Here is a 57,671-nt window from a genome sequence, read left to right as displayed (position 1 = left end):
TTTAGTCTGGAGTTCCAATAGCTCATTATTTTACAACAGATAGATAGTTTAAATTCCACTTATGTGGATTTAGTCCCCTTGTTAGGTTTTTCATCTTTATTTTTCAATACTTTCTCTGCTGGTTTTTGTCTATCTCTCTTTATTTTCTATTTTTTCCTTTAACTTTATTTTAGTTCAAAACTATCAATTTACAACAGCTTCTACTTTTTTTTAAACAATCTATTATTTAATTTTTATGTACAGTTATATACTTTTCTATAAATGATAATTCCTCACAATTTAATGTATTTGTAAGATAGATATTCCCTTCAACTTTATTAGAAAACACTAGATATTTAAAAAAATCAAAGGAGATTTTATCTATAAAATGAAAATTTCTTATTACAAGGAACAGTTCATTTCCTTCAGAAAAAATATTCAAAAGTTTTATAAAAGAATTAAATAATCTTATTTTATAAACTTCATTATCAGGATAATAAGAATTATCTTGAATTTCTGCTTCTGAATTAATATAAGATATCTCTTTTAAAAGAACCTTATCCTTTATCTCCATATTTTTTATAATAATATCTGATAATTCATATAGAAAACTATATTCTATTCTACTGGGAAAACACTCTACAGTAAGAATCTTTTTTTCCTCTTCTTCTCTTAAAAATATATTTATTTTATGAGACTTTACATTTTTAGGTACAGAAGACTCTTTAATTGTTTCTTTCCACTCTAATAAAAATTCTGTTGGAGATATATTTAATTCTTCTCTAAAGATATTTATACATTTATTATAATAAAGCAAAGCATTTTTTTTGTCATTAAGGGCAAGAAACCCTTTAATTATCTGGATATAATTTTCCTCATTATAAGGATTTAAATTAATTAATTCTTTTAATATTTTTATAGAATCATTATGCATCTTATTTAATTGGTAATATTCTAACAAAATTTTTATCATAGTAATATAAATTTTTTGAAATTCTTCTCTTTTATTGTATACCCAGTCATTAAATTCAAAACATTCCTTTATATATATTCCATCAAGAAAAAGTTCTCTATATTTTTCCTTTTCTAAAATTATATTTTCTATTGTATATACACCAGATTTCAATTCTTTCTCAATCTTTAGTAAATTATCTATATCTAGTTCAATATCTATTTTAGAATTTATATAAAGTTCTTTTCCTACAGAATCAATTAATTTTTCCAATGACTGATTTTTTATAATTTTATTGATAGACCATAAATTATATCGTAAATTATATTTTGCAGAACTGTCCTGACTGTTTCCCCATAAAAAATATACTATTTTATTTCTTTTATGCCTTATTTCTCTATAAAAAGATAAATATGCCAAGAGAGCTATTGATTTCCCACTTAAAAGAGGAGTTATATTTGTATCATTAAAAAATATCTGAGTATTCCCTAATAGTTTTAATTTCAGTTTATCCAATGTCATACACCTCAGAAATTATCATATATTATGTTCCCATCTTTTATAGTCATCTTCACTTTTGCATCTTTTATATCTTTTTTATCTATCTGAAAAATATTTCTGTCTATTACTACCATATCAGCAATTTTACCATTCTTAATACTTCCTTTCTCATTTTCTTCAAAGGAAGCATAAGCAGCATTGACAGTAAACATATTTACAGCTTCCAACACGGAAACACTGCTTTTATTTTTTGGATGATTAACAGCACTATGTATTCCCAATATAGGATTTATTTCACATACATCACTGTCTGATCCTCCTATTATAATAATACCTTCATCCACTATTTTTTTAAATCTATTTGAATTATCTGAATAACTTTTTACAAGTCTTTTCTCATAAAGTCCATTTTTTTGACCAAATACAGTTTCAAAAATAGGCTGCATAGATAATATTATATTCAATTTCTTTACTTTTTTTATTTGTGCATCAGTAGCTAGTTCAAAATGTTCTATTCTATTTCGGAAAGACCTTCTATTTTTTTTCTTTTGTGCAAATTCTATAGCATTTAATGCTTGTTCAATAGCTCTGTCACCTATAGCATGAAAAGCTATCTGAATATCATTTTTTACTGCTTCTTCAGCAAAGGCATTTAATTCATGCTGATTATAATATAACTTTCCAAAATTATCCTTTTCTCTTTTATATGACTTGGAAATAGCAGCAGTTTTAGATGCAAAAGATCCATCTATAAAAATATCCCCTCCCAATCTTTTCAAATCATGAGTATAAGCTTTAGTTATATCAATAGTCTGAAAAAAAAGAAGAATATCCTGTTCAAATTTATCTTTATTTTTCAAAATAAATTCAGCATCTCTATTATTAAAACTATAACCCCCTTCCATAGCATGAATAGTAGTTACTCCATTATAACTGGCTGTACAAAGAGCCTTTTCAACTGCTTTTTCTCTCATTCTGTCATCTATTTTCTGTGATATTCTATTCTTTACAAAGGCTCCAGCTTTTCCACTTAATATTCCTAATGGAAGATTTCTCTCATCTCTTGGCATTCCCTCTATATCATAAGGAAGATTCAGCTGTAATAAAGCCATTGAATTTATAACACTAGTATGATATTCAATACTATTCAACCATACAGGGTTATTAGGAACAATCTTATCTAATTCTTTTCTAGTAGGATACCTATTCTCTTTTATATTACTGATATTAAATCTTACTCCCTGTACTAATTCTCCTTCTTTAAGAGTATCTGCTTTCTTTTTTATCAATTCCAATACTTCCATTATAGTAGATGCTTCACTTAAATCTACTCCAAAAAGTATATTTATTCCTGTCTGTACTAAATGAACATGACAATCATAAAACCCTGGAAGAACTGTTTTTCCTTTTAAATTAACAGATTTTTTTGTAAGTTTCAATAGAGATTTATATTCATCACTACATCCAGTTTTATAGATTTTTCCATCTTTTACAGCTACCCAGTTGTATATTTTGTTCTCCATAGAATAAATAGTTCCATTGTATAAAAGCAGAGAGATATCTTTTTTCTCCATATACTAACCACCTTTTCTTTTTTCTCTATTATATCATATACAATAATACTTTCATGAAAAAGCTATGAAAAAACTGTCAATTTATATTTTCATTTTCTATTGAAATCAAGTTCTAAATTTCTAAATAGCTATAAATATTATTTTGGTATAGCTAAATATTTAACAAGAAAATCATAAAGAACTTCTACTGTTTCATAAAAACTTTTTATATCTACTGCTTCATCGCTCCCATGAAAATTATCTCCTGATGCTCCATATATAATAACAGGAATATTCAGTTTAGAGGCTATAGAATTAAAATCCCCAATACTTGAAAAATATTTTATCTCTGCTTCCTTAGAAGTTATTTTTTTTATAGAATCTTTTAAGATTTCTATTTCTAATAATTTTTCATCTACAACATATGGCATAAATCCATCTGCATTTTCAAGCGGAGCTTCACGGAATATTACTTCATATCGCCCTTTTAATCCACATCTTATAGCAGCTTCATCTATCTCTTTTTTTATAGTATTTTTGTTTTCTCCACGTACTATATGTCTGAATATTTTTACTTCTGCATTATCAGGAACTGAGCAGGCTGCTCCCCCCCCTTCTATTTCAATTACACAATGGCTTGAATGTCCAAGTTTTTCATCATACACTGGAATAGCTTTACTGAGTTCAACAATAAGTTTTCCTGCTTCATCTACAGCATTTATCCCATATTCAGGAGTTGCAGCATGACTTGATTTTCCATATATTTTAATGCTGTATCCATAACCTCCCCTTGCACCTAGACATATGACAGGTTCTTTCATACGAAGAAAACCACTGCTTGGTTCTGTCACTATTGCTATATCACTTTCATTTATTAAGCCATCATTCAGAATAAAATTTGTTCCCAGTCCATATGGTCCTTCTTCATCAGAAACAAAAGAATATATTATTTTTCCTTTAAAATTCATTATATTTTTTTTAAATTCTCTAAGTGCTATCATAGCAGCAGCACACCCTGATTTCATATCAAGTGCTCCTAATCCATAGAGTTTTCCATCTTCTTCAAGGGGGATATAGGGATTTTTACTCCAGCCAGTGCACTCTTCTACAGTATCAAGGTGTCCATTTATGAGAAGTACAGGTCCTTCTTCACTCCCTTTCATCTCTCCTATTATATTTATCCCGCTAAAATCAGTTACTTTATTATCTGTATAATAATGATATGAAATATTCATATCATTATTCTTAAACCAATCATAACAATACTCCATTATTTCTTTTTCATGAAAATAATTGCTTTTTATACTTATTAATTTTTTTAATAAATCAAGACTTTCTTTTCTATTTACCATTCTAAATACCACCTTATTATTTTTCTGTTTTAAAAATAAATTTATTTGTCCAACCATAAACTATTGTAATAAGTGGCGCCAGAAAAGCAAGGAATGTATATGGAGCATATTCAAATGTACTTACACCTAATGCTCCTGTAAAAAACAAACCGCATAATCCCCAAGGTACCAAAGGAGATGTCACAGTAGCACTGTCTTCACAAACTCTTGAACATACAGATGGCTGAATTCCCTTTTCTTTATAACTTGGAGCTAACATTCTTCCTGAAAATATAATTGCCATATGCTGACTTGCTGAAAAAAAGTTTATAGCTATTGCCATAAGTACATGGGTAGTAATAAGTCCTCCTGTACTTTTTGTAATTCCTTTTAATCTGCCAAGAAGTACATCTAATATATATGTTTTTTCAAATAATCCTCCTAAACTCAATGCTATCAAACCAAGTGAAGTTGTCCACATCATACTCTGCATTCCACCTCTTGAAAGAAGTCTGTCTACCTCCCCTATTCCTGTTTTAGATACAAAGCCGAAATCCATAGCATTCATTATCTCTCCTATTCCATATCCCCCAAATGTTATAGCAAAAAATCCTCCTAACAAACCAGCTATTGCCATTACTGCTAACCCATTTACTTTTTTTACAGCTAATATTATTACAATTACCATTGGTAAAAATGCTATTGGACTTATAAAATAATTTTCTTTTAATCCTGTTGTTATTAAATCTATCTGTGAGGAATCAATATCTCCACTAAATTTCATACCAAGAAAAAAATATAAAATAAGAGAAATAATTATAGCTGGTCCTGTGCTGTACATCATACTTTTAATATGATCAAATAAATCAGCTTCTGCTACTGCTGCTGCTAAGTTTGTAGAGTCAGACATTGGTGACATCTTATCTCCAAATATTGCTCCAGAAATAACTGCTCCTGCTGTCATAGCTGGTGGAATATTCAGTCCCATACCTATACCCATAAATGCTACTCCTACTGTTGCTCCTGTAGTCCATGAACTTCCTGTAGATAGTGAAGCAATACAGCAAATAAGACAAACTGTAAATAGGAATATTTTGGGATTTAAAATTTTTAGTCCATAATAAATAATTGATGGAATTGTTCCTGCTGGTATCCATGCTGCCACAACTACTCCCACTAATATTAAAATAAGTGCTGGTATCATAGCTAAATTAGCTCCATGCATTATTCCTGCCTGAATATCCTCCCAAGTAAAACCTGAAATAAATGCAACAATTACTGTTACTACTGTTACCCCAAGAAGTGTAATATGTGCTATATCATTGTTTTTGATTATAAATATTTGTGCTGCCATTGCAAATATCAAAAATAAGAACACAAACATAGCTGCAAAAAAACTTGGTCTCTTTTCAATTTTTTTATTCATTTTCTAAACCTCCACATTTTATGATAGCACAATAATATAATATGATAGTATTATATAGTGTTTTATTTATTGTTTTATTGTAAAAATTATTGATAAATTTTCAAATTTATTTTTCAAAAATAAAACATAAAAAAAATTTATTTATAAAGTACTATCTCTATATAGCATTTTTTATTATAAATCATTTTAACTTTGTTTAATAAATAAAAAAAAATTATAAAAGAATTAAAATTATCTTTCTTCCTAATTTTATGTTGATTTTGGCAACTACAAAGCGCGTAATTGAACATTTAGCTTTCTTGTATGCAATCACAGATTATGATAAAAGGTAGTAGTATATCCCCAATTATACACTATACATCTTTGGGAAGAAAAAATATTGGAGAGTGATCAAATGGAAGGTAAGGTAAAAGCAGTAACAGACAAAATGATTGAAATCTTTGAACTTCATGAAAAAGAAATCAGAGAAGCAATTGAGAAAAAAGAAACATTACCAAAGGATAAATTTATGCCCGGCTGGTCTAAAGGAATTCATTTTTCTTGGTATCATTATAAAGCTCAGCCTGAATACAATACTCAAGAAAGTAATGAAATTACATGTTTTTTTGAATTTAATGGAATTCATGTATCCCATCACAGAATGAAAGAGCAAACTGATATAGATTTAAAATTTTTGACAAGTGAAATATTTAAAAATGATATAGTTCCTACAATACAGAAGTGGCTGCAAAATAAAGTAGATAATGAATCTTATGGAGGATTGTACAATGCTACCTTTGGAATCACTGTGACATTAAGTGTTTCTCGTGACCCTCTTCCTACAGATGCTCCACATATGCAGGGACAGGTATGGGAACAAGCCAGAATAACAGCTAGAGATGAAAAACGTCTAAATAAACGTAAGGAATTAATATATAACTTTATAAAAAATGAAGAATATAAAACTGCTGATATCACTGAAATAGATAATTCTCTAGTTCCAATATGCTCTGTGGCTGTACAAGATTTTCTTGAAGAATTTGGCAAAGACTATCTTAAAGAGTTTTTTACTGCTCTTGTTGAACAAGCCAAAAAAGCTAGATTCAGCAGTACTATGACTGATCTAATTTATGGTTTTGCCAATGGAGCTGCCATACTTACTCAGGTAAATGAAAATCATACTCCTAATGATGAAGAACTGGCTCTTGCCTGCTGGTTATCTATGATGATGCTGATACATGGAACTGATAAATATGAAAAACAATATGGGCGAGATTATCTGAAAAAAGCTGGTGAACTGGGCTATAAAGAGGCTAAAAATATATTAAAATTTGGAACAGGGCAGATTCCAGCTGATACTGTACAATATAAAGATAAATATGTAACTTGCCTAGGAAATGACATTGATAAAGTAATAGATTTGAAAATAAAAGAAGAGTGTGAAGAAGCATATAAAGCTATGATTGAATTTATTATTCGTCTAATTAAAGCTGGATTCCCTAATGAATACAGCATAAAATTTAATTCTAAAATAAAAGAATTTCTTCCTATTCCTGACTTAAAAAAGACAAAAGCAAATATATTCTGGAATAACTGTGCCAAGTATCCAGCACTTTACCCATTGATGAAAGAATATGTGCATACTATAATGGATTCATATGATTATTATAGTGATGCAGACAGTGAGGAAGCTGTTCCAGTTGGAGGATATGCTGTATTTGCTCTGGGGCTGGCTGACATTTCAAATGGTGATATAGTACAGGAATTTATGGAACAAAATGATTCTGAACACTCTATTAGTCCAAGCTGGTTTGTAGGAGAGTATATAGATAAATTCGGCATAACTTCTGAGAATATTCCTGTAGTTATTGCTTGTTTAATTAATTCAAATAATCATGGTTATAAGGGAAGTAATTTTGATGGATTAAATAATCCTGATATTTTAAGTAAATTTGTAGAAGAACTGGAAAATAGTGAAATCAGCAGTTATTCTATATATGAAATTATAGAAAGCATATGGGGTGGTGAAGATGAGTTAAAAGAAGCTATAGATGAAGCCAGTAAAGTGAATCAACAATATCTTCAAAAAATTCTAACTTTATCTGAGGATAATGAAGAAGAATAGAAAACTATAAAGGGGAAAAATTTTATGAAAAATATGATAAAATACTTGTCTTTATTTCTAGTATGGGGAATCTTTCTAGGTATAGAAATAATCTTTGCTGTTCTTTTCTATAAAGAAGCTACTAGATTCCCTGTAGAACTTGTTGGTCCATCAAGACGAGAAGATGCAATTCTTGCTGTTATTATTATTACAATAGTAGTTTTTCTTGCCTGTCTTGTATGGTTTTTTGCATGGAAAGCTATATGGAAAAATCAAGATATTTTTGAATCTCTTCTTACTGCTGAAGAAAAAGAAAATCTTTCTCTTAATTTTGCTGTTTATTCGCTTCCTTTATTGCTTCGTGAGAATCTTCTTATAATAAACAGGGGATTCTCACTTGAAAAATTAAATACCAATTTAGTAATATGGATACATACACATGAAGTATTTCGAAAATATAAAAATGCTTTAATGATATATTTTTATAAAAATGATGGTAAAAAGGTAAAAGTGATGTTAGAGCCTAATAAAATTTCTTTGTTTCAAACTCTCTTAAAAAAAATACTTATTAATAATCCTCAAATTAAAGTAACCAAAGGATTTCTTTCAAAAGAATACAAAAAGCAAAGAGAAATATATAAAGATTCAACTAGATATAATTAATTGAAAGTTAGTTATTTATAAGGAGGTATTTGTGAAAACACTTTTAATAGTTTTATCCTCTGCAACTGTTTTTATTATTTTAGTTATAGGTATATTTTTTATTTATAAACAGTATAAATATGATGATGACAAAAAAGATTATGATATGTAAAAAAAATTTATAAAAGTAAAATTTTTTATATTTAATTAAAATCATAATTGTCAGAATAAATGTTTTATAAAAAAATGTTACTATATTTATAGTTTACAAAATTTATTTATGGAGGTATGATATGGAGATTATGGAAAAATATGGTGAAAAATCAATTAATGAATTAGGAAAACTTTTTTTTGAAGTAGGAAATAAGCATTTAGTTCCTGAACTTACAAAGCATATAAAGCTTGCTTTGAAAAAATTTAAAGAAATGCAGGATGAAGATGACGAGTTGAATGAAATGATTATCATTGCTGATGTTGATGAGAAACTTTTTGCATTTGCCACTGGAGATGGAAGTGAGTTGAACAGTAAAGAAGATGAAAATGTTTTTTACATAGCAAAAAGTGAAAATTTTAATGAATGTATGGAACTATTAAAACATATATGTTTTGGAAATCATCCAGAGGGGTATCTTTCATTAGATGGAGAAGTATATCATTGGATTGGAGATGCTATGCCTAAGATTGATAAAAATATGTCAGTAACTATTTATGGGGGATATTATTATGGAGAGACTGAAGTTGATCCATTTTGGGAATCTTAAATTTTAATTAAAAATTTTTTAATCCTAGATATTATATAATATCTGATATTTTGGGATCATTTTAATGGAAAAATATTTATTTGAAGCTGATTAGTTAAATAAAAAGTCACCCACAAGATAAATTTATCTCATGGGTGATTTTTTTAAAATGATTTTATTACATCTTTATTCAGTTCTTTTATTACTTCTACAGCTAATGATATAGCTGCTGTTAAATCATCTATTGAGGCATATGAATAATGAGTATGAATATATCTTGTAGGAATTCCCAGCACAAGTACAGGAATACCAGTTTCAGAAATATGATACTTTCCTCCATTAGTTGACCCTTTTTCTCTTGCTATTATTTGGTATTTTATTCCCTTTTTATCAGCTATATCTCTTGCAAACTTTAATACTCTTGGATTAGATATCATAGCTCCATCTACAACTCTCAGCTGAACACCTTTTTTTAATGCTCCATGAGAAGCTGTTCCCTCTTTAAAACTATCATCAGCAGGTGATCCTTCAAATACTATTGCAAAATCAGGTTTTACTCTGTAAGCAGCTACCTGTGCTCCTCTCAGTCCAACTTCTTCCTGTGATGCAAATGCTCCTACTACATTGACATTTTTTATTCCACTATTCTTAACAGCTTTCAATACTTCAATTGAAGCTGCACATCCAAGTCTGTTATCAAAAGCTTTTGCTCTCATTATACCTATTTTTTCATCATATACAAAACTTACATCTGGAACAATTGAATTTCCCACTTCTATTCCATAGAGTTCAACAGTTTCTTCATAACTGCTTGTTCCTATATCAATAGTAAGTTCCGACATTTTTGGAAGTCTGCTTTTCTCTTCTTCAGTCATAAAGTGAGGGGGTTTAGATGTAACTACTCCTCTGATATATTCTCCCTTATTGTTTTTAATAACAACAGCACTGGCGGGAATATTCCCTATATACCATCCACCTAAAGTAAGAAAACTTATAGAACCATTTCTATTGATATTTTCCACTATAAATCCTACTTCATCAGTGTGACAATCTAATGCTACTGTTGGTATATTTAAATCTCTTTCTTTGAGTCCCATAAATAGATTATTTATTGAATCTCTTTCTGAGCTTAGAAAATTTACCTCTTTTTTTATTTTTTCTATGACCTCATCTTCAAATCCAGGAGCTCCAAAAGTATTTGTCAGTTCCTCAATCATATTAATAAGTTCTTTCATTTGATTATGCCTCCATCTTTACTCTGCTGATTTATTTTTTAAAACTTAATTCATCAAAATTGATATAGCTTGTTGCTTTTACTCCTTCTATTCCCTTTACAGCAGCTACTGTATTGTTAGAATAGTACATAGGAATAACTGGCACATCATCATAAACTATTTCTGCAACCTGCTTGTATAATTCTTTTCTCTTATTTTGATCTACTTCTTTTTTAGCCTCATCCAATAATTTATCCATTTCTGGATTTACATATTGTGATCTGTTTCCAGCTCCACCTAATTGTGAACTATGAAAATTAGGATAGAATCCATAGTCTCCATCATATGTAGATGGTCCCCATCCAAGTGTAAACATATCTAGATCTCCTCTACCTGTTGCAGCTAAGAAAGCTCCCCATTCTAAAGATTCTATAGACACTTCTATTCCTACTTCTTTTAATTGAGCCTGAATTATTTCACACATCTGCATTCTTACAGGGCTGTTACTTACTCCAAGACTTAATTTAGTTCCTGTTAATCCTTTTTCCTGAATTATTCTTTTAGCTTCTTCTGGATTATATTCTAAAACTTTTGATTCTGGGCTGTATCCGAATGTTCCTGGAGCTATAAAACTATTAGCTTTATCTACTGTTCCCATCATGATACTATTAATAATATCATCTCTATTTATTGCCATTGCTATTGCTCTTCTTACATCTCTATCTTTTAAAACACCTTTATCTGTATTTATTCCTACATAATTTACAGATATTCCACTTGATTCAAGATAATTTATTTTATCTTTATTATCTAAAACTATTTTTCTTGATTCTGCACCTAGGTCAGCAGTCATATCAATCTCACCAGTTTCAAGTCCAATAACTCTGCTGTTTTCTTCTGGAACTGCTCTTATAACTATATATTTTATTGCTGGTTCTCCTTTGAAGTATTCAGAAAATGCTTCTAAAGTTATTCTATCTCCTATTTTCCAGTCTTTATATTTATAAGGACCAGTTCCTACAGGATTTTCAAAATATTTATTCCCTTTTTCAGTATAATATTTTTCACTTATTATTGAAGCAGTTTTATGGCTTAAATGAGCTAACAATGGAGCAAAAGGCTCACTTGTTATAACTTTTACTGTATTATCATCTACAACTTCTATATTGCTTATTAATTTGTATAAGTGAGCTACTTTTGGTAAACTTTTAGCTCTTTCAATAGTAAACTTAACATCATTTGCTGTAAGTTTTTCTCCATTATGAAATTTTACATTTTCATTAAGATGAAACAAAAGAGTATTCTCATCTATTCTTTCCCAGCTTTTTGCCAGTCCAGGTACTATTTCTCCTGTCATTTCATCCACTTCTACAAGTCTGTCATAAAGTACATTTATTATCCTTTGAGAATATTGTTCTGTTGTATCTTGTGGATCTAAAGTTTTACATTCAGATATTTGGGCAAATACTAATGTATCCTTTGGTGCAGACGCTGGTTTTTCAGCTGTCTTACTTCCCCCACAACTAACCAATAAAAAAGATAATAAACAAGATAGTAATATTAAAATTTTTTTCTTCATTAAATCTCCCTCCGTATAATATTTTTCCCTTGTCTTTTATATATACCACATTTTTTCAATAATAAAAATATTATATTTATATGTATACGATTTATTTTATTTACTGTATTATTTCTAAAATCCTTTACTTTTACTTTTTATCTCTATCTTTTATTGTTATTTTATGTTAGAATAATGCTCAGAGGTGAGAACAAATGGAATTAACAGTTAGAAATTGGGGCAAAACAAAATTTGATGAAACAGTGAAATTATATACTCTTAAAAATGATTTTTTAGAAGTTGAAATTCTTAATTATGGAGGAATTATAAGGAAAATTTCTTTTCCAGATAAAAATGGAAAGATTGAAAATATAGTCTTAAATTTAAATAATATAACTGATTATGAAGAAAGATCTCCTTATTTTGGAGCTGTAGTGGGAAGAAATGCTGGAAGAATATCCAATGCTGAGCTAAAAATAGGGAATACTGCATATAAGCTTAATGCTAACAATGGAAAAAATAATATCCATGGGGGAATAAATAATTTCAGTCACAAAATATGGGCTTCTAAAGAGATAAAAGGAGATGACTTTGTTGGTCTGGAACTTACACTTAACAGTTGTCATTTAGAAGAAGGATTTCCAGGAAATATTTCTGTTGCTGTAAAATATATATTAAAAAATAATGAACTATCTATTGAATATTATGGAACTACAGATAGAGAAACATATATGAATCTTACTAATCATTCATATTTTAATCTGAGTGGAGATTTTAAAAGAGATATATCTGATGAATATCTAAAACTTAACTCAGATGCTTTTATTGCTGTAGATGAAGCTACTCTCCCAGTAAAAATATCTGAAGTAAAAGGAACTCCTTTTGATTTCCATGAGTTTTCTCTGCTTCAAACTTCCCTTGATTCTGATGATGTTCAAATCAAGATTGTAAATAATGGACTGGATCATCCTTTTATTTTAAATCAAAATAAAAAGATTCCTGCAGCTGAACTTAAAGATGATGTTTCTGGAAGAATATTAAAAGTCTTTACTGATCAGCCAGCAGTTGTTATATACAGTGGAAATTATCTGCATGAAGTAGGAAAACTTTCAAATGGTTCAGATTGCAAAAAACATATGGGTATCTGTTTTGAAACTCAGGATTATCCTGATATTTTAAATTTTCTTCCAGAAAAAAGCAAGATATATTCACCAACAGATCCTTATATCCAAAAAACTATTTTTAAATTTTTAATAAATAAAAATTAATAAAGGGGGAATTTTATGCATGACATCATATTGTATATTCTCATAATCTCTGTTGGTTATTTTATAACTAAAAAAGGATGGATTCCTAAGATTATTGACAGGAAAGTTGGACTTCTTCAAACTTTATCTTTATTTTTCCTGCTTGGAGTAATGGGTTATAAAATTGGTTCAGATGATAAAATTATTGCCAACTTTCATATATTAGGATTGGAGTCTATTATTGTGGCTGCATGTGCAGTATTGGGCAGTATACTTCTGACTCATATTTTTTACAAAGGAGGAGATAAGTAATGCTTGGAATAGCTTTATCTGTTATTATAGGAGGTCTTCTTGGATTTTTCTGTAAAAGTTCCCTTGTACTAGCTCATGCTGATAACCTTATTAAGTTTGGATTATGTCTTCTTTTATTTTTTGTTGGAATAGATATAGGAAAAAATCAAAGTGTATTTGAGCAGTTGAAAACTTTAAATAAAAAAGTCCTGTTACTGCCTTTTATTACAATAATTGGTTCTTTACTTGGAGGAGTTCTCGCTTCTTTCATTACTACTCTTTCTTTAGGAGAAGGAATAGCTGTAAGTTCTGGTATGGGATGGTATTCATTTTCCGCTATAGAACTTTCTAAAATAAATGCTCAATTAGGTGGAACTGCCTTTCTTTCAAATGTATTCAGAGAGCTTTTAGCAATATTTACAATACCATTCATAGCTGCTAAAATTGGATCATTTCAATCAGTATCATCTGCTGGAGCTACTGCAATGGATTCTGTACTTCCTGTTATAAACAGAAGTAATCCTCCTGACATATCTATAATAGCTTTTTATTCAGGCCTTGTCATAACAATAATTGTTCCTATTCTAGTGCCAGCTGTTGTAGCAATATTCAATTTGAGTTAAAATTTTTAAAACGATTATTTTTGTAATCGTTTTTTTATTTTAATGGTATAATATAAACATAAGAATTTATTTCATAAATATATTATTTCATCTAGAATATTAATGATTTAAAAACTTAAACATATTTTTTATCAATGAGTTCTCCATTGCATAAAAATTGACATTTTCAGTAAGAAATGTTAAGATAATTTTGTTATCTTATACAAATTTAATATATAAAAGAGGTGAAAAAAATTATGTCTATAATTGAAAACTGGGAAGAGCAGCTGTATGACTCTACTTTTGACACTGTATATGAAGCTCTCATTGAAGAATATAAAAGAGGAGATTTTACTATTGAAGAACTAGATAGAAATATTGCTGAACAGCAGCAAATTCTTCTCAATGCTTTCTTTGAAGGAGAGACTAAATCTATATATTGTAATGCAGTAGTGGATGCTCATCAATTTGTTCGTTCATTGATCACTCAGGGAAAATTAACTGTAGAAAATTTATAATTAAATATATCAAGGAGGTTCCATTATGAAAAAAGTTTATATTCTATTAGCAGATGGTTTTGAACTCATTGAAGCTTTAACTCCTGTTGATGTTTTGCGAAGAGGGGGAGTAGATGTTAAAACTGTTTCTATTACTTCTGAAAAAAATGTTATGTCAGGTCAAGAAGTATTAGTCAAAGCTGATACTACTCTAAAAGAAACTGATTTAAAAGATGGAGATATGCTTGTGCTCCCAGGGGGAAATCCTGGATATATCAATCTTGGAAATTCCAATGAAGTAGTAGAACTTATCAAATTTTATATAGATAATAAAAAATTTGTAGGTGCTATATGTGGAGCTCCTTCAATTTTAGGAAATCATAATATTGCTCTTGGAAAAAGGGTAACATGCCATACTTCTTTAAAAGAACTTATGAAAAACCATCAATATGAAGAAAAAAATATTGTCAGAGATGATAAACTTATAACTGGTATGGGTGCCGGTCAATCTTTGGCTTTCGCTTTTGAATTAGCTGAAACTTTACTGGAACTAGATACTATTAATAAAATAAAAACTGGTATGGAATTATAAAAGTTATTCAATTTTAGCTATTTTCATATTTAATTGTAAAAAATTTTAATATTGACTTAAAATAGTAGATGAGGTATACTTAAATCGAGACTGACATAGTAAATTAGATTTCTGTAACCCCCAGAGTCTATTTTTAGTCTTTGTTTTTTTAACACTCCCCCGTGTTATAAAAAAAGCCCCTCATTCATTGAGGGGATTTTTTTATGTAAATATATTATCAATATAATTTTACCTTGCTAGTTTTAATATTTCAAATACATCATTTTCATATAATTTTTTAAAGTTTCCTTGTGGTCCTTTTTTACAGCATTTTTCTGCCATTTCTTTTAATCTTTCATCTGAAATATCCACTTCCTTTAAGTATACAGGAAGTCCTAAGCTATAATAAAATTCTTCAAGTTTTTGAATACCTTGTTTTACTACAAGTTCTTTATCTGTAAGTGTTATACTCACTCCAAATACACGAACTGCAAACTGCACAAATCTATCCATATTTTCATGGCAAACATACTTCATCCACGCAGGAAATACAATAGAAAGTCCTGCACCATGGGCTATATCATATATAGCACTGATTTCATGTTCTATTTGATGAGAACCCCAATCTCCAAGACGTCCTGTATTCAAAAGACTATTATGAGCTATTGTTCCAGCCCACATTATTTCAGCACGTACATCATAATTTTCTGGTTCTTTAATAGCAAGAGGTGCATAATCTATAACTGTTTTCATAGTTGCTTCTATCAATCTATCTGTAAAATCTACATGCTCTACTTGAGTAAAATAACGTTCCATGAGATGAGCCAATATATCTGAAGCTCCACAGGCAGTTTGATAGCTTGGAAGAGAAAATGTAAATTCTGGATTCATTATTGCAAACTTTGGAATCATTGAAACATTTCCACATGAACGTTTCAAAAGTCCTTCTTCTTTTGTAATAACACTTCCCATACTTGATTCACTTCCTGCTGCTGGTATAGTTAACACTACTCCTATCGGAAGAGCTTCATCAGGTCCAGCCTTTCTTTCATAAAAATCCCATACATCTCCATCATAATTTACCCCTGCTGCTATCCCTTTTGCAGTATCAATGGTGCTGCCTCCACCTACAGCCAGTATTGCTTCTAAATTATGTTCTCTGCATAACCTAATTCCCTCTTGTACCAATTGTAGCCTTGGATTAGGTTGTACTCCACCTAATTCTACAAAAGAGATATTTTCGACATTTAAGGCCTTTACAACAGTATCATATAATCCTATCCTCTTAATAGTTCCTCCACCATATACTAAAAGTATCCGGCTGCCTAATTTTTTCATTTCTTTTCCTACTTGATTTTCAGTTCCTTTTCCGAAAATAATTTTTGCTGGATTGTAAAAAGTAAAATTCTCCATTATGTATCTTCCTCCTTAATTGAAAAATATTATTATATGTTGCAGTTTTCTGGATAAAACTTTTTCTTTACATTTTTAGAACTCCCTGCTTTACAAGCAGCTTCATAATAATCTAATTTCTTATTGATTTTATTCAATTCTTTTTTTAATTCCTCTATTTTTTCTTCTACCATCTTTTTCTGCTTCAATACCATTTTTCTTCTTTCTTTGAGAGTAGAATCCCCTTTTATTGTACATTTAATAAATTTCCTTATTTCTTTAATTGGCATTCCTGTATTTTTCAGACAAGTGATGGTATTTATAGTTTCCATATCTTCATCATCATATACTCTTCTTCCAGCTTCATCTCTTTTAATAGATGTAAGAAGCTCTTCCTTTTCATAATATCTTAAAGTATATTCTGAAAGCCCAGTTTTTTCTGCTACTTTTTTTATACTGAGATTCATAAAAATTTCACCTTCTTTCCTTATATCTAGTATATACATTAGAGTATACTCTAAGTCAAGAGTAAAAATAAAAAAGATGATTTTCAATGTTATTTAAGCTCTAATACCCTTAACATATTTAATCATCTTTATACATTATTCTCAAACAAATATTCTTATGAGAGGTGCTATAACTATTGTAAGTATTCCTGCTATAACTATTGACAGAGCACTCATAGCCCCTTCTATTTCTCCCATTTCTATAGCTCTGCTTGTTCCCACAGCATGACTTGATATACCAATTCCTATACCTTTTGCTACAGGATGCTTTATTCTAAATATTGAAAGTATATAGGGAGCAGAGACATTTCCAGTTATTCCTGTTATTACTATTGCAAAAACTGTTATTGAAGGAATTCCTCCAAGCAAAGTAGAAAGCTCTATTCCTATAGGTGTCGTAATAGATTTAGGCATAAATGACAGTAAAAGCTGCTGATCTATTCCCATTAACTTTCCCAGTACTACTACAGAAACAATAGCAACAATTGAACCTACTATGCCTCCACCCATTATTGGAACAAAATTCTTTTTTAAAAGATCTATCTGCCTGAAAAGCGGAATAGCTAATACAACAGTAGCAGGTGCTAAAAAGAAAACTATAAAATTTCCACCCTGCATATAATTATTAACAGGTATCTTGAAAAAATTAAGAAAAAGTATAACTATAATAGTTCCTATGAGAAGAGGATTAAACAATGCCATCTTTGTTTTCTTAAATACCATCTTTCCTATTTCAAAAGCTACCAAACTTATTATCACTCCAAAAAATGGTGTACTAGTCAATATTTCTACCATATTTTCTCTCCTTTCTCTCTATGAGATACTGAACAGTTATCCCTGTTACTACCATTGTTAATAAAGTTGTAAAGACAAGTAAAAATATTATTTTTAACAATCCTGTCTTTAATAAATATAATGATTCAATCAATTTTACAGAAGGAGGCATAAAAAATATTGTCATGTTCAGCAGCAAAAAATCTCCTGCTCTTTCTATCTTTTCCAGTTTTAACACTTTAAAATAAAGCAGTGCAAAAAGCAAAAGCATTCCATTGATTGTTCCTGGAATTGGCAAATTAAAAACTTCTGTAAGAATAATCCCAATATAATTAATTATAAAAATAATTAAAAATTCTTGTATCATTTTCTTCCCTCCTACATTCTAAAAAAATATTTTAGCACATTTTGTTCTTAGTTGCAAAATAAAAAAATAATTTTTTCTTTTTATAAATCTTTAATACTAAAAAAATACACCTCATAGAATAAGCCAAGCCTACTCCTAAGGTGTACTTTAATATTTTTAGATAAAATTATAATTAATCTCTTGGTTTCATTTGAGGGAATAAAAGTACATCTCTGATAGAATCAGACTGAGTAAGAAGCATAATAAGTCTGTCAATACCGATTCCCATTCCGCCTGTAGGTGGTAATCCATATTCCAACGCTTCTACAAAATCATCATCTATTACAGGAGTAGCTTCATCATTTCCTCTTTCAGCTTCTTCCACTTGATCTTCAAATCTTCCTCTTTGATCAGCTGGATCTTGTAATTCAGAGAATGCATTTGCATATTCTCTTGCATCTATAAACAGCTCGAATCTGTCAGTGAATCTAGGATCTTCTTCATTTCTCTTAGCCAATGGAGAAATTTCTACTGGATGCCCAAATACAAATGTAGGCTGAATAATTTTTTCTTCACATTTTTCTTCAAAGAATTGGTTAACAACATGTCCTACACTATTCATGTGATCAGCAACTTCTACATGATGTTGTTTTGCAAGAGCTTTAGCTTCTTCAAAAGTCATATTTTGATCCCAGAAGTCTACTCCAGTAACTTCTTTTACTAAATCTACCATATGTACTCTTTTGAAATTTTCTAAAACTAGAGTTTTCCCATTATACTCAACAGTAGTAGTTCCTAGTACCTGTTTAGCAAGAGTTGTAATTATTTCTTCTGCTAAATCCATCATATCATTAAAATCAGCATAAGCTTGGTATAATTCAATCATTGTAAATTCAGGATTATGTCTTGTTGACATTCCTTCATTTCTAAAGTTTCTTCCCAGTTCATATACTCTTTCTAGTCCTCCAACTATCAATCTTTTTAAGTAAAGCTCAGGAGCTATTCTCATATATAGATCAACATTTAATGCATTGTGATGAGTAATAAATGGTTTTGCTGCTGCTCCTCCTAAAATCGGATGCATCAATGGAGTTTCAACTTCTAAAAATCCTTTATTATCAAGTATTGTTCTAATTCCTTTTATAATTTGAGTTCTTTTTATAAATGTATCTCTTACTTCTTTATTCATAATAAGATCTACATATCTTTTCCTGTATCTAGTTTCAACATCTGTCAATCCATGAAATTTTTCTGGTAAAGGTCTGATATTTTTAGATAATAACTGGATAGAAGTAACTCTCAAAGTCAGTTCTCCTGTATGAGTTATAAATAATTCTCCTTCTACTCCTACAATATCTCCTACCCCAATTTTATTTACCATTTCAAAAACTTTATCACCTAATTCATCTTTTCTCAGGTATAACTGAATTCTTCCAGTACGATCTTCTATATGAACAAATAAAGTTTTCCCTTTTCCTCTATAAGCCATTATTCTTCCAGCTGTTTTATATTTTAAATTTTCTTCAGGAGTATGAGTTAATATATCCTCCACCATGTACTTTTTATCAAACTTACTTCCAAAAGGCTTTACTCCTAATTCTTTTAATTCTTCTACTTTTTTCCATTTTTCCATAACTAAATTTTCTTTAGCTACTCTGTCAAAATATTTTTCCATGGTTCTTCTCCTTATAAATTTTTTGATTTTAATTTAATCTGAGCAGGTATATACTGCTTTTTGTACTCCATGATGACTTTGGAAATTTCTGTCTTACAAAAGTAAAATAATTTCTGCTTTCTTCTTTATTTCCAAGTTTATCATAAGTTATTCCCATATTATAGTATATTTCTGCCTTTTTGTCATCGCTTTTTTCTATATTAAGGGCTTTTTTATAATTATCAATAGCTTTTTGGTAATTTTCTAGCTGAAAATTGCTTTGTCCCATATAAAAATAAATATCTTTAGTTTCAGCATAGTCTTTATTTACACTTAAAGCTTTTTCAAAATGTACTAATGCCTCTACATAACTTCCTTGATTGAAACTATTTTCTCCATCACTTAAAAATGATCTAAACTGAGTATAATTTTTATTTTCAAGTTCTGCCATTGGATCTACTGTTCCTTCTTCAGTCTTTGCAAATATAGATTCCAATAATTCTGGAGCAATTCCTTCTATAGTTCCATTTATATACTGAGTTCCTCTGTTTATATCTCCATTTTTTAGATACCAATTACCTATAAAATCTGCTGTTTCCCTTGTAGGCTCATCTCTGAAATATTTTTCTAAAAACTCTATTTCCTCTCTGTTAGCTGAAGATTTTGCAAGTATTAATTTTCTTAATTCAGCATTAAGAATAGTATTTCCTGAATTATATTCCAGCAATACTGAATCAAGTTGAGAACCTGCACTTCCTATTCCTGCAAGCGTGTCAAGTATTGTCAGTTTATCTTGTTCATCTAAAGTTTTATATTTTTTCAAGAATTCAATTTCTTCTCTTACAACTTTAACATTTCCATCTTTTCCTGCCAGTTCCATTAACATAAAAGATATTTCCTTATCTCTAAAACTATCTGGAAAAGCCATTCTATGCAGAGCAACACTATCCTGTAATTGTTTTATATCATTCTTAGCATAATTTTTTAGAATTATATCATAATTATTCTGTTCCGTAAATCTATATTTCAATTTATTTGAAATTTTTATTCTTCTTGTTATTCCTCCCAAAGAATAAACATCTAAAGTAAATTCTCCTTGATATATACTTCTAAATACTAGATTTTTCCCCTTTATTCCTAATTCATAAGAAATATTCCTTGGATAAGACATCAGTTTAAAATTATCTTCTGATTTTAAAGGTATAAAAAGATAATCTCCTGCATATACTTCAAAAGTACTTCCAGAATAATTTTCTGAGTATTCCTTACTTTTTCCTTCTCTTAATGATCTTGAAACTTCATCTAATATACCAGAAGAATCATTCTCTGCTAAAATAATTGTTTCCTGTGTTAATGGTTGTTCTTCATTTCTCCCCCATATGCTTCCTGGATCTTTTATTTGAGGAAGTCCAGTACAGCTGTACATAGTAAGAAGAATTAATAAGTAACCTATTGCTTTCATTTTACCTCCTGTTTATGAAAATAGAGCATAAACCAAATATGCTCTATTCAAAAGATTATCAATATTCTTTAATGGTGATTGAAATATTATTGACTTCTTCTCCATTATCTAATATTTTATAAGAAAATTCCAATATATTTTTTTTATAAGTTATTTTTTCTCCTAATATATGAAAGTTTTTTTCAAATCCTTCACCACAATACAAAAATTCAGTCTTATTGTTCAAATCAACTTCTATAACATTTTTTATACCATTATTTTCTCTATGTATAAATATCTTTTCATTATGAAAAAATATTTTACAATTACCTAATTTACTTTTATATTCATAGATAATTTTATCCTTTTCTTCTTTTTTTAAACCATTAACCATTTCAAATGATTTTTCATTATAACTATCTATACTTTTTATCATAAATTTACTCATTAATAATATTCCTCTTCATCTTCATAGTAATCTTCATTATCAAATTTTTCACTATAATCATCTTATCTGTCATAATATTCATCTTCTTCATAATCACCTATATCATCACCAGATAAATATTCTTCCCTCCAATATTCTATAACCTCCATAGCATCACTATCTTCAATTAAATAAATATCTTCATCCTCTTCATCATATAAAAATACATGGATCTGCCCATCAAAATCCTCTGCAATTATATACTCCTTATGCCCCATTACAACATTTTCAATTACATGTAATTCGTACTCTTCATCATCAATGTCATGATAAAAAGTTTCTCCTTGCGAATACATACTCTTCCCTCCTAAATTTATTAACTTTTTAAATGTTTAGTTAACTGTACTATTTATGATATTTTGTATTTTTTATAATGCTGAACCATCTGTATATTTGTTCACTAAGTATTAACCTCATCAATTGATGGGGGAAAGTCATTTTAGAAAAACTTAATCTCATATTTACTATTTTCTTTATACTTTCTGATACTCCATATGAGCCACCTATTATAAAATTTATACTGCTCACACCATTCACTGTGAGTTTTTCTATCTCTGCTGCCATCTCTTCTGAAGAGAAATTTTTTCCTTGAATATCAAGCAGAATATTGTATCCACCTAATTTTTCCATCATTTTAAGAATATCTTCTGATTCTTTTTCAATGGAAATATTTCTGCTGCTGTCATTTCCATCTTCTTTTAATTCTACAATCTTCATTTTAGCAAAAGACTGCATTCTTTTCAAGAATTCATTTATTCCCTCAGCTATGTATTTTTCTTTTATTTTTCCTATACATATAATAGATACATTCAAAATATACTCCTTTTTTCAAAAAAATTCAATTTATTTTCTTTTAAAAAGTTTTTCCAGATCATTTAAAGTAATTTTTACTATAATTGGTCTCCCATGAGGGCATGTATATTCTCCTATTTCATGAAGCTTTTTTATTATTGTCTCCATTTCATTAAGAGATAGCTTTTCATTAGCTTTTATTGCCCCCTTACATGACATTGAAATGATAATACTCTCTCTGATATCTGTTTCTTTATTTTCTTTAAGATTTTTTATTATATTTTTGAAAATATTCTCTGTACTATCTCTAAAATTCATTACTGGAACTGACCTTATTACCACTTCATTTTCATCAAATTCATCAATTTCAAATCCAAATCCTGTAAAATATTCTATATTTTCAAATATAAGTTCTCTTTCTCTTGGGTCAAGAACTATTCTTATAGGCACCAAGAGCTGCTGTCTGGTTACACTTGTTCCATAGTACTCTTTTTTTAGTTTTTCATAAAGTATTCTTTCATGAACTATATGCTGATCATATATTTCAAATATTCCATCTCTTTCTACTAAAATAAAAGAATTAAATATCTGTCCCAGTACTTTAAAATCTATTTTAGATATAATATTTTTTTCTTTTGATATAATTATCTCATCTTCTTTAATATTTTTTTTAAATTCATTTTTTGTCTCAGTAATGATATCAGATTTTTCATTTCTTTCAAATACTTTTATTTCTTCTCTTATTTCAAAAGGAGCAGATTTACTCTCTTCACTGAACATATTTTCAAAATCATCTTCATCAGGTTTTATAACCTCTTTTTTTATCTCTGTATGAGTAATTTCTGCTTCTGTTTCAGTTTTTGGATATTTTTCTACTTCAATTCCTTCAAATTTAGTATTTTCTGCCTTCATAGGAACAAACTTTGAAAATTCTGAAAAGTCTATCAAAGATTCATTTTCTTTTTCAGTAGTTTTTTCTATAGTTGGAGAAACAAAAATATCATCTCTTTCAAAACAATTTTCAATCTCCCTTAAAACTTTTCCATATACATTAGATTCATTTGAAAACTTAACTATTTTTTTTGAAGGATGTACATTGACATCTACTTCCTTAGGATCTATCTCCAAAAACAATATAGCAAAAGGATATTTTCCTTTCATAAGTTTTGTATAATATCCATCAATGACAGCATTTTCCAGAAGCTTTGATTTTACCATACGCCCATTGACAAATGTGAATATAGAATCTCTTGTAGCTCTATACAAAGAAGCATTTCCTAAATATCCCATAGAAAAAGCTTTTGAATTTTTCAAAACATTTCTTCCAAATATTTCTACAATGGTGTTGTCTATCCCATTCCCACTTGTCTTTATGCTTACTTTGTCATCCAGTATAAGAGTTATTGCTGTATTAGGATTTCCCAATGCCTCTTGCACTATTATATCTTTTATATTCATATATTCTGTTGTAGTTTTTCTTAAAAACTTTAATCTTGCAGGAGTATTAAAAAATAAATCTTTTATTTCTATAGTGGTTCCTATATTTCTCTGAATTTCCTTAAGACCTGTTATTTTTCCACCTGAAACTGTTATTGCTGATCCTATTTCATCATCTTTAGTTCGAGAAGATAAAGACATTTTTGATACAGCTGATATAGAAGAAAGTGCCTCTCCTCTGAATCCATATGTAAGAAGATTATACAAGTCCTCTTTTTTAGCTATTTTACTTGTTGCATGTCTTTCTACAGAAAGAAGCAGATCATCTTGAGTCATTCCTTTCCCATCATCAGATATTATTACATGTCTTCCACCAGACTTTACTTCTATTTTTATACTTTTACTCTCTGCATCCAATGAGTTTTCCAAAAGCTCTTTTAACATACTAGCAGGATTTTCAACTACTTCTCCAGCTGCAATTATGTTGGAAACTGATTCATCTAATACTTTTATTATTCCCATCTCCACCTCCTAAAAAAACAAAATACTGCTTTTCATTATCTAATATATTTTAAATAATTTCAATATTTTTTTTAGAAATAAAAAAAATAATATAATTGTTGCCATTTTCAAGTTATTTTGTAATAATTATAGTAGCAGATATTTTAATAAGAGGTGTCTTAGAAAATGAAAAAAATATTTTTGATTTTATTTTTTATTATAAATAGTTTTATGGCTTTTACTTACACTTATGAAGATTATGATATTTTCATTCAGGGAAAAAATGCCTATCATAATGGTTATTATGAGGAAGCTCAAAATAAATTTGAAATTCTTTTAAGAAGTTACTCCTTTTCTCCTATTTTAAAAAACAATTATGCTTTTTATTTTATAGGAATGACTTATTATAGAATGGAAGATTGGAAAAATGCTGTTTTCTATCTTGAAAAAGCTGTTTTCAGCCATAAACTTTCTTTCTTCAATCGAGGGTCAGAAATAGAAAAAAATATTTATTTTGCTGAAAGAGATTATTCCCTTGGAGATGCTCTTATAAAAACAGGAGATAAAGAGACTGGTTTGCTGTATTTAAAAAGATTAGATTATTCTACTTTTTCTCCTATTACTTCACATTTTGAGGAGAGAGCTCTTGAATTACTGGCAAAAGAGGATATTCAATATCAAAATTATTATAATCTTAAATTTAGAAATGATTTTTCCCGTATTGGAGAAATTTCAATAGCTGAGCTTTTAAAAGCTGCTCATTTTTTTCTTTCCAAAAAAGAATATGAAAAGGCCGAAAAACTTTATAAAATAATTTTAAAAAATTCTAATATCACAAAATCTGATAAAGAAAAAGCTGAATCTGAGCTCTTTAGAACTTTAATCAGAGCTGGAAAAAATAAAGAAATCATCACTTTAACTGATAAATATGCAAAAAATGGAAATAAGGATTTATATTTTTTCTATAAAGGGATTGCTTATTATAGGATGAAAGATTTTTCGAGATGCCTTTATGCTTTTGAGAACGTAAAAAGAGGCAGATATTCTTCCCTTGCTTTATTTTATCAAACAGGTATATATTATTCTTTTGGAGATTATGAACAGGTATTAAAAACAGCAGCTAAAATACCACATAAAAATATAATAACTGAAATAATGGTTGCTAATTCCTATTTTAAGCTTGGAAATAATAAGCTTTTTGAAAAAAAAGCTGAAAACATAATAAAAACATATCCTAATTCCTATGAAGGAATGTTTTATTCATTTCTTTTAAAAAACAAAGATATTGATATAAGTAAACATAATTCTGTTTTTAAAGTAGGGTTGATAATTGACAATCTCCTTACAAACTGCAAAAATATAGATAACAACTTTATTAATACAGTAGATAAAATAGAAATAGAGAAGCTATCAGTCATTGCAGCTATGAAAGATGAAGAACTTATAAAAATAGAAATAGAAAATAGCAGTTTTATTAATAAACATTCTATTCAAAATGGTTATGCAATAACTACAATCCTTGAAAAAGGGGAGTTTTTTGATCTTGCTTATAAAAATTCTTCTGCATATAGAAAAAATTTTTTTGAATATAAAGATTTAATAAAATATAATTATCCCTTATATTACAAAAATATAGTAGACGCAAATTCAAAAAAATATGATGTTCCTCAGGAGCTTATTTATTCTGTAATACTTATTTCCAGCAAATTCAATAATAAACTTTTATCTGAAAATTCTAAAATAGGTCTTATGCAGATTCCCTATGAATCACGAGAGGAAATAATTCCTTTATTTGATCCTAAGACAAATATTACACTGGGAACAGAAAAATTAAAATCTCTTCTTGAAACTTATAAAGGGGATAAGCTCAAATGTCTTATAGCATATATTTATGGAGAAGACCTGCTCAACAGAATACAATTTGATTATGATGGAGATTTGAATTTAGATTTAATAGCTGATCCAGAAGAAAGGTATGACCTGCAAAACTTAATACTTACATATATGTTTTACAAGAAACTATACAATTTTTAAAGGAGCAAAAATGAGAAATACAAGATGGGTTTATAGAGAGAATCCTCTGAAAAATAATAAAGATATTCAAAATTTTAATTTAGATAAAGATATTCTCAATCTTCTATATAATAGAAATATAATAGAAAAAGAGGAAATAAAAAATTTCCTTAATGTAAATATAAAAAATATAGCAGATCCTTTTTCTTTAAAAGATATTGATACAGCTGTTAACAGACTTCTTCAAGCAAGAGAAAACGATGAAACTGTATGGATATATGGGGATTATGATGTTGACGGAATTACATCTGTTTCTTTATGTTTTTTAGCTTTGAGTGAATTGGGAATCAATGTGAGATACTACATTCCTTTGAGAGATGAAGGCTATGGACTCAACATAGAAGCAATAAACTATATAAAAAATGAAGGGGGATCTCTTATCATAACTGTTGACTGTGGTATCTCCTCACATGAAGAAATAGCCCATGCTTCATCTTTAGGTATAGATATGATAGTTACTGATCATCATGAGATAAATAATGGGAATCCTGAAGCCCTGGCAGTTATTAATCCTAAAAGGGAAGACAATGATTATACATTTAAATATTTAGCAGGTGTGGGAACTGCTTTTATGATGATATTAGCTCTTTTTAAAACTCTTGATAAAGAAGAAGAGGTTTACAAATATCTTGATATAGTGGCAATAGGTACTGTAGCTGACATTGTTCCCCTTCTTGAAGAAAATAGAATATTTGTAAAAGAGGGATTGAAGCATCTCAAAAGAAGCAGATGGCTTGGACTTAATATGCTTATTAAAAAAATTTTTGAAGATTTTGATGTAAGAAAATTTACCACTTATGACATAGGTTTTATAATAGCTCCCATATTTAATGCTGTTGGAAGATTAGAAGATGCTAAAAAAGCTGTTGAACTTTTTATAGAAAAAGATCACAGAGTATGTTCAGCAGCAATAAAAGATCTTCTGGAAAAAAATAGTGAAAGAAAAGAAATACAAGAAGAAATATTTGAAAAAGCTATTGAAAAAATAGAAAATGAGAAACTTTATGAAAAGAGTATTCTTATAGTAGGAGAAGAGGGTTTTCATCATGGGGTTATTGGTATAGTTGCTTCTAAAGTTCTGGACAGATACTATAAACCTACTGTAATCATGGAAATAAAACCTGATGAGGGAATTGCTACTGCTTCATGCAGAAGCATAGAGGGATTTAATATTATAGAAGCTATTAATAATTTTTCAGACCTTCTTATTAAATATGGAGGGCATAGTGGTGCTGCTGGTTTTTCTATAAAAATAGAAAATATTGAGGAGTTCAGTATAAAGTTAAATGATTATGCCAAAGCTGCAATGGAAGACAGTACTCTTATAAAACCAATTAAAGTGGACAGGCCCCTTCCTTTTTACAAGATATCATATGACTTTTTAGATAAAATATCCCTTCTGGAACCATTTGGTTTTGGGAATCCTTCTCCTTTATTCTCATTGAATAACTGTCAATTTGATGGATTGAGACTTATAGGAAAAGATAAGAAGCATATTATGATGAATGTTATAAAAAATGGAAATGAAATAAGAAATTGTGTATGGTTTAATAGTGATGATATTTTTGAGAATCTTATTAATCTAAGAAATATAGATATAGCTTTTAAATTAAAGCTGGAAACTTACAAAGATAGATATCAATATAAAATGTATGTTGAAGATATAAGGGAAACTATTCAGACTTCAAATGAAATAGAAAATATTTTTGATCTTTATGATATCCAATTTCCTATAGAAACAGTAATCTATACAAGAAGGAAGATGGATTCTCCAAAAGTAAGACTCACTTTTTCTGAACAGGGAATAACTGTAGCTAATGATCGTACATATCTAGGAACCTTAGATAATCAGACTGAATATATATTGAGTTCTTTAAAAAAAATGTATAACATTGAATTTTCTGCTGCTGTAAAAGATGTTATATTAAAAGATGAAAATTATAATGTCCATATCCTCATTGATAAAGATTATACTTTTTCATCTTATACTATAAAACAAAGTGAACTATTTAAGGAAATAAAAAACTTTCTTATAGGAGAGTTTCATTATAATTATATTCAGAAAAAAACTTTAGCATCTATTTTTAAAGATAAAAATAATACAGTAACAATTATGGAAAGAGGAAGAGGTGTTGAAACCATAATTCAAACTATAGGACTTTATTACAAAAGTATAAATGAAAAAGCTATTCTTATAACACAAGAAAATATATCTCAGAAAACTATTTCAAGCATAGGAATAGGAGATAAATTTGTTAATGGATATGATTTTTACATTTTCCTTAACCCTGAAAAATCTGAAATAGAAAAATATATTAATAAGAAAATTCTAGTAATAACAGAAGATAAAACTTTTAATATACAAGGATTCACTAATATTACTGATGATTATGAAATCCCACAAAATATAAAGTTTGTATCTGAAGATGAACTTAAAGATAAAAATATAATCTTCAGTAAAAAGCTTCCTTTAGATAAAAAAGATAAGATTATTAAAAATTTAAAAACTTATTTAGAAGTATCTTCAACAAAAGATATTCTTCCATATTTATAAAAATAGAGGGTGTTGCAAATTAGTGATTTATGAACTAATTTATGCAGCCTCTTTTATTTTTATAGCCTTTTCAATTTCTTATAAAGCTTTATCTTCTGCTCTTATTAATAAATTTACTTGCTGCTATATCAGTTAATATTTAATAGACAGTAGTTTTGCTCTTTTTATATCTTCAACTGTTTTGCACCCAGCAAGCTGCATAACTATTTTTAATTCTTTTGCAAAATGTCTAAAAACAGACATAACACCTTTTGATCCTCCTACTGCCAACCCATATATTGCAGGACGTCCAATTCCAACAAGATCAGCCCCAGACGCTAATGCTTTAAATACATGTTGCCCCCGTCTGACACCACTATCAAATATTATTGGAACTTTTTTATTTACAGTTTTAGCAATACTCTCCAACACATCAAAGCTGGCTGGTCCTCCATCAAGCTGACGCCCTCCATGATTAGATACATATATTCCTTTAGCTCCTGCTCCAATAGCCAACATAGCATCTTCAGGAGACTCTATTCCTTTTACTATAACTGGTAAATCACTAAGTGAAACTATTTCTTCTATATCTTTTATTCCAATTTTTTGCTTAGCATTAGCAAATATTTCTGAAATACTTTGTCCTAATCCTGCTCCTAAACTTTCCAGATTTCCCATAGGCAAAGGAAAAATAAAATTATTTTTAAGATCAGCTTCACGGTAACCTCCAAGAGTTGCATCCACTGTGAGAATAATTCCTTTGGCTCCATTTGATACAGCTTTCGTAATCATAAATTTATTAAAATTATCATCTTTACTCATATATAATTGAAACCATTTAGGCCCTGTACTTGCTGCCATTATTTCATCTAATGATTTTGTAGAATAGGTACTTATTCCCATAATAGTCTCTGCTGCTGCCACACCTTTAGCAGTTGCTATCTCTCCATCTTTATGAGCCAGTCCATGAGAGGCCACAGTTGTCATAAATATGGGCATTGAAATTTTTTCTCCATAAATTGTTGTTGTTAAATCCGGCTTTTCCACATCTGCTAAAGAACGTGGAACTATCTGTTTATGATTAAATGCTTCTGTATTCATTCTCAATGTCCATTCATCTTCAGCACCTCCACTAATATAACCATAACCTCCAGATGGAATTATTTTCTTAGCTTCCTCTTCAAGCATACTAAAATTAATTATATCGATTTCTTTTTCATTTTCACTTTGAAAATATTTTGTACTCATTATATCTGCCTCCTGTATAGAAATAAATAACTCACAAATATAGATAAAATTTCAAAAACTTTTACTAGAAATATTTCTAAAATTTATTCCATTTTCTAGGAGTTATTTTTCTCTGATAAATAAATTCTATTTATATCGTTTTTATATATTTCAAAACAATTCCCAGCTTTCCTTTATATTTTCTCCTTTCACTTCCTTTCTCACATCAACATACTAAGAACTATAAGGATATTTGAAAATTCTCTGTTGAATTTCCTCAATTAAAAAAGAAGATAGTCTTTTTACTATCTCCTTCTTAATTAAAAAGCTATGTTCTTCTCTTTTTTAAAATGCCAAAAAAATTATTTTTCAAAGCTTTTTCAATTTTTTTTATTGAATCTTTATGATAATATTCTTTATATTTTTTTAGTTCCCTCATTATTTCAATATATTTATCTAATGAAATAACTATTGTTTTAAAAGAATCATTTTCTATAATCACATCCTCATAGTGAGCTTTTTCTAAATTCTTTTTTAGATTTTCTTCAAATTCCTCTCTTTTAAGTATCAACACACCCAACCACCACCCTTTTCTGTTATTATTTTTTTATGATAGTATTGATATCTATTTTCTTTTCCTGAAGATCATTTTCTATCAAGAAATCTTGAGTTTTTATTAAATCATCTATGTCAGAAGCTTTAATTTCAGTATTAAAATCATATAATGGATAAAGTTCCATTACTTCATCTTTTGAAAGTCCTGTGTCTTCAGCTGTTATTTTCAATGTAGTTTCAAAATCATCTTTTATAAATTTAACAGCATCTTCATTTACTTTAAGAAATCTGTCTACAAGCTGGGGATTTTCCTTAAGAAACTTTCCACTTACAGCAGTAACAACTATTCCTTCAACAAGCCCTTCTCCATTAGTCACTACACTTGCACCATTTTTAATAGCTTTTAAAGCTACTGGTCCTGCTAAAAGTGCAGCATCTACATTTCCACTTTGAAGTGCAGCCATAGCTTCTGGAAGTCCCATATTAATAAATTCAATATCATCAACTTTTAAATTACCTTTTCCTAAATAAGTTAATAAAAGTTGATGAAGTATAGTTCCTTTTGGTCCTGCTACTTTCTTTCCTGCCAAATCTTTTGACTCTTTTATATCTGAAGATTTAGATATAATCATAAATCCTTTTGGCGATCTACTGTAAATATTAGTTATTTTCAAATCTACTCCATTAGAAGCTGCTATGATAGCTGAGGTTCCTCCAAGTGCATGAAGAAAATCTAATTCCCCTGCTGCCAGAGCTTGTGTCTGCTCTGGTCCTGTTGTAAGCTCATGAAATTTTACTTCTATTCCATCTTTTGAAAATTCTTTCCCAAACAGATCTCTATTTTTTTCTAAAATAGATGGTATATTTAAAGGAGATTTTACATAGGTTATATTTATCTCCTTTGGTACAGTATTTTTTTCTTTTCCACACCCAGCAATAAGAAGCATTGTTCCTACTGCTGCAGCTGCAATGATTTTCTTTAACATTCTTTCCCTCCATAATTAATTATTTATTTTATTCAAAATTTCTTTTTTTAAATTAATAAGTTCCATATCTCCTATATCTCTTGGAAAATTTTTTGCTATATCATAGTTGTATAATTTCCCTTCACTTATAACTACTATTCTATGCCCAAGCATTAAAGCTTCATCTATATTATGAGTGACAAAAATTATTCCTGTTCCAGTCTTTTTGTATACTTTTATTATCTCTCTTTGAAGCTGTTCCCTTGTAAAATAATCTAAAGCTGAAAAAGGCTCATCCATTAAAAGCGTATCTGGCTGATAGGACAGAGCTCTTGCTATTGCTACTCTTTGAGCCATTCCTCCAGATAATTGTGATGGATAAGCGTCTTTAAATTCTTCTAAAGATATCATTTCTAAATATTTATCTGTATCTATTTTATTTCCATGTATTTCTATATTTTCTTTTACTGTAAGCCAAGGCATCAAACGGCTTTCCTGAAAGACCATTCCTATTTTTGCTTTTACCCTTTCCTCATTTTTATTATAAAAATCTATTCTGCCATCTGTTACATCTTCCAGACCAGCTATCATTCTCAAAAGTGTAGTTTTTCCACAGCCACTTTTTCCAAGAATAATTGTTATCTTCTTATTATCTATTTCTAAATTCATATTTTCAAAGATTATTTTCTTATTTCCACTTATCTCAAATATTTTTTTAAGATCTGAGATGCTATACATATTATTCAAAGTAATCCCCTCGTTTCCTTTTTATATAAACAGAAACAGCTTTGGAAAATATGTTATCTGTTGTTATCCCTAAAGTCCCTATTACTATTATCCCTAACATAACTATGTCTGATCTTGAAATCTGCTGAGCATCTAATATGAGATATCCTATTCCTGAGGAAGCAGCTATAAGTTCAGCTCCAATTATAGCTCTCCAACTATATCCTATTCCTAGTTTTAATCCTATCAATATATCTGGAACTGAATTGGGAAGTATTATTTTTAAAAATATATCTTTTTGAGATAAATTAAAAACTTTTCCAACTTCTATGTACTTTCTGTCACAGCCTCCTATACCCTTTAATACATTTAAAAATACTGGAAAAAATGATGCTAGTACTATAATCACAATTTTAGAAGTTTCTCCTATTCCAAACCACAAAATTATCATTGGTATAAGTGCCAGAGGAGGAGTATGACGAAAAAATTCAAAAATAGGTCTAAAATAGGCATAAATATTTGTAAAAGCTCCAAAGAAGATTCCTAAAGGAACTGCTAAAAAAACAGTAATAGAAAAACCTATAAATATACGTCTTAAACTTATAGCTATATGTTTTATTAATTTTCCATTTTCTATCAGTTTCACAAAAGAATTAATTATCTTTGATGGAGCTGGAATTATATAACTATTCCATAAATTATAATATGCTCCTACTGTCCATATAAACAAAATAAGTACAATTAAATATATCCCTTTTAATTTTTCCCTTTTCAAACTATTCACTTCACTTTATTTTAATTTTAATATCAACTCAAGTTTAACATAAATTCAATAAAAATGTAATACCTAAAAATCATTTATAACATTCTGAAAAAAGTTATAACTTTTGTTCTTTTTATAGAAAAAATATGTTACAATAAAAAATAAAAACATTGACTCAAAGAATAGATTTTATAAATAGAATTTACAGATAAATTTATTTTTATTCTGTAAATTTTTGTTTTTTATAATTCTTCATTGAAAGCAAATATATTAAGGAGGAATAGTATAATGAAAATAAATCTTTTATCATCAAATGTTCAAAAGAGACGTGAGATGATTCTCAATGGAAATATTCTCAATACTCTGCTTTTTTTATCTCTTCCTACTGTTTTAATGGGTATGGTTTCGTCTCTCATACCATTATCAGATGGACTATTTTTAAATCATACCTCTGGGTATCTTGTGGCAGCAGCAGTTGGTTTTGGGCAACCTATAATAAACATACTCAATGCCTTGTCTTTAGGATTAGGTGTGGCTTCTATGGCTATTGTTGGTCAGATTAATGGAACAGGAGATTTAGAAAAAGTAAAAAAGGTTTCCACTCAGATTATGGTTTTTGCATTTTTTATAGGTCTGCTAGTAGCTCCTACTTCTATTATTTTTGCTTCTATTGTATCACAAAATATAAATGCTGAAATAGCTCATGAAGTTCTTCTTTATTTAAGTCTTTATTCAATTGTCATTCCATTATTATTTATGGCTGCAATATATAATGCAATAAAAAATGCTACTGGTCAGCCAGAGGCAACTTTAATCAGAATAATAATTTTACTCCTGTTAAAAATTATATTTAACACTTTATTTCTTGCAATTTTTCATCTTGGAATAATCGGAGCTGTTATGGCTTCACTTTGCTCATACATTATTATTGCTGTCTGGATGTTTTATGATCTGTTTATCAAAAAAAGCGAAACACAGCTTGTCCTAAAAGGTTATTATCCTGACTTTCCTCTATTGAAAAAAGTTTTAGTATTAGCTTTTCCTTCTATGATAACTTATTCACTGATAAATTTTGGATTTTTTCTTATAAATATGGAAGTGGAAAAGTATGGAGCAATAGTTCTTACAGCTCAAACTATTGCAAGTAATCTCAATACTATGTGTTTTACTCTTCCTTCTTCCATTGGTACTACTGTAACAACTATGGTCAGTATGAATATTGGAGCTGAAAAGCCTGAAAATGCTGAGAAGTCTTTTAAATATGGTTCATTAGTAAGTTTAGTTATTTCTTTTATTCTTATTGTGATATTTCTTCCAAGCAGTAATTTTCTTGTGAGATTATTTCAGACTCATGAAGATATAGTAAAACTAGCTGATCATTCATTAAAAATTTATACTTTCTCAATTGTAGGTTTTGGTTTATTTATGGTCTCACAAGGTGCTTTTATAGGTTTGGGAAGAACAAGACTGCCATTAATTATGGGACTTTTAAGAGTATGGCTGATAAGATATATTTTTATCATAATAACTAAAAAATGGCTTGGAGTTGATTCTGTATTCTGGGGAAATCTAGTTTCTAACACTGTGGCTGGTCTTCTTTTTTATTACATAGTTACAAAGACTCCATGGGTATCAGTAATAAAGAAAGATAAAAATTCCATATAACAAAAAAAGAGATTATTTCATCAAGGGAAGTATAATTTTAAAAGTTTTCCAGTAGAAAGATTTGTTATTAATTTCGTTCCTAAAACTAAAAATAAATGGATGATTACAACAGCTCCACTGTTGCATCTCAGTAATTAATTGCTTAATTACTGGAACTCAGACATACTGTTTTTCACGTTTTAATCACATCATTAATTACACAAACCTCTCTAATTTCCAAACTTATAAAATTTACTTTAACTTCTTGATTAATCTCTTTTCATTTTAAAGAATATATTTATCTAAATTTTCTTCTTCATTTTCTTTCTTAAATATCTTTTTTACAAAATTAGCATCTATATTTACTTTTTTCTTTTTTTCATATGGAGCTTCATACATTACTTCTCTCAATAATTCTTCCACTACTGCTGAAAGTCTTCTTGCTCCTATATTTTCTATTTTTTCATTCATTACAGCTGTTATATCTGCTATTTTTTCTATAGCTCCCTTTGTGAAAGAAAGTTCTACATTATCAGTAGCCAGCATTGCTGTATATTGATCAAGAAGATTATATTCTACATCTGTCAGTATTTTTACAAAATCTTCTCTCTCTAAATTTTTTAATTTCACTCTTATTGGAAATCTTCCTTGTAATTCAGGCATTAAATCTGATGGTGAACTCTGTGTAAATGCACCAGCTGCAATAAAGAGAATATGATCTGTCTTTACAGGTCCAAATTTTGTCATAACTGTACTTCCTTCTATTATTGGAAGAATATCTCTCTGTACTCCCTGTCTTGAAACTTCTCCTTTTCCTACTCCATCTCTTTCAGCTATTTTATCTATTTCATCAATAAAGATAATTCCATTATTTTCTACATTTTCTATAACTTCTTCGTTTAAAGTATCTAAGTCAAGCTTCTTTTCTACTTCTTCATCCATTATTATTCCAATAGCATTTTTTACAGTAGTTATCATTTTTTTACTTTTTCCAGATACTCCAGCCATTACCTGATCTAAAATACTTCCAATTCCTGAAGTATCATCACTTCCAGAAACAACTTCTATTATTGGGAGATCCAGATCTTTTTTAGTTTTTTCTATTTCAACTTCTATATCATCATATTTTCCTTCATCAATATCCTGCATAATTTTAGCTTTTTCCTCATCATTAAGAGTATCATATGGTTTTACAAGCTTTGCTGCTTTTTCTAATGCTGTTTCATAAGCTTCTTCTCTTAATTCATTAAATTTCTGTTCTTTCATTTTTCTATATGTAAGAGCAGTTAAATCTTTTATTATGCTTTCTACATCTTTTCCAACATATCCTACTTCAGTATATTTAGTTGCTTCTACTTTTAAAAATGGAGCATCAGCTATTTTTGCTATCCTTCTTGCTATTTCTGTTTTTCCAACTCCTGTTGGACCCATAAGAATTATATTTTTAGGAGTAATCTCTCTCCTTAATTCCTCATCTTCTATACTTTTTCTTCTATCTCTATTTCTTAAAGAAATAGCAACATTTTTTTTCGCTTCTTCCTGTGATATTATATATTTATTGAGTTCTTCCACTATCCTCTTTGGAGTAAGTCCTCTGTCCATTATCTCTCCTTTTTTGCTTCGCATTTTAAATAATTTTACACTAAACTTATTATATCATAAAGTTATAAAAGAAAAAACTTCAATTATTATTTAGACAATTATGATATCTTATATTTTAAAATATCTAAATATTCATAAAAACCTATTTATAATTTATAAATTTGTACATCATAAAGATAGAAATTAAAAATTAAAGACTGATTTACTTTTTAATCAGTCTTTTTAACTATTACATATTTTATTTTCTAACCTTTTAATATATCTTCCAGCTCTGCTTCAAGTTTTTTTAGTGCATTAGCTCTATGACTTATTATATTTTTTATATCCGGCATTTCTGCAAGTGTCTTTCCATATTCAGCTACAAAGAAATGAGGATCATATCCAAATCCTTTATCTCCTCTTGGTTCATCTATTATTTTCCCTGCTACCTCTCCTCTGAAAGAATAACTTCTTCCATCTGGTTTTCCTAGAGTAACCACACTTACAAAGTGAGCTTTTCTATTTTCTTTTCCTTGTAATTCTCTAATCAATTTCTTATTATTAGAATCATCTGTTGCATTTTCTCCAGAATATCTGGCTGAGTATACTCCTGGTGCTCCATTTAAAGCATCTACACATAATCCTGAATCATCAGCTATTGTTATCATTCCAGTATATTTTGCTATTTCCAATGCTTTCTTAGCAGAATTTGCTTCAAAAGTATCTCCATCTTCTATCACTTCTGGTATGTCTATCCCATCTTTAATAGAAAGTATCTCTATATTTTTTACATTTTTAAAAATAGCTGTTATTTCCTCTATTTTATGTTTATTCCCTGTTGCTAGAAATATTTTCATGATATCTATTCTCCTATTATTTCATTTTGAAGCTTGATTATTTCTTTTATTCCAACTTCTGCTAAATCTATAAGTTCATTGAGTTCTTTTCTTGTATAAGTAGCTTCTTCTCCTGTTCCCTGTACCTCAACAAATTCTCCCTTACCATTCATTACAACATTCATATCTACTTCTGCTGCAGAATCTTCAGTATACATCAAGTCAAGCATTGGAGTTCCTCTTACAACACCTACACTTATAGCAGCCACATTAGAAACTATTGGATTTACAGACAGAACTCTATCTTTCATAAGTTTTTTTACTGCTAAAGCCAGAGCTATAAATCCTCCTGATATAGATGTAGTTCTAGTTCCTCCATCTGCCTGAATAACATCACAATCAATAGTTATAGTTCTCTCTCCTAATTTATCCAAATCTACAGCTGTTCTTAAGGCTCTCCCTATAAGCCTTTGTATTTCCATAGTTCTTCCAGAAAGTTTCCCTTTTGCTGATTCCCTTTGATTCCTTTCTCCAGTAGCTCTAGGAATCATAGAATACTCAGCTGTAAGCCAACCTTTACCTTGCCCCCTCATGAAAGGTGGCACTTTTTCACTTACAGAAGCTGTACATATTACTTTTGTATTTCCAAATTCTATTAATACTGATCCTTCTGCATAAAGATTAAAGTTTTTTGTTATTTTTATATCTCTAAGGCTGTCTGTTTTTCTTCCATCTTCTCTTAATTTCAGAGTTCTTAAATCTTCTTCTATTATCATTTCTTTGACTTCCATTATTATATTTCTCCTCTTAATCTGCCAGTTTTTTATATTAATACTTTCTCTTCTATTTTTTCTTTTATCTTTTCTTTTTTTCCAAACTGTATTTCATAAAAATGTTTATACAATCCTTTGAATTCAAGCAGTTCCTGATGAGTTCCTATTTCTTTTATTTCCCCATTTTCCATTACAACTATCTTATCTGCATTTATTATAGTTGATAATCTATGGGCTATTACAAAAGTTGTTCTGTTTACCATCAGTTTATCTAAAGCATCCTGTACCAGTCTTTCAGATTCAGTATCTAAAGCAGATGTAGCTTCATCCAATATCATTATTTCCGGATTTTGTATAAGAGCTCTGGCAATAGCTATTCTCTGCTTTTGCCCCCCTGAAAGAAGCACACCTCTTTCTCCTACTTCTGTTTCAAGTTTATTTGGAAGTTCCATAATAAAGTCATATGCATTAGCCATTCTAGCTGCTTTTATTATCTCATCTTCTGTGACTCCATTTTTTCCAAAAGCTATATTTTCTGAAATAGAACCACTGAAGAGAAAACTTTCCTGAGGAACTATCCCTATATAATCTCTGTATTTTTTCAATGAAATATTTTTTATATCTATATCATTTACTTTTATAGCTCCATCTGTAACTTCATAAAATCTAGGTATAAGATTTACAAGAGTAGTTTTTCCACTTCCGCTTTTTCCTACAAGAGCTACAACTTCTCCTGCCTTTACATTCAGATTTATATTTTTAAGTATTAATTCTGGAGAATCATCATAATGAAATGATAAATTTTCAAATTTAATATCTTTTATTTCAGTTTTAAGTTCTTTTTCTTCACCATAGTAATCCTGCTCTAAAGGAACATCTAATATTTCTATTACTCTGTCTGCTGATGGGAGAGCTTCCTGAAGATCATTATTTTTACTTATAAGTCTTTTTAATGGCTGGCTCATAAGTCCCAAAGCAGTAACAAAGGAAATAAGATCTCCTGCTGTCATACTCTTTAAAATAATTATCTGATATCCCCCATATGCAGCTACCAGCAAAACCATTACAGTTGTTATTACTTCATTGATAGGAGATACCTTTGCTTTTATTTTTGTGCTCTTATATGATTTTTCAAATTCATCCTTACTTATAACTTTATATTTTTCAATCATATCATCACTATTATTAAAAGCTTTTATTACAAAAATACCAGAAAGAGTTTCCTGAATAAATGCTGTAACTGCTCCAGAAGTATCTTGTCTGATTCTCCCAGACTTTCTTATCTTTTTAGTATATTTCTTTACTGTGCTTATAATAAGAGGCATTACTATTAAAGCTATGAGAGCTAGAATATAGTCTACTTGAAACATTCTGAAAGTAAGAGCCACTACTGTAAGAAATTCTTTAAACATATCAAATATAATAAAGCCTATTCTTCCTAAAGTAGCAGAGTCCCCAGAAAGTCTTGCCATTATATCTCCAAGTTTATTTCTCTTGAAATATGACATTGGTAGTTTTTGAAGATGTGAATACACATCTATTTTTATATCTCTTTTTATTGTTTCAGTTACATAATTAGACGAAATAGAAGAAAAGTAACCAGTTACTACTTTCAATATAGTAGAAACAAATATTCCTCCTATTACCAGAGCCATCATTCTTGCATTTTTATTTACCAGTACATCATCTATAAGATATTTACTCAGCCATGCTGGAACTGCTCCCATTGCTGAACTTACAGCTGATGTAAATACCACTGCAGTCATTACCCATTTATATTTTAAACTATATCTTAAAAATGTATTTAAAGATTTATTTTTAAATATACTTAATTTCCCTATCATTGTTCTCCTTTAATCAGAAAATTTCCATAGCTCTTTACAACATCTTTTCCTGATAGTTTTTTTCTCACTTCAGCTATGTCTTCAGCTATTTTCTCTTTGGAATTTTCAAAGTAATCAAGATATTTTTCTATCTCTTCTGGATTGCATTTTTCTTGGAGTAATTCTGGATATACTTCTCTATTCAGAGTGAGATTAGGCAGGGAAACAAACCCTACTTTCAAAATATATCTTACTATAAAAGCATTTATAAAATTTGTTTTATAAACAACAATAACAGGAATACCCATCAAGGCAAGTTCCAGTGTTACTGTTCCAGAAGCTGCAATAGCTATTTTTGATTCTTTTACACATTCAGCCAAATTTTTATCTGATACTATTTTTAAATTTTCATATTTATTTAAATCTTCATTTATCCATTTCAGATGTTCTCTGCTGGAAAGTTTTAAAATAAAAATTTCATTTTTTTTCTTCTCTACTACTTTCAACATTACTGGAACAAGTTTTCTTATCTCCTGTTTTCTGCTTCCTGGAAGAAGAAGTATATTATTTCCAGTTCTTTCTATTATTGAGTACTTATCTACAAATGGATTCCCAAAATATATAACATTTACTTTATGTTCTTTATAAAAATCTACTTCCCAAGGAAAAATAACCATTATATGATCTGCTTTTATCAACTTTGTTATTCTATTTTTACCCCATATCCAAAGCTTTGGTGGTATATAATAATAAACCTCTACTTCTGGTATTTCTTTTTTTAAAAGCTCCAGAAATTTAAGATTAAATCCTCCATAATCTACAAGAATTACTTTATCTATTTTTTCTTTCTTTATAAAATCAATATATTCACTTGCTTTCCTTTTTAAGAAACTATATTTTTTGAACACTTCAGTAAATCCCATTATAGCCAGTTCGTCTATATCCTGTATTACTTCTACTCCTTGAGCTCTGCTATAATTTCCTGCTGCTCCATAAAATTTCAGATCTTTATCCTGCTCAAGCATAGCTTTCACTAAATATGAAAGATGTAAATCTCCTGAAACTTCTCCTGTAGATACAAAAAATTTCATAAAATTCTCCTTTTATACCTTTATTCCTACAATAAAAAGAGAGTGCTCTTCAGCAAGTTTTACAGCTTCATCTCTGTTGAGAAAAAGCATCTTTCCTGCTTCTCCAACAATTCCCTTTGCTCCTATCTCTACTGCTCTCTTTATAGTCTCTATTCCAACAGCTGGTATATCTACTCTCATATCCTGCTGTGGTCTTGACATCTTTACAATTATTGTTCCTGCTCCAGCCAGTTCCCCAGCTCTCTTTATAGTTTTATCAGTTCCTTCTATCCCTTCTAAAGCTATAACAGAAGAATCCTTACATATAACTGTCTGCCCAGCATCTACTTCACTCAGTGCTTTAGCTGCTTCTATTCCTATTTTTATAGTTTTCATATCTTCTTCAGAAGGTTTTATTTGTGTATAACATTCTTCTCTGAACATAAAGTTTTTCAAAAGATAGTTTTGTGGCAAAACTTTTATTCCATTTAATCTAAAAAAAGCAATAATTGCAAAAAGGAGAGTTTCATCTTTTTTATCTGGCAATCTTTTAAGAAGTTCCTCTCCATATTTATCTAATTTCATTTCTTTAAAAATAATTTCTTTTTCAACTTTACCAAGCATAATGATTTCTCTTATATCATTTAAGAGAAAATGTTTCACTATAGCTCCTACTTCACCTATATTAAACGCTTTAAAATTATTGTAACTTTTGATTTCAGGTTCAATAGTTTCAAAAAGACCTATGGGAAAAACATTAATCTTCTGCTTTTCAGCTTCCTGTAGGAAATAAAGGGGCAGCTTTCCATTCCCAACTATTATCCCTAATTTATCCATTATCTAGTTATCCCCCTATTACTGCTATTTATAAAGTCTAATAAATATTTTATATTATCATCTTCACCATATTCTTCCTCTACCTGTTTTATAGCTTCTTTCAAAGGAAGACCATTTCTAAATATGATTCTATATGCCTTCTTTAAATTTGACAATGTTTCATCAGAAAAACCTCTTCTTCTGAGTCCAATACTATTTAATCCTCTTACTTCAGCTTTATTCCCTTCAGCAAGTATGAAAGGACAAATATCTTGATTTACAGCACTTGCCCCTCCTATCATAGAATAAGATCCTATTCTACAGAATTGATGGATAGGGGTGAGCCCTCCTATTATTGCAAAACTATCAACAACTACATGCCCCGCTAAAGTGACATTATTTGCAAGTATACATCCATCTCCTATGATGACATCATGAGCTACATGGACATAAGCCATGAGAAGATTTCCATTTCCTATTCTTGTTTCCCATCTATCGTCTGTTCCTCTGTGAATAGTAACAAATTCTCTTATTGAGTTTTTGTTTCCTATAATAGTTTTTGTGGGTTCATTTTTATATTTTAAATCTTGAGAAGCTTTTCCAATAGAAACAAATGAGTAAATAGTATTGTCTTCCCCTATTTCTGTAATTCCTTCTACAACTACATGAGATTGTATAACTGTATTTTTTCCTATCTTTACATCTTTACCTATTACACAGTAAGGTCCTATCTTTACTCCATCCTCTATAATTGCTCCCTCTTCAATTATAGCAGTGCTATGAATATCTATCAAAATGAATTCCCCCTAATCTTATTTGTCTGTTATACAGAATGTAAATGTAGCTTCACATGCTAAAACTCCATCTACTTTTGCTACTCCATGAGCCTTTACAAAATTTCTTTTTATTTTTTCTACTTCTACCTCATATATAACTTGATCCCCTGGTTTTATTGGGCTTTTAAATTTAGCACTTTCAACTCCTACAAAATATGGAACTTTTCCTTCTACTCCATCCATTACAAGTACACCTAGACATTGTGCCATTCCTTCTACTATAAGTACTCCCGGCATAATTGGATGTCCAGGAAAATGTCCATTAAAAAATTCTTCATTGATAGTAACATTTTTCAATCCTTTTATTTTTTGCTCTTCTTTGTTTACCTCAAGAATTCTATCAACAAGTAGAAATGGGTATCTGTGTGGAATTCTCTTCATGATTTCTAAAGTATCTAACATATTTTTCCTCCTAAGATTTAAGTAAATTTATAAATTTTTCAATAATTTTGCAAATTCTATATCTAAAGCGTGCCCTGCTTTGACTGCTATTATATGTCCTTTAATAGGTCGATTCAATATTTTCAAATCTCCTATAATATCAAGCATCTTATGTCTTACAAACTCATCTTCATATCTAAGTCCTTCTGGATTCATTACACCATCTTTTTCTATAACTATGGCATTCTCAAGAGTTCCACCTAGAGCAAGATTGTTTTTCTTAAGATATTCTATCTCATAATCAAAACCAAAAGTTCTGGCTGGAGCTATTTCTTTCTTGTAATTTTCAAGATTTATTTCAAATTCTGCCAGTTGTGATTTCAAAAAACTATGCTCAAATCTAATAGCATATGTTATTTTATATCCATCATATGGAAGACCAACTATATTTTTATCATTCACTGTGAGATATATCGGTTTAGTTATAACTATAGGTTCTACCTCTTCATCCAGTTCTTTTATCCCAGCAGCTTCAAAAAGCTCTATAAAGTTCCCTGCACTTCCATCACAAATCGGAAGTTCATTCCCATCAAGTTCTATTACCAAATCTGTTATTTCTGCTGCATATAATGCTGATAAAAAATGTTCTATTGTATGTACTTTTGCTCCAAATTCATTTTTTAAATTAGTTCCACGTGTGAGATCAAAAGTGTTTTCTATGTCTAATTTTATTTCGTTTTTCCCTTCTTCAAAGTCAACTCTTCTGAAAATTATTCCATCATTTCCAGGAATAAGTTTCATGTCAATATTTTCCCCTTTATGAAGTCCAATACCAGAATAAATAATTTCTTTATCTAGTGTTTTCCTTTTCATCTTCCCTCCTTATCTAGTTTTTGTTAAAAACTTATCAGCAACTGCCATTGCAATTTCTCTTTTTCCATCTACAAAGTCTATTTCAACTTTTTTATCTGTTATTCCTTTCACTACTCCCAGTCCAAATTTCCTATGCATTACTTTTTCTCCAATAGAATAAGGATATTCTTTATATGTCTTATTCAAATCTTCCATAGTTATCATTTTTTTGAATTGATGTTTTACAGGAGTTTTTACTGGGTTTATTGCTTCTCTTTTAAAATAAGACTCTATATTACTTTCAAGAAGATTTTCAGGAAGTTCATTTATAAATCTCGACTTTGTCCTAAAACTTTCCTCTCCATACATAAATCGACTTGCAGCATAAGAAACATACAATTTATCTTCTGCTCTTGTTATTGCTACATAACATAGTCTTCTTTCCTCTTCAAGTTCTCTTGGTTCAAAATCTGCTTTTTTACCAGGAAAAACTTCATCTTCTGTTCCCACTAGAAATACTGTGGGAAATTCAAGTCCTTTTGAATTATGAATAGTCATCAGCTTTACATAATCTTTTTCTTCTTCAAGATTATCTGTAGCACTTACCAGAGAGATATTTTCTAAATATTCCCTCAATGTAAGGGTTTCTATTATTTTTTCCATTTCTGTAATAGAGTTTCTTAATTCCTCTATATTGTTTATTCTGTTTTCACTATCTTCATAGCTTGATTCTAAATAATCAAAATATTTTATATTTTTTATCACTCTAACAAAAAGTTCTGAAACAGCTTCAGACTCACTTATTTCAACAAACTCTATCATCATTTTATAAAATTCTTCCAAAACTAATTTCATATTAGCTGTAAGAGTATCTATTTCCTTAGCTCTTCCCAATGCCTCAAAAAGAGTAAGTCCATTTGCAGAAGCAAATTCATTTATTTTTTCTAAACTTTTATCTCCTATTTTTCTCTTAGGTACATTGAGTATTCTGCTTAGATTAAGACTGTCTTTAGTATTATTGATAACAGCAAGATAAGCAACTATATCCTTAATCTCTGCTCTCTGATAGAACTGCATTCCACCAAATATTTTATATGGAATATTAAATCTCAAAAATCCTTCTTCAAATAATCTTGACTGAGCATTCATTCTATAAAGAATAGTAAAATCCCTGTATTTTTTACCTTGATTTTTTCCTTTAATTATCTCTTCAATTATAACATTTACTTCCTGTCTTCCATCATTACATTGGAGAAGAGTTATTTTCTCTCCAGTATTTTTTTTAGTCCAGAGTTTTTTATCCCTTGCACTTGAGTTATTGCTTATTACAGCATTGGCAGCATCAAGTATCACTGAAGTTGAACGATAATTTTCTTCAAGCTTTACCACTTCTGCATTTGGATAATCTTTTTCAAAATCTAGAATATTTTGGATATTTGCTCCTCTAAAGCCATAAATACTCTGATTTTCATCCCCAACTACGCATAAATTTCCATATTTACTGGCTATTTTATTAATTATCTTATATTGAATATTATTTGTATCCTGATATTCATCAACCATTATATATCTGAATTTATCCTGAACTTTATTTAAAATATCAGGTATCTCCAACAGCTTTGCTGTGTTGATTAATATATCTGAAAAGTCCATTCCATTATTATTTTTGAGAGTTATATTATATCTTCTATATATTTCTGCCACTACTACAGCATTCATATTATATTTATTTTCTGATTTTTCATATTCATCAGGAGATATCTCATCTTCTTTCAATTTTGAAATAAGAGATACCACTATTCCCTCTGTAAGATTTTTATCTTTTACTACAAGTTCTTTCATGATACCTTTTACTACTCTTTTCTGGTCATCAGTATCATAGATAGTAAAATTAGCTCCATAGCCAAGCCTATCTCCATATGTTCTTAAGAGTCTTACTCCAAATGAGTGAAAAGTAGAAACCATTGTTCTTCTTCCATCTTCCCCTATAAGGTCTTCAACTCTTTCTTTCATCTCTTTAGCTGCTTTATTTGTAAATGTAACAGCTAATATTTTATATGGGGATATTCCCAGTTCCTGAATCATATGTGCTATTCGGTAAGTTATTGTTCTTGTTTTTCCAGAACCTGCTCCTGCAAGTATAAGCAGTGCTCCTTCTATTTTTTCAGCAGCTTTTCTCTGTCTGTCATTCAACTTTTCTAATATGCTCATCTTATTTTCTCCACTCCTTCTAAAAGTTAATTATACCATAAAACATCTACTCTTATCAATTAGAAGTCATCATGCCTCTATAATAACCGATATTTTTTATTTATGGTTACCATTTGAATAGTTTATAAAAAAAGGAAGAAGCTCTGCTTCTTCCTATGTAAGCTTTTTAAGTGCCGTGAAAACTGAAAGAAGTCTTAACTCATACCCGCAATAAATACCTTAGTGCTGCTTCCTTCCAGACCTGACACGGTTCGATAATATTACGCCATGAGATTCTTCAGACAATTTCCACGACGATTAATTATATCAAGTTTTTATAATTCAGTCAACAATTTTATTCCTTAAAATCTTTTAAACAATTCATTGAGTATATCTTTTTTATTTTTTGACTTTAAAAAATTTATTTGTTCCTCAATTTTACTAAGCTCATTTATTTGAATTTCCAATCCATCTTCTGATTTTTTTCTTATTTCTTCTTCTTTTGCTTTTAATATTTTTTCATACTCAGCAATTTCTTTTTCACTATTCTGTTTCAGATCCTGAATTATTTTCTTTTTCCAGTATCCATCTTTATCATTTAATACTTTCAGTATTTTTTCAGAAAGATTACTTTTTACAGTAACTCTTCTTGTATTTGAATTATAGTCATAGCTGATATCTCCATCTTTTACATCACTAAGAAGAGGAATTATCATATCTCTTAACAATGGTATTTTTATATTTAAAGAATCTGTTATTTTCTGTCCGTTAAGGTTCATATTATGTATGTTGAGTTTACCTTTTATAACTATATCATTTTTTGAAAGAACAGTCTTTTGTGAAAGTCCTGCTGAGCCACCAAGTACATATTCATTAAACTCTTTCAGCTCTTCAAGATCGACTTTTGAAATATCTACATTTACATATCCTTCTAAAGTATCAATGTTAAAATATCCATCCATTTTTCCTTGGCTGTCTTTTTTCTCTCCATTTAAAAAGAATGTTATATTGTCCTTATTTCTTGAAAGTCTGCTGGAAATATTATTTAATTCTCCATTTAAGGAAAAACCATATATTTCTGATGTAAGATCAAGTTTTTCAACATATACTTCCCATTTATTTTTTTGTTCTATATCCTCATTTTTTCTAAGTTCAACTTCTTTTAGAACTTCTCTGTATTTTACCACTATTTCATATATTTTCTTTTCATAAACTTCATTAAGATATATATTTACAAGAGAATCTAAGTCTTTTATTGCTATTTCTCCATTTTGTACAAAATATTCTACACTTTTTCCAACGGAAAATTTCAATTCAGGAGAATTTTTCATATCTTGCAAGTCTAATCTTATCTGTTCTTTTTCATCTTTTAACTGGTCATTTAATATCTTTGCAGATTCTATTATATTCTTTACCTCTTTGTCCATTTTAAAAATATCTAATGGATTTTTCAGACTTGTTACTTTTTTCAAATCCTCTCTTATACTTTTAAATTCACTGCCTTTTTCAATTTCTTTTATTCTTGTTTCCCAGTAATTTCTTTTTTCTTCTAAAAGTTTATTATTTCTTTCATATTCATTTTTAAGAATATTTTCAAGGTTCAAGTCATTCAATTTCATACTATTTAGATAAGAATTCTCTATTTCTGTCACTAATATTTCTTTATTTTTTTCTTCATCATCTGGAATAACCACTTGAGATGCATCTAAAGTGGTTTTTTCTTTTATTCCAATATTTCCATCTGTCTTTCTGTCTTTAAGAAAATCCACATTTATTATATGAGCTTCACTTATCAACACTTTTTTATCTGAAATATAAATATCATAATCAGCATTAAACTCTTCTATTGTTATAAAGTTTTTCATGCTGTCTCTCTGACTTGTTGCTTCAATATTCCTTACAATTATCCTCTTACTGAATGGAGAAAATTCAACTTTTCCTATATCCACTTTACCTTTGTTCAGTTCTGTAAGTTTCTTTTCTAAAATATTTTTTACTATAATATTTCTGGCAGCATATATCCCAACTATTAATATAATAATTCCTGCTGCTAAATATGTAATTACCTTTTTCATTTTTCAACTCCTTAGCTGAATTTTTTTATTAATACTCTTATTTTACCTTTTTTACTCTCACCTAAAACAGAGTCAACCAGAAATTTTCCCTTTCTCCTTATGGAAATAATGTCTTTTTCTTTTACCAGTTTACTCTTATCTTTATCAACATTATAATTCAAAGCTACATCTCCAGATTCTAAAACCTCTATTGCACTGTTTCTGGAAAAGTTCCCTAAAGCTGCTGTTATCACATCCAGCCTCAAAGAAGCTACACTTTCTACCAACTCCTTGAATTCTATTTCTGGAATATCCTCTGAAGTTATTTCTTCAACTTCTATAGGAATTTTACCTATCAAGTTAAGGTTTTCCTTTAAAAACGTAAATAATTCTTCATTTATTATACCATAACATATACCATCTTTTACAATCAAATCTCCTAATATCTCTCTTTTTAATCCTAAAGACATGATACTTCCAAGGTAGTGTTTGTGTTCCAGTTCTTTAAATTTTGATCCATTGACTATTTTAAAATATTTCACTGGAAAATTTAACATATCTGTATCAAAGTCCTTGGGATATATTCCTACCATTCTCTTTTCACAGTTATTATTAATACCTATAAAAGAAAATTTCACTTCCATATTTAAACTATCCAGTCTGCTCCAAAAATTAGGAGGATAAAAATACCTAGTATACACAGGGTAATCTATCTCTTCGCATAGTTCTATATCATCACATATAGCTCCTGTTAAAAATTCATCTATATCATAAAATACTGATTGAAATTTTTTTCTGTCCAAATTTTTCTCCTTTTTTCTTTTCTCTCTACTATATGATTTTATACGATTTTATTCAGAAAGGGAATACCTAAAAAAAAATTTTATTTGATATAAAATATTCTATATTTTACTACTTCAGATGCTTGTATTCAACATTAGATTGAAAAATTGTTTTTTTTATGTTAAAATTATATGAATATTTTTCAACATTAAGGAGATGAAAATTAAAATGGTAAAAAGAAAGTATATAGCGCCTAATGCAATCACTGCTGCTGGTTTATTCTTAGGTTATTTAAGTATCACAGCATCAATAAAAGGTGAGTTTATACGTGCTATTGTTTTTATTATATTAGCTATGGTTTGTGATGGTTTAGATGGAAAAACTGCAAGAAAATTAGATGCTTTCAGTGAATTTGGTAAAGAATTTGATTCTTTCTGCGATGCAGTTTCTTTTGGTCTTGCTCCAAGTCTTTTGGTTTATTCTATATTAACACAAAAAATAGCAGCCAGTCCATTTATTGTTCCTGTTTCATTCCTGTATGCTCTTTGCGGAGTCATGAGGCTTGTAAAATTTAATATCATTACAGTTGCTTCAAGTGAAAAAGGTGATTTTAGTGGTATGCCTATTCCTAGTGCTGCTTCTATGGTTTGTTCTTATTACCTTTTCTGTTACATGATAAATAAACATTTAGGAATCAACTTATTTAATATAGATGCCCTTATGGCTATTACAGTAATTGCTGCTGTACTTATGGTAAGTACTATGAAATTTAAAACTCCAGACAAAGCATTTCCTTTTATTCCAAAGAAATTTGCTGGTGTCTTTATTATTCTAGTAGTAATCACACTTCCTATAAGTTTATTTATAGTGACTTATGCTTATGTTCTCATTAATATTATGTCCCATGTTACAAAAAGATTCTTTGGAACTGAAAATTCTTTCGATGATAATGTTGAGATGGAAGAGATAATAGAAGTTATAGAAGAAGAAAACCCAGAAGAAAAAGATTTAAAAGAAGAGAATAAATAAAAGTATATTTAAAATATAAAGCAAGGACAGATTTAGAATATCAAATCTGTCCTTTTTGTTTAGAAATAAATATATTTTTTATTTTTCCAAATATATGATATCATATATATAAGGCTAAAAAAACGAGGTGATTTAATTTGGATTTTACATTAAAATTAAAACAAGAAATGAAGCTTTCTTTGACACAGGAAATGAAGATTTCTATGAACATACTTCAAATGTCTTCATCTAATTTAAAAGATTTTATTGAAAAAGAAGCATTAAAAAATCCAATGTTGGAAGTTACATATTCTACTCCCTCATCTAAATATAATTCTGATGAAGAAACTCCTTCTCCTTTTGATTTTATTATAGAAGAAAAAACTCTGATTGATTTCTTAGAAGAACAGCTTGGATATTTAAAAATTTCATCAAAAATAAAATCTATATGTGAATATGTAATAAACAATTTAGATGACAGGGGATATCTTTCCATATCTAAATTAGAAGTAAAAAAAGCTCTGAAAGCTTCTACAAATCAAATGAAAGAAGCTATGGATATAATCTATTCTTTAGAGCCAGTTGGTATTGGCAGTGAAAATTTAAAAGAAAATCTTAAAATACAGCTTATAGGAAAAAATATTATTGATGAAAAGCTTTTTTCTCTTATAGATAACTATTTGGAAGAACTTGGAGACAAAAATTACTCCATTATAAGTGATAAATTAAATATATCTATTGAACAGATAGAAGATTATCTTTATATAATTAAGACTTTAGAACCTATTCCTGCTCGAGGATATTTTGTAGGAAACAAAACAAATTATGTAGTTCCAGAAGCAAAAATAGAAATAATTGATGAAGAATTAGTTGTTACATTAAATGAAGAAGTTATTCCTAAAATAAAAATAAATAACTCATATGTATCTGCAAATTCATTATCTGACAAAAATAATATGTATACCGCTCTAAATTTAATTAAAAGCATTGAAAAAAGATATATCACTCTGGAAAGAGTTCTAAATCAGCTTGCTATAAAACAAAAAACTTTCTTTTTTAAAGGAAAAGATTTTTTACACACTTTAACTTTGAAGGATATAGCCAGAGAATTGAATCTTCATGAATCTACTATCTCCAGAACTGTTAGAGATAAGTTTATAGAAACACCTCAAGGTATGATTGCTATAAAATCTCTATTTATATTAAATTCAGAATGTCTTGAAATAAAGAAAGTCATAGAAAGACTTATCAAATCTGAAAATAAATCCTCTCCCTTATCAGATGAAAAAATATCTTTATATTTCAAAAATAAAGGTTGCAATATTGCCAGAAGAACTATAGCTAAATATAGAGAAGAGCTGGGAATTGCTTCTACCAGAGAAAGAAAAATAAAATAAAAAAGTGCAGAAATCATATCTGCACTTTTTTCCCCCCGAAATTGTTTCTATATAGCTTTTTTAAATCTCCATCTCTAGCAATGCTGAAGATAGGCTTTTACCATGTTTATCTAAAGCTAACGATCTTGTTACTCCCCCACCTAAAGCTTCATCCATGACAAAGTTTAAAGCCCCTAGATTCGGTATTTCATATCTAACTACTTCTCCATGTACTATATCTTTAAAATATTCTTTCACTTTTTCAGCTGTTACTTTCTCACAAATCAATTTATAATCCTTTTCATCATAAACTATAAGAGATATATTTGAAATATTTCCCTTATCCCCTGTTCTTGAATGAGCTATATCTAATAATTTCATTTTAAACCTCCTCATACTTAACTTCAACTTTAATATCTTCTCTAGGAACAAATATAGAACATATTGAAACTACTTCACTTACGCTCTTAGTTACTCCTCCTCCTCCAGATGGTCCATTCGTATAAAGAGTTTCTACCTCATTCACTATTTTAGTTGCTTCTCCTTTATTGACTGTTCTTCCTGCAACTCTTAACCTCACTTCTCCCAAAGCAGATGGGTCACATAGCTTTCTCCCAATAGTATCTCCATAAAGAGAATTTACTCCTAAAAGATCTATTTTCAATTCTTCAAATTTTACCCCTGTATATTCCAATCTCTTCTTTACAACTTCCCCTGCAAGAGCTGCTTTTGCATATGCTGTAGAACCTCCATAGCTGATTTCAGCATCTCCTATAAAGCAGTCTCTGTATCCAATACTTACCTTTAAAGTTTTTGGTTTTTCTTTTCCTGTTGCTCCAGTTAACAATACTTTATTTTCTCCAATTTCTTTTAGTGAAATAGTTGTAAAGTCTGCTGCTCCATCAGGTGTTAAATAATTTGCTGGGTCATGTATTTCATATATAAGCTGTTCCTTACAAGTATGTGTAGTTACAAGCCCCCCAGTAGTTTCAGTTTTTGTGATTACTACTTCTCCATTTTCACTTACTTCAGCTATTGGAAAACCTACATTCCACAAATCTTTTACTTCATTATATCCAGGTACAGCAAAATAACCTCCTGACACCTGAGCTCCACACTCAAGTAAATGCCCTATCATAATACCTTTTCCAATTAAATTATAGTCATTTATATCCCAACCAAATTCATAAATTAATGGAGCCATAAATATTGCTGGGTCAGCACAACGACCAGTCACTACTATATCTGCACCATTTTTTAATGCTTCTACTATTCCATCAGCACCTAAATACACATTAGCAGAGAGTAACTTATCTTCCAGATTTTTTAAAGGCATTCCTAATTCCAGTATTTCACGATCAAGATATTTTCCAAGATGTTCAGATATATCATCACCAAGCACAGCTGCTAATTTAAGATTTTTTATTCCCATAGATTCTGCCATTGATTTTATTTTTTTAATAGCACTTAAAGGATTTGCTGCTCCCATATTAGTTATTACTTTTATTTTTTTCTCTGAACATATAGGAAGTATTTTTTCAAATCTATATTCAAGGAGACCATTGTACCCCTTATTTGAATCTTTCAATTTTTCCTGTTGAGCTATTGCTATTGTTCTTTCTGCAAGACATTCAAAAACTATATAGTCTATATTTCCATTGAGCATTAAATCTACAGCTGGTTCTATTCTGTCTCCAGCATATCCTGCTCCTGAACCAATTCTTATTTTTTTCATTTTAACCTCCTGAAGTTAATTATCTATATAAAGCACCTGTTATTACTGCTACTACAAGCATTACTATTGTAGTTAAAAACGCATATGGAATTGTTTTCTTTTGATGTTCTCCAAGCTCTACTCCTGTCAATCCTACTAAAAGGAAAGTTGAAGCTGTAAGTGGACTTACTGGGAATCCAGTTGTCATTTGCCCTAATATAGCTGCTCTTCCAACTGCTATTGCTGAACTTCCAAATTCCTGTGCTGTAGTTGCAAGAACTGGCATTACTCCAAAATAGAATGAATCTGGGTCAAATAATAAACTTGCAGGCATACTGATTACTCCTGTAATGACTGCCATATAGCTTCCTAATGATTGTGGAATTGTTTTTACTATAACAGTAGACATCTCTGTTATCATTCCAGATTTCTGCATAATTCCAATGAATGCTCCTGCTGCAAACAGTATACTTGCCATCATAAGAGCTGCTTTTGCATGGGCATCTACTCTTTCTTTCTGCTCTTTTACAGATGGGAAGTTTATCACTATTGAAATACAGAAGGCAATCATAAATACAACTGTTGGTGATAATTTTCCAGAAACAAGAACTACTATTGCCACTATTATTGTTAAAATATTTACAATAAAGTTTTTGCTTTCTTTCTTTTCTCCAAGATTACTTGTATCAATTTCTACATTCTCTATATTTCCTAATCTTATTCTCTCATCTCTTCCAAGTTTAAAAGCTACAAAAAGAACGAATAATATTCCTGCCAGAACAGGTATAAGTAAAGGATTAAAAAGTTCTGTTACAGGTATTTTTAAAGAAGTTGCTGCTCTGATAGTAGGTCCTCCCCATGGAAGAATATTCATTACCCCTGCACCTAAAGCCACTATTGTGGCTAAAGTAGTTTTTCTCATTCCCAATGCTTCATATAATGGAAGCATTGCTGGAACTGTTACCAGAAATGTTACTGCTCCTGACCCATCTAAATGAACTATCATAGCTAATATTGCTGTTCCTATTGCTATTTTTATCGGGTCCTTACCAACAATTTTTAAAATTTTATCAATAATTGGCTGAAAAGTTCCTGCATCTGTAAGAATACCAAAAAATAAAATTGCAAATATAAACATAGTTCCAGTTGGAGCTATTGATTTTACCCCTTCATTGATGTATTTCCCAATGTCTAACCCATGCCCTCCTATAAGTGCTGTAATTACTGGCACTGATATAAGTGCTACTAATGGAGACATTTTTTTTGTCATTATTACTGCCAACAAAACAATAATTGTTATAAATCCTAAAGCCGCTACCATATTTTCCTCCCTTGTTTTATTAATTCTATATTTTCTTTTGCCGAAGTATAAAGCAATTTTTATGCCATAATAAATATTTTTTTATTCTCTCCATTTTTAACTGATTAGGAGATTTATAATAAATTTTCCAAGAAAAAAATTCTAATTTTTTAGAAATAAAAATCTGAGTGAATAATTTTATTCACTCAGATTAATAATTTTATATGCATAATATTCTTTAATATTAATTTCTAATTTTTTAGAAAAATATATGATTTAATTTCTAATTTTTTAGAAAATATTCTATTTTTCAAGTTTATTGTATAAGGTAGCAAGAGAAATCTTCAATGCTTTAGCTGCTTTTTTCTTTCCTTCTACATCATCTCCATATATTTCTATTGCCTTTTTTAGATAATTTTGTTCAGCTTCTCTAACTATCTCGTTAAGGGGAAAAATAACTTCACTTTCTTTTAAATTATTTTTTATAGTTATTGGAAGATGTTCAGCTCTTATTTCATTTCCTTCAACCATATTAAATGTAAATTCAATGATATTTTTTAATTCTCTGATATTTCCTGGCCAGTCATATTCTTTCAAAACTTTTAATGCACTCTCATTTAATTTTACCTCTTTTTTGTATTTCATAGAGAGATCTGAAAGAAATTTTTTAGCTATTGATTTTATATCATTTCTCTTTTCTCTCAATGGAAGTATGGATACAGGCATTATTGCTATTCTGTAATAAAGGTCTCTTCTGAAAGTGTTCTCTTCTATCATTTGTTCCAGATTTTTATTAGTAGCACAAATCAGTCTTACATCTATTGGTATTTCCTTTGACCCACCTATTTTTCTTATACTTTTTTCCTGAAGTACTCTAAGAAGTTTTCCCTGCAGTCCATATTCAAGTTCACCTATTTCATCTAAAAACAGAGTTCCTCCCTGTGCAAGTTGAAACAGTCCAGTTTTTCCATTTTTCTTTGCTCCAGTAAAAGACCCTTCTTCATAGCCAAAAAGCTCACTTTCTATGAGATTTTTTTCAAAAGAGGCACAATTTACAGGAATAAATGGAAAATCCTTTCTTGGGCTGAAATTATGAATAGCACTTGCATAAAGTTCTTTTCCAGTTCCGCTTTCTCCTGTTATCAGCACATTGGAGTCAGCTAGAGCTATTCTCTTAGCAAAATCCTTTATCTCTATGCTTTTTTCATCTGCAGCTATAATATCATCAAAACTATATTTTCCATTTCCTAATGTTTTTACATGTTCTTTTAAATTTTGAATTATTATTTTAGAAAGATTAAGTTTTTCTGTAAGTTTATAAATATCTACCAACTCATTAAGAAGAGATATTCCCCCTATGACTTTTCCATTTTCATAAATGGGCACCATATTTACAAGATACTCTACCTCTCCCATCTTTCTATGAGCTCCCAATTCCATTTTTTCATTTTTCACCACACTAGTAAGCCTGCTTCCAGGACGTACTTCAGAAAGATATTTTCCTATTATATCTTTTTCTTCCACTTTCGTAATTCTTGTATAAGCAGGATTTATATATCTCACTATTCCATCTTTATCTACTATAAGTATTCCATCATACAGTGAATCAAATATAAGTTTTGCTTGTCCTGTTATTTGTATCATATTATTCTCCATTCCATATTTTCAAACTTTTATATCTCAATTGAAGTTTCTCTTCTGGATTTTTTTTCCAATAATCTTTATACAGTCCCCCCTCCCAATCACCATACATAGGATTAGGAAAAACTATATACTCAACTCCATATTTATCTCTATTTTTATCTACATATTCTTTTCTTTCAGTATTATCTTTTCTTCTGACTTCAGAATCAAAATCATTTAAATTATCCCCAAGAAGCATTACTATTTCATATCCATTTTTCTCTATCTGTTCTCTTCTTCCTTTTTTATCAGAATTATCTTTTACCAGTAAAAGTGTTTCTTCTGTAACTTCAGGAAACCCCAGAGTTATTAAATTTTCTTTTATTGCATCAAATTCTTTGTGTGAGCGGTTAGATATATAGAACATCTTTCCCCCATTATCATTTATATACTTTGAAAATTCAACTGCTCCAGGTACTGCTTCTGCCTCCTTTGCCTGAGCCCATTTATGCCATGCCTCTGAATTATATGTAACTCCGTTTTTTATCTGCCACCCTGCCATTTTTCCATTATCCACCAATGTTTCATCTAAATCAGCTATCACTGCTTTTATCTTTCCATCTTTTACTTCCATATTGTCAAAAGATAACTTTGCTGTATTAAAAGCCTGATATACCAATGCTCTATATTCTCCTGACTGCTGCATCCAGATAGTTCCAAGCATCATTTGATCAGTAAGTCTTTTTATATCACTGTCTGATTCTTTTCCAAATAAAAGACCTGTAACTATGAATAGTCCCAAAATTATTTTTTTCAATTTTATGCCTCCAGTTTATTTATAGATTTTCATATTAAATTATACTATAAAGAACCTCTTATTACAAAAATACATTTTTATTATTAATAAAAAAATACTCTCTTTATAAAAAGTAATTTATCTGCCTTTTATAAAGAGAGTTTGCTGTTTTATTATTTTTATTTATTTTAGAACTTATATCCCAGCCCTGCTCCTACTATCCATTCACCTTTTGTTTTGTTTTTACCTGTTCCATTATGTGAATCTCTTTCCACTGCATAAGTTCCCTTTAGATCAAAGAGCATTCCACTTTCAAGTTCAAGAGCATATTTTGCATTTAATCCTATGCTGTGTTCATTCTTGTGAGCAACTAAGATATCAAAGTCACTTCCACCTTTAAATCTTCCTGTGATATATTCCTCATCTGCTCCACTTAGTATTCTTGTATAACTTACCCCTGCTGACAGTGTACTCTTTCCTTTTTCATGTGGTATTACTTTTTTAAGGTCTATTCCCACTTTTGCTGTTGTATAATCAAATGATTTTGAATCTGTTTCTATAGCCAGAGTTTTGTTTCCCTCATCTGCTCCATCTTGGTCTATATAAGTATATGACAGTGTTCCATATGGTTCTAGGAATAGATTATCTCCTATTGGGTTGGAATATCTTCCATTTAGATAGATATCATATGTCATATCATTATAGTTATCTGAATATTTCATCACAGATTCTCCTATGCTTGAAGCTACCCTGTTTACTGCTATTCTGTCTATATCATAATCTCCATACTGGAATCCCACTCCTGCTGTTACTTTCAGATTACCAACATACTTCTTAGCATATGCTCCCATATACA

Annotated in this window: 52 protein-coding genes and 1 other RNA gene; 13 read left to right on the top strand and 40 right to left on the bottom strand. The window is 29.3% G+C overall.

Annotation, left to right across the window (positions count from 1 at the left end; genetic code table 11):
- Positions 1–226: 226 nt before the first annotated feature.
- The 4 genes from E6771_RS08755 to nhaC form a co-directional block, all read right to left on the bottom strand.
- Complete coding sequence (locus tag E6771_RS08755; RefSeq protein WP_316090895.1) at positions 227–1,453, bottom strand: BTAD domain-containing putative transcriptional regulator; 1,227 nt, start codon at positions 1,451–1,453, stop codon at positions 227–229.
- Positions 1,454–1,458: 5 nt separating this feature from the next.
- Positions 1,459–3,006: an amidohydrolase gene (locus E6771_RS08750; RefSeq protein ID WP_316090893.1), complete on the bottom strand. Its 1,548-nt coding sequence runs from the start codon at positions 3,004–3,006 to the stop codon at positions 1,459–1,461.
- A 137-nt stretch (positions 3,007–3,143) separates the two neighbouring features.
- Positions 3,144–4,337 (bottom strand): M20 family metallopeptidase, encoded by a 1,194-nt coding sequence (locus E6771_RS08745; RefSeq protein WP_316090892.1) that lies wholly within the window; start codon positions 4,335–4,337, stop codon positions 3,144–3,146.
- A 16-nt stretch (positions 4,338–4,353) separates the two neighbouring features.
- Positions 4,354–5,742 (bottom strand): Na+/H+ antiporter NhaC, encoded by a 1,389-nt coding sequence (gene nhaC, locus E6771_RS08740; RefSeq protein ID WP_316090891.1) that lies wholly within the window; start codon positions 5,740–5,742, stop codon positions 4,354–4,356.
- Between the two features lie 394 nt (positions 5,743–6,136).
- Between nhaC and E6771_RS08735 the strand changes: the two genes are divergently transcribed.
- The 3 genes from E6771_RS08735 (at position 6,137) to E6771_RS08725 (ending at position 9,228) form a co-directional block, all read left to right on the top strand.
- The gene (locus tag E6771_RS08735; RefSeq protein WP_316090890.1) at positions 6,137–7,846 is read left to right on the top strand and encodes a DUF6138 family protein; all 1,710 of its coding nucleotides are present in this window, start codon (positions 6,137–6,139) and stop codon (positions 7,844–7,846) included.
- Positions 7,847–7,870: 24 nt separating this feature from the next.
- A complete protein-coding gene (locus tag E6771_RS08730) occupies positions 7,871–8,488 on the top strand; it encodes a hypothetical protein (RefSeq protein WP_316090889.1) in 618 nt (205 codons plus the stop codon).
- Between the two features lie 272 nt (positions 8,489–8,760).
- Positions 8,761–9,228 carry a hypothetical protein gene (locus E6771_RS08725; protein WP_316090888.1) on the top strand — a complete coding sequence of 156 codons (468 nt, stop codon included), beginning with the start codon at positions 8,761–8,763 and terminating at the stop codon, positions 9,226–9,228.
- 143 nt (positions 9,229–9,371) lie between these two features.
- Here the strand turns inward: E6771_RS08725 and E6771_RS08720 are convergent, their stop codons facing one another.
- Together E6771_RS08720 and E6771_RS08715 are read right to left on the bottom strand one after the other, a co-directional pair.
- Positions 9,372–10,442, bottom strand: coding sequence for a M42 family metallopeptidase (locus tag E6771_RS08720; protein WP_316090887.1), 1,071 nt, complete (start codon positions 10,440–10,442; stop codon positions 9,372–9,374).
- Positions 10,443–10,473: 31 nt separating this feature from the next.
- On the bottom strand, positions 10,474–12,000 hold the full coding sequence (locus E6771_RS08715; protein WP_316090886.1) for an ABC transporter substrate-binding protein: 1,527 nt from the start codon (positions 11,998–12,000) through the stop codon (positions 10,474–10,476).
- Positions 12,001–12,194: 194 nt separating this feature from the next.
- On the opposite strand from E6771_RS08715, the gene E6771_RS08710 reads away from it, so the two are divergent.
- The 5 genes from E6771_RS08710 (at position 12,195) to E6771_RS08690 (ending at position 15,208) form a co-directional block, all read left to right on the top strand.
- Positions 12,195–13,247 carry an aldose epimerase family protein gene (locus tag E6771_RS08710; RefSeq protein WP_316090885.1) on the top strand — a complete coding sequence of 351 codons (1,053 nt, stop codon included), beginning with the start codon at positions 12,195–12,197 and terminating at the stop codon, positions 13,245–13,247.
- A 15-nt stretch (positions 13,248–13,262) separates the two neighbouring features.
- The gene (locus E6771_RS08705; RefSeq protein WP_316090884.1) at positions 13,263–13,538 is read left to right on the top strand and encodes a hypothetical protein; all 276 of its coding nucleotides are present in this window, start codon (positions 13,263–13,265) and stop codon (positions 13,536–13,538) included.
- Positions 13,538–14,140 carry a lysine exporter LysO family protein gene (locus E6771_RS08700; RefSeq protein WP_316090883.1) on the top strand — a complete coding sequence of 201 codons (603 nt, stop codon included), beginning with the start codon at positions 13,538–13,540 and terminating at the stop codon, positions 14,138–14,140. The genes E6771_RS08705 and E6771_RS08700 overlap by 1 nt, the downstream gene beginning before the upstream one ends.
- 236 nt (positions 14,141–14,376) lie before the next feature.
- Positions 14,377–14,637: a hypothetical protein gene (locus E6771_RS08695; RefSeq protein WP_316090882.1), complete on the top strand. Its 261-nt coding sequence runs from the start codon at positions 14,377–14,379 to the stop codon at positions 14,635–14,637.
- Between the two features lie 25 nt (positions 14,638–14,662).
- The gene (locus tag E6771_RS08690) at positions 14,663–15,208 is read left to right on the top strand and encodes a DJ-1 family glyoxalase III (RefSeq protein WP_316090881.1); all 546 of its coding nucleotides are present in this window, start codon (positions 14,663–14,665) and stop codon (positions 15,206–15,208) included.
- Positions 15,209–15,436: 228 nt separating this feature from the next.
- Here E6771_RS08690 and E6771_RS08685 read toward each other — a convergent pair whose 3' ends face one another.
- From E6771_RS08685 to mutL, 10 genes are all read right to left on the bottom strand, one after another.
- Entirely contained in the window at positions 15,437–16,600 is a 1,164-nt protein-coding gene (locus E6771_RS08685) for an iron-containing alcohol dehydrogenase (RefSeq protein WP_316090880.1), read from the bottom strand.
- 32 nt (positions 16,601–16,632) lie between these two features.
- On the bottom strand, positions 16,633–17,046 hold the full coding sequence (locus tag E6771_RS08680; protein ID WP_316090879.1) for a MerR family transcriptional regulator: 414 nt from the start codon (positions 17,044–17,046) through the stop codon (positions 16,633–16,635).
- 141 nt (positions 17,047–17,187) lie between these two features.
- Entirely contained in the window at positions 17,188–17,880 is a 693-nt protein-coding gene (locus tag E6771_RS08675; RefSeq protein WP_316090878.1) for an LrgB family protein, read from the bottom strand.
- On the bottom strand, positions 17,861–18,226 hold the full coding sequence (locus E6771_RS08670) for a CidA/LrgA family protein (RefSeq protein WP_316090877.1): 366 nt from the start codon (positions 18,224–18,226) through the stop codon (positions 17,861–17,863). The genes E6771_RS08675 and E6771_RS08670 overlap by 20 nt, the downstream gene beginning before the upstream one ends.
- A gap of 172 nt (positions 18,227–18,398) precedes the next feature.
- The gene (lysS, locus tag E6771_RS08665) at positions 18,399–19,880 is read right to left on the bottom strand and encodes a lysine--tRNA ligase (RefSeq protein WP_316090876.1); all 1,482 of its coding nucleotides are present in this window, start codon (positions 19,878–19,880) and stop codon (positions 18,399–18,401) included.
- A 28-nt stretch (positions 19,881–19,908) separates the two neighbouring features.
- Positions 19,909–21,321 (bottom strand): tetratricopeptide repeat protein, encoded by a 1,413-nt coding sequence (locus tag E6771_RS08660; protein WP_316090875.1) that lies wholly within the window; start codon positions 21,319–21,321, stop codon positions 19,909–19,911.
- A gap of 58 nt (positions 21,322–21,379) precedes the next feature.
- A complete protein-coding gene (locus tag E6771_RS08655) occupies positions 21,380–21,748 on the bottom strand; it encodes a hypothetical protein (protein WP_316090874.1) in 369 nt (122 codons plus the stop codon).
- 62 nt (positions 21,749–21,810) lie between these two features.
- Positions 21,811–22,083, bottom strand: a complete 273-nt coding sequence (locus tag E6771_RS08650; RefSeq protein WP_316090873.1) for a hypothetical protein — start codon at positions 22,081–22,083, stop codon at positions 21,811–21,813.
- Positions 22,084–22,132: 49 nt separating this feature from the next.
- Positions 22,133–22,600, bottom strand: a complete 468-nt coding sequence (rlmH, locus tag E6771_RS08645; RefSeq protein ID WP_316090872.1) for a 23S rRNA (pseudouridine(1915)-N(3))-methyltransferase RlmH — start codon at positions 22,598–22,600, stop codon at positions 22,133–22,135.
- Between the two features lie 30 nt (positions 22,601–22,630).
- Positions 22,631–24,538: a DNA mismatch repair endonuclease MutL gene (gene mutL, locus E6771_RS08640; RefSeq protein ID WP_316090871.1), complete on the bottom strand. Its 1,908-nt coding sequence runs from the start codon at positions 24,536–24,538 to the stop codon at positions 22,631–22,633.
- 165 nt (positions 24,539–24,703) lie between these two features.
- Here mutL and E6771_RS08635 point away from each other — a divergent pair, with 165 nt between their 5' ends.
- Positions 24,704–26,551 carry a transglycosylase SLT domain-containing protein gene (locus E6771_RS08635; RefSeq protein WP_316090870.1) on the top strand — a complete coding sequence of 616 codons (1,848 nt, stop codon included), beginning with the start codon at positions 24,704–24,706 and terminating at the stop codon, positions 26,549–26,551.
- Positions 26,552–26,561: 10 nt separating this feature from the next.
- Entirely contained in the window at positions 26,562–29,144 is a 2,583-nt protein-coding gene (gene recJ, locus E6771_RS08630; protein WP_316090869.1) for a single-stranded-DNA-specific exonuclease RecJ, read from the top strand.
- Between the two features lie 132 nt (positions 29,145–29,276).
- On the opposite strand, the gene E6771_RS08625 is transcribed toward recJ, so the two are convergent.
- The 5 genes from E6771_RS08625 to E6771_RS08605 form a co-directional block, all read right to left on the bottom strand.
- Positions 29,277–30,371, bottom strand: a complete 1,095-nt coding sequence (locus E6771_RS08625) for a lactate oxidase (RefSeq protein ID WP_316090868.1) — start codon at positions 30,369–30,371, stop codon at positions 29,277–29,279.
- 307 nt (positions 30,372–30,678) lie between these two features.
- The gene (locus tag E6771_RS08620; RefSeq protein ID WP_316090867.1) at positions 30,679–30,924 is read right to left on the bottom strand and encodes a hypothetical protein; all 246 of its coding nucleotides are present in this window, start codon (positions 30,922–30,924) and stop codon (positions 30,679–30,681) included.
- A 25-nt stretch (positions 30,925–30,949) separates the two neighbouring features.
- Positions 30,950–31,891: an NrtA/SsuA/CpmA family ABC transporter substrate-binding protein gene (locus E6771_RS08615; protein WP_316090866.1), complete on the bottom strand. Its 942-nt coding sequence runs from the start codon at positions 31,889–31,891 to the stop codon at positions 30,950–30,952.
- Between the two features lie 15 nt (positions 31,892–31,906).
- Complete coding sequence (locus E6771_RS08610; protein ID WP_316090898.1) at positions 31,907–32,608, bottom strand: ABC transporter ATP-binding protein; 702 nt, start codon at positions 32,606–32,608, stop codon at positions 31,907–31,909.
- Position 32,609: 1 nt separating this feature from the next.
- Entirely contained in the window at positions 32,610–33,326 is a 717-nt protein-coding gene (locus tag E6771_RS08605) for an ABC transporter permease (RefSeq protein ID WP_316090865.1), read from the bottom strand.
- Between the two features lie 321 nt (positions 33,327–33,647).
- Between E6771_RS08605 and E6771_RS08600 the strand changes: the two genes are divergently transcribed.
- On the top strand, positions 33,648–35,024 hold the full coding sequence (locus E6771_RS08600) for an MATE family efflux transporter (RefSeq protein WP_316090864.1): 1,377 nt from the start codon (positions 33,648–33,650) through the stop codon (positions 35,022–35,024).
- A 264-nt stretch (positions 35,025–35,288) separates the two neighbouring features.
- Here the strand turns inward: E6771_RS08600 and hslU are convergent, their stop codons facing one another.
- From hslU to E6771_RS08535, 13 genes are all read right to left on the bottom strand, one after another.
- Complete coding sequence (gene hslU / locus E6771_RS08595; protein WP_316090862.1) at positions 35,289–36,605, bottom strand: ATP-dependent protease ATPase subunit HslU; 1,317 nt, start codon at positions 36,603–36,605, stop codon at positions 35,289–35,291.
- Between the two features lie 245 nt (positions 36,606–36,850).
- Positions 36,851–37,441, bottom strand: a complete 591-nt coding sequence (locus E6771_RS08590; protein WP_316090861.1) for an XTP/dITP diphosphatase — start codon at positions 37,439–37,441, stop codon at positions 36,851–36,853.
- Between the two features lie 5 nt (positions 37,442–37,446).
- Positions 37,447–38,211: a ribonuclease PH gene (gene rph / locus E6771_RS08585; protein WP_316090860.1), complete on the bottom strand. Its 765-nt coding sequence runs from the start codon at positions 38,209–38,211 to the stop codon at positions 37,447–37,449.
- Between the two features lie 32 nt (positions 38,212–38,243).
- Positions 38,244–40,037, bottom strand: coding sequence for an ABC transporter ATP-binding protein (locus tag E6771_RS08580; RefSeq protein WP_316090859.1), 1,794 nt, complete (start codon positions 40,035–40,037; stop codon positions 38,244–38,246).
- Positions 40,034–41,107, bottom strand: a complete 1,074-nt coding sequence (gene lpxB / locus E6771_RS08575) for a lipid-A-disaccharide synthase (protein WP_316090858.1) — start codon at positions 41,105–41,107, stop codon at positions 40,034–40,036. The genes E6771_RS08580 and lpxB overlap by 4 nt, the downstream gene beginning before the upstream one ends.
- A gap of 12 nt (positions 41,108–41,119) precedes the next feature.
- On the bottom strand, positions 41,120–41,923 hold the full coding sequence (locus E6771_RS08570) for an LpxI family protein (protein WP_316090857.1): 804 nt from the start codon (positions 41,921–41,923) through the stop codon (positions 41,120–41,122).
- Positions 41,923–42,696 (bottom strand): acyl-ACP--UDP-N-acetylglucosamine O-acyltransferase, encoded by a 774-nt coding sequence (gene lpxA / locus E6771_RS08565; RefSeq protein WP_316090856.1) that lies wholly within the window; start codon positions 42,694–42,696, stop codon positions 41,923–41,925. The genes E6771_RS08570 and lpxA overlap by 1 nt, the downstream gene beginning before the upstream one ends.
- 18 nt (positions 42,697–42,714) lie before the next feature.
- On the bottom strand, positions 42,715–43,140 hold the full coding sequence (gene fabZ / locus E6771_RS08560) for a 3-hydroxyacyl-ACP dehydratase FabZ (RefSeq protein WP_005981279.1): 426 nt from the start codon (positions 43,138–43,140) through the stop codon (positions 42,715–42,717).
- Between the two features lie 27 nt (positions 43,141–43,167).
- Positions 43,168–43,992 carry a UDP-3-O-acyl-N-acetylglucosamine deacetylase gene (gene lpxC, locus E6771_RS08555; RefSeq protein WP_316090855.1) on the bottom strand — a complete coding sequence of 275 codons (825 nt, stop codon included), beginning with the start codon at positions 43,990–43,992 and terminating at the stop codon, positions 43,168–43,170.
- 9 nt (positions 43,993–44,001) lie between these two features.
- Positions 44,002–46,182 carry an ATP-dependent helicase gene (locus E6771_RS08550; RefSeq protein WP_316090854.1) on the bottom strand — a complete coding sequence of 727 codons (2,181 nt, stop codon included), beginning with the start codon at positions 46,180–46,182 and terminating at the stop codon, positions 44,002–44,004.
- Between the two features lie 182 nt (positions 46,183–46,364).
- Positions 46,365–46,464, bottom strand: an RNA gene (gene ffs, locus E6771_RS08545) — signal recognition particle sRNA small type.
- Positions 46,465–46,523: 59 nt separating this feature from the next.
- The gene (locus E6771_RS08540) at positions 46,524–48,236 is read right to left on the bottom strand and encodes a hypothetical protein (protein ID WP_316090853.1); all 1,713 of its coding nucleotides are present in this window, start codon (positions 48,234–48,236) and stop codon (positions 46,524–46,526) included.
- An 11-nt stretch (positions 48,237–48,247) separates the two neighbouring features.
- Positions 48,248–49,018, bottom strand: coding sequence for an RNA-binding protein (locus tag E6771_RS08535; protein ID WP_316090852.1), 771 nt, complete (start codon positions 49,016–49,018; stop codon positions 48,248–48,250).
- A 208-nt stretch (positions 49,019–49,226) separates the two neighbouring features.
- Here E6771_RS08535 and pssA point away from each other — a divergent pair, with 208 nt between their 5' ends.
- On the top strand, positions 49,227–50,027 hold the full coding sequence (pssA, locus tag E6771_RS08530) for a CDP-diacylglycerol--serine O-phosphatidyltransferase (protein WP_316090851.1): 801 nt from the start codon (positions 49,227–49,229) through the stop codon (positions 50,025–50,027).
- Between the two features lie 137 nt (positions 50,028–50,164).
- The gene (gene rpoN / locus E6771_RS08525) at positions 50,165–51,403 is read left to right on the top strand and encodes an RNA polymerase factor sigma-54 (RefSeq protein WP_316090850.1); all 1,239 of its coding nucleotides are present in this window, start codon (positions 50,165–50,167) and stop codon (positions 51,401–51,403) included.
- 60 nt (positions 51,404–51,463) lie between these two features.
- Here the strand turns inward: rpoN and E6771_RS08520 are convergent, their stop codons facing one another.
- From E6771_RS08520 to E6771_RS08495, 6 genes are all read right to left on the bottom strand, one after another.
- The gene (locus tag E6771_RS08520; protein WP_005947410.1) at positions 51,464–51,763 is read right to left on the bottom strand and encodes a hypothetical protein; all 300 of its coding nucleotides are present in this window, start codon (positions 51,761–51,763) and stop codon (positions 51,464–51,466) included.
- A 1-nt stretch (position 51,764) separates the two neighbouring features.
- Positions 51,765–53,117, bottom strand: a complete 1,353-nt coding sequence (locus E6771_RS08515) for an acyclic terpene utilization AtuA family protein (protein WP_316090849.1) — start codon at positions 53,115–53,117, stop codon at positions 51,765–51,767.
- A 19-nt stretch (positions 53,118–53,136) separates the two neighbouring features.
- On the bottom strand, positions 53,137–54,417 hold the full coding sequence (locus E6771_RS08510; RefSeq protein WP_316090848.1) for a citrate:proton symporter: 1,281 nt from the start codon (positions 54,415–54,417) through the stop codon (positions 53,137–53,139).
- A 282-nt stretch (positions 54,418–54,699) separates the two neighbouring features.
- Positions 54,700–56,040: a sigma-54 interaction domain-containing protein gene (locus E6771_RS08505; protein ID WP_316090847.1), complete on the bottom strand. Its 1,341-nt coding sequence runs from the start codon at positions 56,038–56,040 to the stop codon at positions 54,700–54,702.
- A 1-nt stretch (position 56,041) separates the two neighbouring features.
- Complete coding sequence (locus tag E6771_RS08500) at positions 56,042–56,836, bottom strand: 5'-nucleotidase, lipoprotein e(P4) family (RefSeq protein ID WP_316090846.1); 795 nt, start codon at positions 56,834–56,836, stop codon at positions 56,042–56,044.
- Positions 56,837–57,003: 167 nt separating this feature from the next.
- Positions 57,004–57,671: autotransporter outer membrane beta-barrel domain-containing protein (locus E6771_RS08495; RefSeq protein WP_316090845.1), on the bottom strand; the 668-nt coding region annotated here is incomplete at its 5' end.

The organism is Fusobacterium sp. (assembly GCF_032477075.1).
Classification (GTDB): domain Bacteria; phylum Fusobacteriota; class Fusobacteriia; order Fusobacteriales; family Fusobacteriaceae; genus Fusobacterium_A.
This window is presented reverse-complemented; position numbering and strand designations above follow the sequence as displayed.

Excerpts from the sequence above, each read along its gene's own strand:
- E6771_RS08755 (WP_316090895.1), bottom strand. The coding sequence starts at position 1,453 with ATGACATTGGATAAACTGAAATTAAAACTATTAGGGAATACTCAGATA.
- E6771_RS08750 (WP_316090893.1), bottom strand. The coding sequence starts at position 3,006 with ATGGAGAAAAAAGATATCTCTCTGCTTTTATACAATGGAACTATTTAT.
- E6771_RS08745 (WP_316090892.1), bottom strand. The coding sequence starts at position 4,337 with ATGGTAAATAGAAAAGAAAGTCTTGATTTATTAAAAAAATTAATAAGT.
- nhaC (WP_316090891.1), bottom strand. The coding sequence starts at position 5,742 with ATGAATAAAAAAATTGAAAAGAGACCAAGTTTTTTTGCAGCTATGTTT.
- E6771_RS08735 (WP_316090890.1), top strand. The coding sequence starts at position 6,137 with ATGGAAGGTAAGGTAAAAGCAGTAACAGACAAAATGATTGAAATCTTT.
- E6771_RS08730 (WP_316090889.1), top strand. The coding sequence starts at position 7,871 with ATGAAAAATATGATAAAATACTTGTCTTTATTTCTAGTATGGGGAATC.
- E6771_RS08725 (WP_316090888.1), top strand. The coding sequence starts at position 8,761 with ATGGAGATTATGGAAAAATATGGTGAAAAATCAATTAATGAATTAGGA.
- E6771_RS08720 (WP_316090887.1), bottom strand. The coding sequence starts at position 10,442 with ATGAAAGAACTTATTAATATGATTGAGGAACTGACAAATACTTTTGGA.
- E6771_RS08715 (WP_316090886.1), bottom strand. The coding sequence starts at position 12,000 with ATGAAGAAAAAAATTTTAATATTACTATCTTGTTTATTATCTTTTTTA.
- E6771_RS08710 (WP_316090885.1), top strand. The coding sequence starts at position 12,195 with ATGGAATTAACAGTTAGAAATTGGGGCAAAACAAAATTTGATGAAACA.
- E6771_RS08705 (WP_316090884.1), top strand. The coding sequence starts at position 13,263 with ATGCATGACATCATATTGTATATTCTCATAATCTCTGTTGGTTATTTT.
- E6771_RS08700 (WP_316090883.1), top strand. The coding sequence starts at position 13,538 with ATGCTTGGAATAGCTTTATCTGTTATTATAGGAGGTCTTCTTGGATTT.
- E6771_RS08695 (WP_316090882.1), top strand. The coding sequence starts at position 14,377 with ATGTCTATAATTGAAAACTGGGAAGAGCAGCTGTATGACTCTACTTTT.
- E6771_RS08690 (WP_316090881.1), top strand. The coding sequence starts at position 14,663 with ATGAAAAAAGTTTATATTCTATTAGCAGATGGTTTTGAACTCATTGAA.
- E6771_RS08685 (WP_316090880.1), bottom strand. The coding sequence starts at position 16,600 with ATGGAGAATTTTACTTTTTACAATCCAGCAAAAATTATTTTCGGAAAA.
- E6771_RS08680 (WP_316090879.1), bottom strand. The coding sequence starts at position 17,046 with ATGAATCTCAGTATAAAAAAAGTAGCAGAAAAAACTGGGCTTTCAGAA.
- E6771_RS08675 (WP_316090878.1), bottom strand. The coding sequence starts at position 17,880 with ATGGTAGAAATATTGACTAGTACACCATTTTTTGGAGTGATAATAAGT.
- E6771_RS08670 (WP_316090877.1), bottom strand. The coding sequence starts at position 18,226 with ATGATACAAGAATTTTTAATTATTTTTATAATTAATTATATTGGGATT.
- lysS (WP_316090876.1), bottom strand. The coding sequence starts at position 19,880 with ATGGAAAAATATTTTGACAGAGTAGCTAAAGAAAATTTAGTTATGGAA.
- E6771_RS08660 (WP_316090875.1), bottom strand. The coding sequence starts at position 21,321 with ATGAAAGCAATAGGTTACTTATTAATTCTTCTTACTATGTACAGCTGT.
- E6771_RS08655 (WP_316090874.1), bottom strand. The coding sequence starts at position 21,748 with ATGAGTAAATTTATGATAAAAAGTATAGATAGTTATAATGAAAAATCA.
- E6771_RS08650 (WP_316090873.1), bottom strand. The coding sequence starts at position 22,083 with ATGTATTCGCAAGGAGAAACTTTTTATCATGACATTGATGATGAAGAG.
- mutL (WP_316090871.1), bottom strand. The coding sequence starts at position 24,538 with ATGGGAATAATAAAAGTATTAGATGAATCAGTTTCCAACATAATTGCA.
- E6771_RS08635 (WP_316090870.1), top strand. The coding sequence starts at position 24,704 with ATGAAAAAAATATTTTTGATTTTATTTTTTATTATAAATAGTTTTATG.
- recJ (WP_316090869.1), top strand. The coding sequence starts at position 26,562 with ATGAGAAATACAAGATGGGTTTATAGAGAGAATCCTCTGAAAAATAAT.
- E6771_RS08625 (WP_316090868.1), bottom strand. The coding sequence starts at position 30,371 with ATGAGTACAAAATATTTTCAAAGTGAAAATGAAAAAGAAATCGATATA.
- E6771_RS08615 (WP_316090866.1), bottom strand. The coding sequence starts at position 31,891 with ATGTTAAAGAAAATCATTGCAGCTGCAGCAGTAGGAACAATGCTTCTT.
- E6771_RS08610 (WP_316090898.1), bottom strand. The coding sequence starts at position 32,608 with ATGTATAGCATCTCAGATCTTAAAAAAATATTTGAGATAAGTGGAAAT.
- E6771_RS08600 (WP_316090864.1), top strand. The coding sequence starts at position 33,648 with ATGAAAATAAATCTTTTATCATCAAATGTTCAAAAGAGACGTGAGATG.
- hslU (WP_316090862.1), bottom strand. The coding sequence starts at position 36,605 with ATGGACAGAGGACTTACTCCAAAGAGGATAGTGGAAGAACTCAATAAA.
- E6771_RS08590 (WP_316090861.1), bottom strand. The coding sequence starts at position 37,441 with ATGAAAATATTTCTAGCAACAGGGAATAAACATAAAATAGAGGAAATA.
- rph (WP_316090860.1), bottom strand. The coding sequence starts at position 38,211 with ATGGAAGTCAAAGAAATGATAATAGAAGAAGATTTAAGAACTCTGAAA.
- E6771_RS08580 (WP_316090859.1), bottom strand. The coding sequence starts at position 40,037 with ATGATAGGGAAATTAAGTATATTTAAAAATAAATCTTTAAATACATTT.
- lpxB (WP_316090858.1), bottom strand. The coding sequence starts at position 41,107 with ATGAAATTTTTTGTATCTACAGGAGAAGTTTCAGGAGATTTACATCTT.
- E6771_RS08570 (WP_316090857.1), bottom strand. The coding sequence starts at position 41,923 with ATGGATAAATTAGGGATAATAGTTGGGAATGGAAAGCTGCCCCTTTAT.
- fabZ (WP_005981279.1), bottom strand. The coding sequence starts at position 43,140 with ATGTTAGATACTTTAGAAATCATGAAGAGAATTCCACACAGATACCCA.
- lpxC (WP_316090855.1), bottom strand. The coding sequence starts at position 43,992 with ATGAAAAGGAAAACACTAGATAAAGAAATTATTTATTCTGGTATTGGA.
- E6771_RS08550 (WP_316090854.1), bottom strand. The coding sequence starts at position 46,182 with ATGAGCATATTAGAAAAGTTGAATGACAGACAGAGAAAAGCTGCTGAA.
- E6771_RS08540 (WP_316090853.1), bottom strand. The coding sequence starts at position 48,236 with ATGAAAAAGGTAATTACATATTTAGCAGCAGGAATTATTATATTAATA.
- pssA (WP_316090851.1), top strand. The coding sequence starts at position 49,227 with ATGGTAAAAAGAAAGTATATAGCGCCTAATGCAATCACTGCTGCTGGT.
- E6771_RS08520 (WP_005947410.1), bottom strand. The coding sequence starts at position 51,763 with ATGAAATTATTAGATATAGCTCATTCAAGAACAGGGGATAAGGGAAAT.
- E6771_RS08515 (WP_316090849.1), bottom strand. The coding sequence starts at position 53,117 with ATGAAAAAAATAAGAATTGGTTCAGGAGCAGGATATGCTGGAGACAGA.
- E6771_RS08510 (WP_316090848.1), bottom strand. The coding sequence starts at position 54,417 with ATGGTAGCGGCTTTAGGATTTATAACAATTATTGTTTTGTTGGCAGTA.
- E6771_RS08505 (WP_316090847.1), bottom strand. The coding sequence starts at position 56,040 with ATGATACAAATAACAGGACAAGCAAAACTTATATTTGATTCACTGTAT.